Genomic DNA, 56898 nt, shown 5'->3' on the forward strand with positions numbered 1-56898 from the left:
TGCCCCCGGCCCCCGCGGTGCCCGCCCCGTCGGCGCCCTGCCCGGCGTTCCCGCCGTTCCCGCCGTTGCCGCCGTCACCGCCGTTGCCGCCGGCACCGCCGTCACCGCCGTCACCACCGTTGCCCCACATCTCGCCGCCGTTGCCGCCGTCGCCACCGTCAGCACCCAGACCACCGGCGCCGCCGTCACCACCGTTCCCGATACCCCCGGCGTGTCCACCGTTACCGCCGACCACCTCGGCCTCGGTCGAGGACCAGCCGTCGCCGCCGTCGCCGAGCCACAGGCCGCCGTTACCACCGTCGGGGTCGGCCTCGGTGCCGTCGACACCGTTGCAGATGATCCCGCAGAAGCCCTCGGTGAACGGCGCGAAGAGCTGGTTGATCACACCGTCGACCTGCGAACCGAAGTCGGAGTTGATCCAGGCCTGCTCGCTGTCGTGCAAGGGCATGTAGAAGTAGGTCTCCCACATTTGGGCCATCGCGGCACCGCCCGCATCGGCAGCACCCGCGGAATCCCAGCCAGTCGAGCTGAACAGGCTGTCGAAATCACCCGAGAGGTTGCCCCAGGCGCTCGGGTCGAACAGGTCGGAGACGAGGTCGTCGAAGTCGGCGCCGGCCGTGGGGGCCGCCGCCAGCGGCGCCATGCCGAACGCCAAGAACGCCCCGACGGATGCGGCGGCACCCACCGTGCGGTCCCGCCCGCGTTTCCCCGATCCGCCATTCCGCTCAGCACGCCACCGACTGACCATTTCGAGTCCCCTCTCCCGCAATTACGACTCAGTTTCCTCTCAGCAATGGAGCTGAACGAACTTATTCGCGGCATTAGTGAATTCGTCGGATCAGGACAGAAATTAATAGATAGTTCGCTGATCGAGGATGTTCCTTGCGGGCCTAAAGTTCACCGAAATCACCGAAATCTCCTATGAAAATGCATACGCTAAAGTTTTTCGGCCCGGACGATAGTTCTTTGTCGCGGCGAACGGGAACGAATAAACAACCTCCCGACCGCCGGTTGGCAAAAATTGACGTGGAATATGATTTACAAGTAAATTCTCAGATTCCACGCAGGCAGATCTTTGTCCGCAGGGGAGCGCAGCAGCAGATCGGCCCAGATCGCAGGGCTATCGCGCCCACTTGCTGTGCGCCACCCAGGGTGAGGCCTGCGCGGCCACCGACCAGGCCCACTCCTCAGGCACGTCGAGCACCCGGTAGGCCTTGACGCCGGCGGCGGTCGCCGCGATCAGCGTGGCGACCCCGGCACGGCGCTGAAACCAGCTCTGGTGCACCGTCCAACCGATGATGCCGGCGGTGGCGATGCAGTAGCGACGCTGCTCCCAGCTGCCGGTGCGGGCCGAGAGCCAGTGCTGGTCGACGCGATGCCCCAGGGCGCGCACCCGGTCGGCCGCCAGCAGCGCCGCGCCCAGCGTCAGCCCAGCCCACAGCGACCAGTACCACACCGGAACACCGTCGACCGCCGCGGTGACCACCAACCCCGCCCCCAGCGCCCCCGGCAGCATCATCGCCCGGGTCCAGCGCCGGCGGGCCGCCACCGGGCCGTGCCGGCGCAGCGGCCCGGTGACCGCGACGGGGTCGGCGACCAGCCCGGTCAGCACCTGCTCGGCGGTGGCCCGCGGGCAGGGCGGCAGCAGGACCGAGGATTCGCCCGCACCGGTGACACCGGTCATCGCCGCGTCCAGTCGCGCGCCGCCCAACAGCCGCACCAACAGCGGCCGTCGTAGTGTTCCGCCGCGTAGCCGACGCATGTCGTAGCTGTGGTGCCGCACCCGCAGCAGCCCGTGGCTCAACTCCAGCACGTCGCCGGTCACTCCGAAACTGCGGGACAACACCAGGTTTCCGTAGGTCAGCGCCGAGCGCAGCACCGCCAGCACGATCGCCGCCGCCAGCACCACCCCGGCGCCCACCGCGGCGGTCTGCGGCGCCCCGAACCGCTCGGCGGCGTCCCGCCAGGTCCGGCTGAGCGGCGAATCCTGCAGCGCCGCCCAGGCTCCGCTCTGATACAGCGCACCCATCGCGGCGCCGATCGTCACCAGACCGGACAGATTCAGCGCGCTGTAGCGCAACCACGACGGCTGCCACCGGGCCAGCACCGCGCTGCGGCCCGGCTCCGGTCCGCTCGCGGCGGCCTGCCCGGTGTGCGCCAGCAGGATCTTGCGCAGCCGCGGCACCTGGCTGCTCTCGACCGCGTCCAGCTCGAACACGGTGTCTCCGGCGGCCTGCTGGCCGGTGCTGACTCGCAGCACCGTCAACCCCAGCAGCCGGTGCAGCAGCCGGGTGTCGGTCTCTACAGAGCGAATCCTGTTGCGTGGCATCGAAAGAACCTTTCGGCGCAGCAGGCCCGAACGCAGCTGCACCCGGCCGGCCTCGGGGTCGGGTTCGATGCGATAGGTGGTGGTGAACCAGCGTGTCACCCCGACCACGGCGATCACCCACACCACCGCGACCACCCACACCGAATTGTCGGTGGCCGAACCGAACACGACGACCGCGATCAGCAGCGGTAGCTCGCGCAGTGCCTCGTGCAGCGGATGCACCAGCAGCATCCGCGGGCTCAACCGCTGCCAGGCCGGTTCGGCGGGGGTACTGGTCATGTGGCGTCCTCGGTGCCCAGCGAGGCGATGTCGGTCAGGTGCGCGACCACCCGGTCGGCGACCGGGGCGTCCAGCGCCACGATGTGCACCGCCCCCGCCGACGACGCGGTGGTCACCCGGACGTTGGCCAGTCCGAGCAGCCGATCCAGCGGCCCGCGGTAGGTGTCGACGGTCTGGACCCGGGAGATCGGCGCGATCCGGCGCTCCTGCACCAGCCAACCGGTGCGGGTGTAGACCGCTTTGTCGCTGACGTCCCAGCGGTGCACGCGATAACGCCACAGCGGCGCGATCACCACCGAGACCAGCAGCCCCAGCGCGGTGACCGCTACGGCCCCGACGTGCAGCCACTCCAGGCGCTGATCGGCGACCGCCCACCCCAGCTGCAGTACCGCGAACACCAGCCAGGGCACCGCTCCGGTCAGGGCCCACACCAGCGGCGCGCGGGAGCTGGGTGGGTTGGTGGGGTCGACCATCGTGACCTCACCGGGACGATTTGCGTTGGGCGCCATGCAACAGAGAATGACCTAGCGTCGCGGCGCTGTCATCTTTGCGTGCCGAACCCGCCGACGTCGGTATCGTTTCGGGAATGGGCAGCCAGAACAAGTGGACCGCCGCCGATGTACCCGATCAAAGCGGCCGCGTCGCGGTAATCACCGGCTCCAACACCGGAATCGGCTACCACACCGCCTTGGTGCTCGCCGAACACGGCGCCACGGTGGTGCTGGCGGTGCGCGACCCCGAGAAGGGCCGCGCGGCAGCCGAACGGATCGCCAAGGCGTCGCCGCAGGCCGCCGTCGAGGTGCAGCGGCTCGATCTGAGCTCGCTGGCCTCGGTCCGCGAGGCCGCCGAAGCACTGAGCGCCGCGCACCCCCGCATCGACCTGCTGATCAACAACGCCGGTGTCATGTACACCCCCAAACAGACCACCGTCGACGGTTTCGAACTGCAGTTCGGCACCAACCATTTGGGTCATTTCGCGTTGACCGGCCTGCTATTGCCGCGAATGCTGCCGGTGCAGGGTTCTCGCGTGGTGACCGTCAGCAGCATGGCCCACCGGATCATGGCGGCGATCCACTTCGACGACCTGCAGTGGGAGCACGGCTACAACCGGATAGCGGCCTACGGGCAGTCCAAGTTGGCCAACCTGATGTTCACCTACGAGCTGCAGCGGAGGCTGGCCGCCAAACGCAAGCCGACGATCGCGGTGGCCGCGCACCCCGGCACCGCCAACACCGAACTGACCCGCAACCTGCCACCGTTTTTGCGCCCGGCCGAACGGTTGTTGTGGCCGATGGTGGTCCAGGGCGCGGCGATGGGCGCCCTGCCGACGCTGCGCGCCGCCACCGACACCGAGGTGGCCGGCGGCCAGTACTACGGACCCAACGGCCTCGGTGAACAGCGCGGCCACCCGAAGCTGGTCGAGGCCAGTAAGCAGGCGCACGATGTCGAGCTCCAGCAGCGCTTGTGGGCGGTCTCGCAGGAGCTGACAGGAATCACCTTCCCCGTCTAGGTCAAGATGTCGGAATGCGATCTGTCGAGGAGCATCAGCGCGCTGTCGCCGAGCTGATCCATGTCCGTCCGCCGGTCACCGTCTCGCTGTCCGAGGCCGAGGGGCTGGCGCTGGCCGCGGACGTGATCGCACCGATTTCGTTGCCGGTCTTCGACAACTCGGGAATGGACGGCTATGCCGTGCTCGCCGACGACGTGGCAGCGGCATCACCCGAGAACCCGGTGACATTGCCGGTGGCCGAGGATATTCCGGCCGGCCGTACCGACATCCCCTCGCTGGAACCCGGTACCGCGCACCGCATCATGACCGGCGCGCCCATCCCGTTCGGAGCCGACGGGGTCGTTCCGGTGGAGGCCACCGACGGCGGTGTCGATGTGGTGGCGATCAGCGCCGCCACCGCCCGGGGACGCCACATCCGCCGCGCCGGCGGCGACGTCGCCGAGGGCGCCACCGTGCTGTGGGCCGGCCAGCTCGTCAGCGCCCCGGCGGTGGGTCTGGCCGCGGCGCTGGGCCTGGCCGAGCTGACCGTGCGGCCCCGGCAACGGGTGCTGGTGATCTCCACCGGCACCGAACTGGTCAAGCCGGGCACCCCGTTGGCGCCCGGACAGATCTACGAGTCCAACGGGGTGATGCTGGCCGCCGCGGCGCGCGAAGCCGGCGCCGAGGTGGTGGCCGCGGCGACCGTCGCCGACGACACCGCCGAGTTCACCGCGGTGCTGGACCGCTATCGCGTGCGCGACGGCGGGGTGGATCTGATCATCACCAGCGGCGGGGTCAGCGCGGGTGCCTACGAGGTGGTCAAAGACGTCTTCGGCCGCGACGGCGATCAGGGCGTGGATTTCGTCAAGGTGGCGATGCAGCCCGGTATGCCGCAGGGCATCGGCCGGGTGGGCGAAGCGGCCATCATCACGCTGCCCGGCAACCCGGTCAGCGCCCAGGTGTCCTTCGAGGTGTTCGTTCGGCCCGCGCTGCGGCGCGCGATGGGCCTGCCGGCGCCGGACCGGCCACGCCGCACCGCCGTTCTGAGCGAAAAGCTCACCTCACCGGCCGGAAAACGACAGTTCCGGCGCGGGCTGCTCGACCATGAGACCGGAACCGTCACCAACTACGGCCCGCCGGCCTCGCACCATCTGCGGTTCCTGGCGTCGGCGAACTGCCTGCTCGACATCGCCGGCGAGGTCACCGAACTGCCGGTCGGCACCGAGGTGGAGGTCTGGGACCTGACCGGGTGAACCCGCCGCCAGAACCGGCGTTCACCCCGCAGCTTCTAAGATGGCCGGATGGCCAGACGCCCCCGCGCAGCAGATGATCCCGGTGGTCTGCGGCACCTGATCGAGCTGGTGCGCTCGACGGTGCCGCCGATGCACCACGCCGGCTTGCCGTTCGTGGCCGGCGGGCTGGGGCTGGCCGCGCTGGGCCGCAAGCAGCGCTGGCTGCGTGGCGCCGGGCTGCTGGCCGCCGGGGCCAGCGCCGGGTTCTTCCGTCATCCCCGCCGGGTGCCGCCGACCCGCCCGGGTGTGGTGGTGGCCCCCGCCGACGGCATGGTCTGCCTGGTCGACACCGCGGCCCCGCCCCCGGAACTGGACCTGCCCGACACCCCGCTGCCGCGGGTGAGCATCTTCATGTCGGTGTTCGACGCGCATGTGCAGCGGGCCCCGGTCGGCGGCGAGGTGCTCGACGTGGTGCACCGGGCCGGCCGGTTCGGTTCCGCCGACCGCATCGAAGCCAGTGACGACAACGAGCGCAACAGTGTGCGGATCCGCACCGCCGACGGCGCCGAGGTGATCGCCGTGCAGATCGCCGGACTGGTGGCGCGCCGCATCCTCTGCGACGCCAGACCCGGCGATCATCTGGCGATCGGCGACACCTACGGGCTGATCCGGTTCGGGTCGCGGCTGGACACCTACCTGCCGGTCGGGACGCAGCCGCTGGTCGGTGTCGGCCAGCGCATGGTCGCCGGTGAGACCGTGCTGGCGCACCTGTCATGACCACCGCCCAGCAGGCGCGCGGCCGGGGCCCGGTGGGCCTGCACATCCTGCCCAGCTCGATGACGGTGCTGGCGATCTGCGCCGGCCTGACGTCGATCAAGTACGCATTGGACGGTCAGCCGCACGTGGCGATGGCGCTGATCGCGGCGGCCGCCATCCTCGACGGTCTCGACGGCCGGGTGGCCCGCATTCTGGATGCGGAATCGCGGATGGGCGCCGAGATCGATTCGCTGGCCGACGCGGTCGACTTCGGGGTGGCGCCGGCGGTGGTGATCTATGTGTCGCTGCTGTCGACGCAGCCGGCGGGCTGGATCGTGGTGCTGCTCTACGCGGTGTGTGTGGTGCTGCGACTGGCCCGGTTCAACACCCTGCTCGACGACGCCACCCTGCCGGCCTACACCCGCGAGTTCTTCGTCGGGATGCCCGCCCCGGCCGGAGCGATCACGCTGATGGGGCTGCTGGCCGCCAAGCTGCAGTTCGGCGACGGATGGTGGACCTCGCAGTGGTTCACCTGCGCCTGGGTGGTGGGCACATCGATGCTGCTGGTCAGCCGGATCCCGATGCGCAAGATGCACGCCGTGTCGGTGCCGCCGCATCTGGCCGCGGTGCTGCTGGCGGTGCTGGCGCTGGTGGCCGCCGCGGCGTTCCTGTTCCCGTACGTGCTGGTGCTGGTGCTGATCGTGGCGTACCTGTGCACCATTCCGTTCTCGGTCCGCAGCCAGCGCTGGGTGGCCGCGCACCCCGAGGCCTGGGAGGACGCGCCCCGGGAACGCCGAGCCGCGCGGCGGGCGATCCGCCGGTCGCAGCCGAGCCGCCGCCCCGGTGTGCGGCGAGGCATCCGTCGCCCGAGCGGGCAGTCGATGGCGCGGCTGCGGCTGCGCAAGCCGGGCCGCTGAGCTACCCCGCGCAGTAGTCCCGCGTCGCCGACGACAGCGCCTGCCGGTAGAACGGATCGAGTTGCCTTGCGGCGCTGACGTCGCGGGTCGCCTCCTCGAGCTGGGCGCCGCAGTCGGGTGCCCGCAGTTGCTGCCACCGCAAGCCGATCTGGGTGAGCATGACGCGGTTGAAGCCGTCGATGCGGGCTCGTGAGGCGGCGAGGTCGGGGGCACCGGCCGGTGCGGCGGCCGGGTCCAGCTTCCACTGGGCGAACCGGTAGTGCTCCGCCGCCTCGGTGGCAGCGATCTGGTCGGTGAACACCCGCCGCACATAGTCTGCGTCGAGATGCTCGGCGTCGGCGGCCGACGCCAGGGCGGTCAGCTGTTGCTGCACCCGGGCGGGGTCTTCGATGGCGGCACCGGAGTGCCACTTGTCGGCGGCCACGTCGTCGGCGACCTGCAGCCGTTGCGCGGCCGCATCGACCAACTCCGCCAGCGGGTTTGCCGTGTCGGCGCGCGCCGGACAGTGACCCCCCAGCAGCGTGACAGCGCAGATCGCCGACATCAGGGGGCCGCTGTATGCCGATAATGACCGCATGGGTTCTATTGAAGAGCATCGGGACGGCGATGCCTCCCGGACCTCCCCCCGCCATCTGACCCTGATCGCCCGGCTGAACACCTCGGCTGTGGATTCGCGCCGCGGCGTGGTCCGGCTGCACGCCGAAGCGATTGCGGCCCTGGGTATTCGGGAATGGGATGCGGTGTCGTTGACCGGGTCTCGGACGACGTCGGCGGTGGCCGGACTGGCCGGGCCGGACGTCCCGGCCGGGGTGGTGCTGCTCGACGACATCACGCTGTCCAACGCCGGACTGCGCGACGGGACCGCGGTGGTGGTGGCCGCGGTCACCGTCTACGGTGCCCGTGCGGTGACGTTGAGCGGGTCCCCGGCTTCCCAAGCACTGTCGCCGGCCAAGCTGCGTCAGGCGTTATTGGGCAAGGTACTGACCGTCGGCGACGCGGTCTCGCTGCTGCCGCGCGATCTGGGCCCGGGCACCTCGACGTCCGCCGCGACCACCGCGCTGGCCTCCGCGGTGGGGATCAGCTGGACCTCGGAGCTGTTGACCGTCACCGGCGTCGACCCGGCCGGGCCGGTCAGCGTACAACCCAACTCGTCGGTGACCTGGGGCAACGGCACGGCACCGACCGCGCCGGCGGATCGGATCGTCGCGGCCACGCCGGCACCGCTGAGCGTCGACGACCTCAAGGGCTGCACCGCACAGGCGGACAAGCTCACCGAATGGCTCAAGCTGGCTCTCGACGAACCGCACCTGCTCAAGACGCTCAACGCCGGCACCAACCTCGGCGTGCTGGTGTCCGGCCCGCCCGGGGTCGGCAAATCCACGCTGGTGCGGGCGGTGTGCGCGCGCCGGCGGGTGGTGGAGCTCGACGGGCCCGAGATCGGGGCCAGGGTCGCCGACGAGCGGCTGGCGGCGGTGCGCTCGGCCGTGACGGCCGTGTGCGACGGCGGCGGGGTGCTGTTGATCACCGATATCGATGCGCTGCTGCCGGATCCGCCCGAGCCGGTGAGCACCTTGATCCTGGCCGAGGTGCGCACCGCGGTGGCCGCCGACGGGGTGGCGTTCATCGCCACCTCCGCGCTGCCGGATCGGGTCGACACCAGGCTGCGGGTCCCGGAGCTGTGCGACCGGGAGCTGCGCCTGAGCCTTCCCGACGGAGCGACCCGCGCCGCGTTGCTGGGCGGACTGCTCAAGTCGGTGCCCAGCGCCACCCTCGATCTGAATGAGATCGCCGAACGCACACCGGGTTTCGTCGCCACAGACCTTTCGGCACTGGTACGCGAGGCGGCGCTGCGGGCGGCGTCGCGGGCCAGCGACAGCGGCGAAGAGCCGGTGCTGACCCAGGATGACCTGGCCGGCGCGCTCAGCGTGATCCGTCCACTGTCCCGCTCGGCGGCCGCCGAGGTCTCCGTGGGCTCGGTCACCCTCGATGACGTCGGCGATATGGCGGCCACCAAACAGGCGCTGACCGAGGCGATCCTGTGGCCGCTGCAGCACCCGGACACCTTCACCCGCCTCGGCATCGACCCGCCGCACGGGGTGCTGCTCTACGGCCCGCCCGGTTGCGGCAAGACGTTCGTGGTGCGCGCCCTGGCCGGCTCCGGACGGGTCAGTGTGCACGCCGTCAAGGGCGCCGAGCTGATGGACAAGTGGGTGGGCAGCAGTGAGCGGGCGGTGCGGGATCTGTTTCAGCGTGCCCGGGATTCCGCACCCTCGCTGGTGTTCCTCGATGAGATCGACTCCTTGGCGCCACGGCGCGGACAGAGCTTCGACTCCGGAGTGACCGACCGGGTGGTGGCCGCACTGCTCACCGAACTCGACGGCGTCAACCCGCTGCGCGACGTGGTGGTGGTCGGCGCCACCAACCGCCCCGAGCTGATCGACCCGGCCCTGACCCGGCCGGGTCGGCTGGAGAAGCTGGTGTTCGTCGAGCCGCCCGACGCCGACGCCCGCCGGCAGATCCTGCGGGTGGCCGGAAAGTCGGTGCCGCTGCACGACGATGTGGATCTCGACGCGTTGGCCGCCGACCTGGACGGCTACAGCGCCGCGGACTGCGTGGCCCTGCTGCGCGAAGCGGCCCTGACCGCGATGCGCCGATCCATCGACGCCGCCGACGTGACGATGGCCGATATCAACGCCGCACGCGAAACCGTCCGGCCCTCATTGGATCCCGCCCAGATCGACGCGCTGCGATCCTTCGCGGCGGCGCGTTAGCTCCCGGCGTCAGCAGCCCTCGGCGAGCGCACCAAGTCGAGCCAGCGACTCCGCCAGCCGGTCCGCGGTGGTCCAGCGCGCCCGCGAGAGGCGCTTCGGATCGGTCAGCTGCGACCAGTCATAGGTGTGGGTGACCCGGGTGTGTGCCTCATCCAACGGCTCCAGTTCCCACCGCCAGAGATGCCCCGGGGGTAGCCGGCCGGGTTCGGCCGGGAACCAGGCGATACGACGCCCCTCCTCGAACTCCACCACGTGGTTTTCTCGCACCGCCCCCAGTGTCAGCACCATGGTGAACATCGCGCCGACCGCGCGCACCCGCTGTCCGGGCTCCGCCTCGGCCAGGTTGTCGTTGCCGTCCCAGCGCGGGTGTTGAGCCGGGTCGGCGATCAACTCGAAGATCCGCTCGGCCGGCGCAGCGATGTCCCGGCCGGCGCTGACGACCTTGGCCGCCAGCGGCGAACCGACCCGGTGCAAGGTGCCCTCGGGATCGACGTAGGCGAACTCGCGGAGCTGATAATCGGTGTCGGCCGGTTCGACGAACCGTCCCCGAACCCCCGATGCCGTCCACTGCGCGTAGAGCGCGTCGGCGTCATCGACATAGAGGTAGACGCCGGCCGCGGTGCGCAGCGGATCGTGCTCGGCCCACTCGGTCAGGTGCAGCGACACCGCGCCGCGCTCGGCGAAGCCGTACCGGGCCGGGCCGGTGTAGGCATGGGTGGTGAAGCCGAGCCGGCGGTAGCGGTCCAGGGCGGCATCGAGGTCGCGCACCGGAATGATCGCTGCGGCGGCGGTGAAAACAACGTCCGGCATGAAGCCAGTCTCACACGGCCCCACCGCCGCAATGGCAGAATCCGGGCATGATCGACAACACCTTTCCCGAGGTGCGGTGGGGCCGCGACCCCGGCCGACTCGCGCGGCGCGCGATCGGGGCGGTCGCCGGGTCGAAACCGGGCGCCTGGCTCATCCGCCAGTGCACTCCGCTGGACCGCTGGCTGCTCGAGCGCAGCGGCGGCCGGCTCACCATCTTCGGACCGATGGCCGTCCCGTTGCTGCTGCTCACCACGACCGGCCGCAAATCCGGCCAGCGCCGGCAGATCCCGCTGGCCTACATGCGGGAGGGCGATCGGCTGTACCTGGTGGGCAGCAACTTCGGTCAAGCGCACCATCCGGCGTGGGTGTTGAATCTGATCGCCGACCCGAACGCCTGGGTCACGATGGGCGGCAAGGAGATTCCGGTACGCGCCACCGAGGTCGTCGGCGAGGAGCGCGACCGGGCCTACCAGAAGTTCGTCGACTACATCAACAACTACGACACCTACCGGCACCGGGCCGCGCGCGAGATCAAGGTGTTCGCGCTGACCAGACGCTGACAGCGCCTGCGATCGACGAAATGCGGTAAGGAGTCCTGCATTTCGCGGTCGACGGGGCCGGCCGAAAACAGTGGCAGGCTAGTCCACCGGGTCGAACTCGATGTGCAGCGCGGATAGGCCGCGCAGCAGGAACGTCGGCTCATAGTCATAGTGCCGCTCACCGGCGGGGCCGTGGTGGGCCTCGCTGATCCTGATGTCGCGCATCCGATCCAGCAGGCGATTGGCGGTGATCCGGCCCTCGACCCGCACCAGCGGCGCGCCGGGGCAGGTGTGGATGCCGCGGCCGAAGGCGATGTGCTCGCGGACGTTCTTGCGGTCCAGGTCGAATTCGTCGGGGTTGTCGAACTTGCGCGGGTCCCGGTTGGCCGCGCCCAGGCAGAGCATGAGCACCGTGCCCGCCTTGATCGGCACGCCGGCCAACGTGGTGGACTTGCGGGCCAGCCGGAAGTCCACCTTGGTCGGACTCTGGATCCGCAGTGATTCCTCGATGAAGCGCGGGATCAGATCGCGGTTGTCGCGGAGCCGTTGCTGCAGCTCGGGTTGCTCACCGAGGACCTGCACCATGGTCCCCAGCAGTTTGGTGACGGTCTCCTGACCGGCACCGAACAAGAAGGTCGCCGGCCGCACCACTTCCATCACGTCGGGAATCGAGCCGTCGGGGTAGGTCGCCTCGGCCAGCATGGTCAGCACGTCGGCCCGGGGGTTGCTGCGCCGATCGGAGATGTAGCCGTTGAACTTGTCGTCGAGGTAGTCCAGGGGGTTGAGCCCGACCGGCTCGCCGTCCAGGGCGCCGACGCGCGCACCCGGTCGAGTGCCGGCACCCAGCGCCCGGCGGAACTCGGCGCGGTCGTCGTCGGGCACCCCGAGCAGGTCGGCGATCGCCAGCGTCGCAAACGGTTTGGCGTAGTCCATCAGGAATTCGCAGCGTCCCCCGGCGATGAATTCGTCGAGCTGCAGGTCGGCGAGCCGCCAGATGAACTCCTCGTTCTCCTTCAGCCGGACCGGAGTCAGGATGCGCCCCAGCAGCGCCCGGGTGCGCTCGTGTGCCGGCGGATCCTGGACGACGACATGTTCGAAGATGGGGAATTCATGCCGGTGCGCTTCGATCTGCTCGGTGATGTCGTCGCCGTCGGGTTCGAAGGGCAGCGGCGGGAAAGGGCCGCCGATGGCGTTGACCGCCGAGAACGAGTCGTGGTCTTTGAACGCGGCGTGCACCTCGTCGTAGCCGGTGACGGCGACGACACCGTGGTGGGGTTCGGTGAAGACGGGCCCGCATCCGCGCAGGTATTCGTAATAGGGGTAGGGGTTCTGGGTTATCGCCGGGTCGGAGAAGTAGTCGACCGACGCGAGATCCGTCACCACGCGATGCGCCCTTCCGCTCGTATCACGACCTCGTCGTGCTGATCGATCGATAAAATTGCTAGAATGCGTCATGCCTACCATGTGCGGCGCGGGATGGTCAAGCAATCGCAGCGTCGGGATGTTCTGAATGACGGCACCGCGCAAGGCCAAATCGACCGACAGCGCCACCCGGCGCCGGCTGATCGAAGCGACCGCCCGGCTGATGCGAGACGAAGGCTACGCGGCGGCCACCTCGCGGCGAGTGGCCGCCGAGGCCGGGGTGAAGCAGGCCCTGGTCTACTACTACTTCCCCACCATGGATGACCTGTTCGTCGAGGTGCTGCGCGCCGGGGCCGACGTCGCGCTGGATCGGATGCGCGCCGCCCTCACCGACAACGACCCGCTCCGGGCCCTGTGGACGATCAACAGCGACGCCCGGATGTCCAGCCTGAACACCGAATTCATGGCACTGGCCAACCACCGCAAGGTGATCCGGACCGAGCTCAAGGCCTACGCCGAACGGGTCCGCGACATCGAGACGGCGGCCGTCACGGTGGCCTTGCGCGCCAGCGGCGCCGACCTGCAGGAGTATCCCCCCGCCGCCGTCGCCATGCTGATCGCCCAGATCGCCCGCAGCCTGTGCAACGAAGACGCCGTCGGTGTCACCCGTGGCCACGAGGAGTTGCGCGCTCTCGTCGAGCGTCAGCTGGGCCGGCTGGCGGTCCCGCCCACCGTCTAGCAAGCGATGGTTGACAACCCGGGCTCGTTGATGCCAGCCTTGCTGATCGATCGACCAATACAAGGCGGGGTGCCAACATGGGTGGACGAGTCGAGGGCAAGGTCGCTTTCATCACCGGGGCGGCGCGCGGTCAGGGCCGCAGTCACGCGGTGCGGCTGGCACAGGAAGGCGCCGACATCATCGCCCTCGATGTGTGCGCTCCGATCAGCAGCAATACCGTGATCCCTCCGGCGACGCCGGATGATCTCGCCGAAACCGCCGATCTGATCAAGGGATTGGACCGACGTATCGTCACCGCACAGGTCGATGTGCGCGATTTCGACGCGCTTAAAGCGGCGGTCACCAGCGGTGTGGAGCACCTCGGGCGCCTCGATGTCATCGTGGCCAACGCCGGAATCGGCAACGGCGGCGCGACCCTGGACAAGACCTCCGAAGCCGACTGGCAGGACATGATCGACGTCAACCTGTCAGGTGTTTGGAAGACCGTGAAAGCCGGTGTGCCACACCTCATCTCCGGGGGAAGCGGCGGCTCGATCATTCTGACCAGCTCGGTGGGCGGCCTCAAGGCCTATCCACACACCGGCCACTACATCGCGGCCAAACACGGCGTGGTCGGGCTGATGCGCAGCTTCGCCCTCGAGTTGGGACAGCACTTCATCCGGGTCAACTCGGTGCACCCCACCAACGTGAACACGCCACTGTTCATGAACTCTGGGACGATGAAGCTGTTCCGCCCGGATCTGGAGAATCCCGGCCCCGACGACATGGCCGTCGCAGCGCAGCTGATGCACGTGCTGCCGATCGGCTGGGTGGAGCCGGAGGACATCAGCAACGCAGTGCTGTTTTTGGCCTCAGACGAATCCCGTTACGTCACCGGGCTTCCGCTCACCGTCGACGCGGGCAGCATGCTCAAATAAGCGTTGACTCTGCGGTGCGGGCGGAGGTTACTCGCACTTCGTCGCCTTCACCGCAGAGTCAGCGAGGGATATCGAATTCGACGCGGGCCGACACCGTCTCGATCGCCTCGCGCAGCGCCGTCATCCGGTCGGACAATGTGGGTGCCGCCAGCACCGCGTAGCGGTCGGCCTCCCCCATCGGGACCCGGCAGGCCAGCGAGTACAACCGTTGCACCGGATCCAGCGAGCGCAGCCGGCGCCCGCCCAGCAGGGAGCTGCGCCCGGGCATGACCCACCGGCGACGGGCCACCGCCATCCGCTTGTGCAGTACGACGATACGGTCTTCCAGCTCGCGGAACTGCTCGTCGCTCACGGGTTCTGCCGGCTCGTCGGGCCACGGTTCGATGAGGGCCCGTGGATACGGATCGTCGGGCAGCCACTCGTGCACCCGGATCCGCTCGCCGGTCAGGCACCGCAATGCGTAACGGCCGCCGCCGAGCTCGGTGCACGCGGTGATGCTGGCCATCGCGCCGACATCGTTGCGCTGCTCGCCCCCACCCACCTCGCGGCCACGAGCAATCAGCACCACCCCGAAGCGCGGATCGCCGCTGCGCACCAGATCGCCCACCATCACCGTGTAGCGCAGCTCGAAGATCCGCAGCGACAGTTCCTCGCCGGGCAGCAGCACCCACTCCAGCGGGAACATCGGCAGTTCCATCACGAGATATCGAGCTCGTCCACCAGCGCATCGACCACGGCGCGCAGATCGCCGTCGTGTTCCTCGGCGACCCGGCGCTGGCGCTGATACGACGCGCCCGTTCGGTAGATGTCGGCGACGGCCGCCAGCTCGTCGGTGCAGTGCAGTCGCGCGGCGATCGGCTCCAACCGGTTGAGCAGGTCGTCGATGTCCTCGGTGACCAATCGTTCGTTGCTGTCCGCGTCCAGAATGATCTCCGCGTCCAGGCCGTACCGGGCCGCGCGCCACTTGTTCTCCTGCACATGCCACGGCGGCATGGTGGGCAGGTTCTGATCGGCGTCCAGCCGCCGGTCCAGGTCCACGATGAGGCAGTGGGTCAGCGCCACCAGCGCACCCAGCTCGCGCAGATTGGACACCCCGTCGCAGACCCGCACCTCGATGGTGCCCAGGTGCGGGGAAGGCCTGATGTCCCAACGGATCTCGTTGGTGTGGTCGATGATCCCGGTCTTCTTCTGGTCATAGACGAAGCCCTCGAACTCCGCCCAGGTCTGGAACTGGAACGGCAGCCCCGCGGTCGGCAGCTGCTGGAACATCATCGCCCGGTTGCTGGCGTAGCCGGTGTCCTCACCGCCCCACCACGGCGACGACGCCGACAGTGCCAGCAGGTGCGGGTAGTACAGCAGCAGCGAGGAGATGATCGGCATCACCTTGTGCGCCGAGGAGATTCCGACGTGAACGTGGACGCCCCAGATCAGCATCTGCCGGCCCCACCACTGGGTGCGTTTGATCAGCTCGGCGTAGCGCGGCGCGTCGGTCAGTTTCTGCGCCGACCACTGCGCGAACGGGTGGGTGCCGGCACCGAACAACTCCATACCGCGCGCGTGCACGATGGGCCGGGTGGTCAGCAGGGTCTGCCGCAGATCCTCGATCGCCTCACCGGTGGTCTCGCGGATACCGGTGACGAGCTCGACGGTGTTGCGCAGCAGTTCCTTGTGGACGCGGGGGTTCTCACCGAGTTCGGACAGGACCGCGCTGGCCTCGTTGCTCAGGTCGCGGGTCGCCGCGTCGACGAGCGCGAGCTCCCATTCCACGCCCAGGGTGGGCCGAGCGCAGTGGGCGAACTCGATCCGGGCTTCTGACCTGGGGGAAGCCCCGCGGCCGGGCGCGTTATCCGGCGCCGATGACACCACACGCAACCCGCTTGCCGGCGTCTCCGGTGGTCAGCGTGGTCTGGTCCGGGCCGGGCGTGCCGTTGACCTGGGTGTAGCGGTCCGCCGGGATGTTGGCGAAGTTGTCGTCGTCGGCGTGGATGATGATGGCCGTCTTCTCGCCGGCCAGCAGCTCGTCGCGGGTGAACGCGTCGGTGGTGGTCACCAGCAGCGCGCTGCCGTCGGAACGCACCTGCAGTGACGTCAGGTCGCCGCTCTGCGGGTGCTCGTTGTGACCGGGAGCCTGGAAGTGCGGCCCGGCCGACAGGAAGGCACCGGGTGCCCCGCCGCCGGGCGGCACCGAGTCGGCTTCGCACTTGCCGACCGCGTGGATGTGCATGCCGTGGAAACCGGGCGTCAGCACACCGGCGTTGGTGGTCTGCACGGTGATCGTGGCGAATTCCTGGCCGCCGGTCTTGGTGAACTCGAAGGTCGCGGTGGCGACCTGGGTGCCCTCGGGGGTAGTCAGGTGCGCGACGAGGTTGTTCGAGCCGCCCTGCTCTCCCGGCTCACTCGCGTGGCCGGACGGCGCGGGCGATCCGGTCCAGATGGCCGGCGTGGTGCCCGGCGCGTCCGACGGCTGCTCGTTGGGGGGGCTGCACGCCGCCAACAGCACAACCGGGGTGGCGAAGACAGCGGCGGCGAGAACTCTGCGGTGACCTGTGACCATGCGAGGAGCTTAACCCGCGACCACCACGATGACGCCCGGTGGCTGCTCGGCTACGTCGGGGATGCGCGGTTCCACCGCGGCGTGCAGCACCTCGGCCACGCGGGTGGCCGAGTCGTGTTCTCCCTGGGCGTCACTGAAGTAGACGGTGGTCTCGGTGACCTCGGGCAGTTCGAGGTTCCCGACGTCGGTCACGTTCCAGCCCGCTTCACGCAGCTGATCCGCGGTCTGCCCGGCCAGTCCGGCCTGCTCGGAGATGTTGTAGACGCGCACATCGGACTTGTGGGCGAGATGCTCGGGTTTGGCGGTCGCCGAGCTTGTGGTCATGGGTTTCGACGTCGGCGAATGGCTCGTCTCGTCGTCGGTTCCCGATGATCCGAGTGCCTGGAACCCGACCAGCAGAAAGATGGTGCCCAGAAACAGCAGCACCATCACCATGGCCCGCAGCGGGAGTCTGGACGAGTCGGGAACGTGTTCGTTCATTGCGCCCACTGTATCCAGGAGCAGGCCCTGATCGATAAACGCCCAGCTATCAAGGTTTCCAGCTGATCAGTGGTTTCGGTGATTCAGGTGATATCGAAACCGAGCCGCCGGGCCGCTCGCGCCTTCTGGCGGCTCGACCGCAGCCTGCGCAACCGTTTGACCAGCATCGGGTCGGCTGCCAGGGCCTCTGGCCGGTCGACCAGCGCGTTGAGCACCTGGTAGTAGCGGGTCGCCGACAGCGCGAACCGCTCCTTGATGGCCTCTTCCTTGGCGCCCGCGTACTTCCACCAGTCCCGCTCGAAGGCCAAGATGTCGTGTTCGCGGCGACTCAGGCCGTCGGTGGGCTCCGAATCGTCCCCTGAGCGATTCGCTTGCGCCATGGCGCCGTCCATATCGTTTCCTGGACCCTTCCGGAAAGTTCTGTGGTTCGAACGTTGTTGCGTTTTTCGGCGGCGTGTCCTGAGCGAATATTCAATCACGGCTGGTGGTGTTGAACCGGGAGCCGGTCCCGCGAGTCGCCGTGGCCGCTGCAGTGGACCGATGGCAGCCACAAACCCGGCGGTTCCAGCTTCGCCTCTCCTCCGTCGAGCCTCGCTAAACCGCCCACCTAAGCTTTTCAGTCATGGCCGTCGTACCCATCCGCATCGTGGGCGATCCCGTCCTGCACACCCCGACCAGTCCGGTCCCCGTCGCCGAAGACGGCTCACTGCCCGCCGATCTCGGTGAGCTCATCGACACCATGTACGAGACCATGGACGCCGCCAACGGCGTCGGACTGGCCGCCAATCAGATCGGCGTGGGGCTGCGGCTCTTCGTCTACGACTGCGCCGACGACCGCCGCTCGACCACCCGGCGCCGCGGCGTGGTGGTCAATCCGGTGCTAGAGACCTCCGAGCGCCCCGAGACCATGCCCGACCCCGACAACGACGACGAGGGCTGCCTGTCGGTGCCCGGCGAATCGTTTCCGACCGGCCGGGCGGAGTGGGCGCGGGTCACCGGCCTGGACGCCGACGGCAACCCGGTCACGCTGGAGGGCACCGGGTTGTTCGCCCGGATGCTGCAGCATGAGACCGGGCACCTGGACGGGCTGCTGTATCTGGACATGCTGGTGGGCAGGCATGCCCGCGCGGCGAAGCGGACGGTGAAAGCCAACGGCTGGGGGGTGCCGGGCCTGTCCTGGATGCCGGGTGACGTGCCCGATCCGTTCGGCCACTAATGAGCCGGCGATGACCCGGCCCCCGGAACTGCCCCCGGAGCTGCCCGAGGTCGGCGCCCGGGTGAGCCTGCGTTATCTGCGCCCGCCCGGCTCCGAACCGCCGATGGGCGATGTGGTGGGCCATCTGGTGCAGGCCGGGCCGATGGTGCGGGTCCGCTCGGCGGACGGGGCGATCCATGATTGCCGACGCGCCGACGTCCTCTATGTCCGGCGGCTGACCGATCGGCCGGTGAAGAACTCGGCGATCCGGTCCGTCGAGCACGCCGCCGCCCTGGCCTGGCCGGGCAGCGAACACCAGTGGCTCGACGGTTGGTTGTTGCGGGCCGGCCCCGGTGCCGGGGTGGAAGCCAATTCCGCTGTGCCCCTGGACATGTTCGCGCATGCCAGTACCGTCTCGGCGATCATCGACTGGTATGCGCAGCGGGATCTGCCACCGTGCCTGGCGGTGCCCGAACGCCTGCTGCGGCTGCCCGAGAACATCCCGACGCGGTATGAGACCCGCACCCTGGTACGCGAGTTGTCGGCCGCGGAGTCCGTCGGCGACGTGGTGCTGGCCGCCGAACCCGACGCCGGATGGCTGGCGTTGGGCGGCGGGCAGCCGGTCGAGGTGCTGACCGCGGTCGTCGACGGCGAAGTGGTGTTCGCCTCGATCCCCGGGGTCGCGGTCGGGCGCGGCGCGCTCACCGAGGCCCCGGACGGCACCCGCTGGTTGGGCCTGTCGGCGGTGCGGGTGGCCGACGGACTGCACCGAGCCGGTCACGGGCGGGCAATCTGCGCGGCGTTGCAAACCTGGGGGTCCGACCGCGGCGCCACCCGCGGCTACGCGCAGGTGCCAAGCGGTTCGGCCGCGTTCGATTTCTGCGAGGCGATCGGATTCGCCGGCCAGCACCGCACCCGCTACCTCGACGCCAGGGATCTAGGGTGACCACGTGACTGCGTTGCGACTGGCCACCTGGAACGTCAACTCGATCCGCACCCGGGTGGACCGGGTGACCGATTGGCTGGCCCGCGCCGAGGTCGACGTGCTGGCCATGCAGGAGACCAAGTGCACTGACGCGCAGTTTCCCACGCTGCCGTTTCACGAGCTGGGCTACGAGGTGGCCCATGTGGGCCACAACCAGTGGAACGGGGTGGCGGTCGCCTCCCGGGTCGGACTCGATGACATCGAGGTCGGATTCCCCGGCCAGCCGGTCTGGGCCAAGCCGGATGCCGACCCAGCGGTGGAGGCGCGGGCGCTGGGTGCCACCTGTGGCGGGGTGCGGGTGTGGAGCCTGTATGTGCCCAACGGCCGCGCGCTGAACGACCCGCACTACACCTACAAGTTGGAATGGCTTGCCGCGCTGCGCGATACCGCCGCAGGATGGTTGGCCGACGACCCGTCGGCGCCGATCGCGCTGGTCGGCGACTGGAACATCGCCCCGCAGGACGACGACGTGTGGAGCATGGAGTTCTTCGAAGGCGCGACACACGTCTCTGAACCGGAGCGCACGGCGTTCCGCGCGCTGACCGAGGCGCAGTTCCTGGACGTGGTTCGCCCGTTCACGCCAGGCCCCGGGGTCTACACCTACTGGGATTACACGCAGCTGCGGTTCCCCAAGAAGCAGGGCATGCGCATCGATTTCATCCTGGGCAGCCCCGCCCTGGCGACCCGGGTCTCGCACGCCGAGATCGTCCGCGAAGAACGCAAGGGCAAGTCGCCCAGCGACCACGCACCGGTGCTGGTGGACATTCAACGGATCTGAGGCCCGCGCTCGAGCGGTTATGAATTCCGTGTGGATTCGGCGGCATTCGCCGAATAGCGCATAGGATGGGTTGGGTTAACCGATGTGCTCATTTGAAGGGCAGGGAATACCCATGAACGCCGTCGCAGGGACGGTACGGAAGGTAGCCGGAGCGGCGACCCGCGCGGCGACCATGACCACCGAGGCGGCCGGCGCGATCGGCGGGGCCGCGCTCAACGGAGTGATCGGCGGATTGAAGGGTGCAGCCAGCGGTGCGCAACGCGGGCTGCGCACCGGCAGCCACTCGACCCCCGCCGCCGCCTTGACCCTGGGCGCTCTCGGCGTCACCGGGTTGGTCGAATGGCCGGTGCTGGTGGCGGTAGGCGGCACCGCACTGGTGCTCAAGCAATTCAATGGGCGGTCCGAGAACGGCAAGGCATCGACAGCGGCCCCCGCGAAGGCTCCGGCCGCCACGGCGCGGCCGCTGAAGTCGGTGAAGTCGGGCAAGCCGGCGGGTTCCACGGCCCCGCGGCGCGGCCCGCAGCCCAAGAAGACCCCAGCACGGCAGTCGCGCAGCGGCGGCAGCGGCACCCGCGCGCCCCGCTGATCGGGGCCGAGTGGATCTAGGCCGTGCCATCAGGCACTCTTTTCCGCTGCGGGCAGCCAACTTCGGTGTCCAACTCACCTCCGCGCTGGTCGACGCATCGATCCAGACTGCGACCGGGATAGCCGATCTCGCCACCCAGCCCGCCCGCCGCACCAGCGAGGCGGGGTGGTCGCTGACCCGGCGGTGCTTCCGCGGCGAGCAGCGGGCCTGGGTCGAGGTGCGCGGGCTCGAGGGCGCCACCGGAGCCGAACTCGCCACCGCCGTGCTCAGTGCGGCGCGGGCGTTGCCCGGGGTCACCTCGGTTCGGTTGAACCATCCGTTGTCCCGCCTGGTCGTCGGGCTGGACTCGTCGGCCCCCGACGTCGTGTCGTTGCGGGAGTTGTGCCGGGTCGTCGCCGACACCGAGAACCACTACCGCCGGGCGGCCCACCGCGAGCGCCCGCCGGCCAGCCTGCCCGGTGACGGCATGACGCAGATGCTGCGGACGTTGACCCTCGGCGCCAACGCCGCCGGTCTGGGCCTGGCGACGCTTGGCCGGCTGCTGCGGTTGCCGGGACTACCGCTGGGCCTGGAAGCCGGGGTCGTCGTCGTCGACTATCAGCCGCGTCTGCGCAGGCTGCTCGAAGAGAGCGTCGGCAAGCAGGCAACCGACGCCCTGTTATCGCTGGCCAGCGCGGGCATACACACCCTCAACCAGGCGCCCACCGCGTTGGCGGTGGACCTGTCGATGGAGGCGATGCGCGCCGGGGAGGAACGCGCCGCGGCGCGGGCCTGGCGTCGCCGCGAAGCCGAACTCGCCGACTACGCCGACCACCCTCCGGTGGCCATCCCGCCGCGGCCGGCACCCCGGCCGCCCGGTCCGGTCGAACGGCACCTGACCCGCAGCGCCTGGGCACAGGTCGTCGGGGGCGGCGTGATCGGCGCCGCGACCCGCAGTCCCGACCTGGCGGGCACCGCAGCAGCGGTGGCCGCGCCGAAGGGCACCCGCACCGCGCGCGAGTCGTTCGCCGCGACCCTGGGCCGCGGCCTGGCCGACCGCCATGGCGCGGTGGTGCTGCGGCCGGGCAGCCTGCGTGAGCTCGACCGGATCGACACCGTGGTCATCGACCCGCGGGTGCTGTGCGGCGACGACCTGCGGGTGACGCAGGTGCGCGGCGCCGACGACGACGAACTGCGCGCCGTGTGGGCGCAGGCCCAAGCCCGGCTCAGCGAGCCCGGACTGACACCGGGCTGGCACCGGATCGGCCCGCGCCACAGCGTGCAGGCGTCGTTCCAGCCCGCGTTGCTGCCGCTGGCCGCCGCGGTGGTCACCGAAGCCCGGCACGCCGACATCGAAGTGGTCTCGGTCGAGGTCGAGGCGCTCGGCGAGTTGCGGCCGATCTTCGATGACATCCGCCCGCTGGACGGAGCCTCGCTGGATGAGGCGCTGGCCGCCGCGGTGACCGCATATCAAGCCGACGGGCACGACGTCGCCGTGCTGTCGAGTGCCGCCGTCGAAGCACTCGCCGCCGCCGACGTGGCACTGGGCATGGTGCCGGCGCAGGGCTGCCCGCCGTGGTGCTCCGATGTGTTACTGACCGATCTGGACGCGGCGTGGCGAGTGCTGCACGCGCTGCCGGCGGCCCGCTCCGCCAGCCGCCGCGGCGTCGAGATCGCCACCGGCGCTTCGACATTGGGTGCGCTGCTGATGCTTCCCGGGGTACGTGGCAGCGGGCCCGGCCCGGTGACCACCGGCGCGGCGGCCGGCGCCCTGTCGGGCTATTGGCTGGCCCGCCGTGCCGTGGACGCGGCGGCGCCCCGGCCGGCGGCGGTACACGAGTGGCACGCCATGTCGGTCGACCAGGTGCGGGCGGTGCTTGCGCCATCGGATCGCGAGATCCCCGCCGAGGCCCACCATGCCCCCGCGGCGGCGGCCGCGCTGGCGGCGGTCGATCTGGCCCGCCGCGGCGCGCAGCGCACCGCCCCACCCCGACTGTTCTGGCAGTTCGCCCAGGCCGTGCGCAGTGAGCTGTCCGACCCGATCACACCGGTACTGGCCCTGGGGGCGGCGGCCAGCGCGGTACTGGGTTCACCGGTCGACGCGATGCTGGTCGGTTCGGTGGTGAGCGGCAACGCCATGCTGGCCGCCGCGCAACGCCTGGTGGCCGAGCGCCGGCTCAATGTGCTGCTGAACGAACAGGTCCCGCCGGCGCGCAAGGTCCTTCCCGACGGCGGGCATTGCGAAGTCGCCGCCGAGGAGCTGCGGCCCGGCGATGTGATCGAAGTCCGGCCCCACGAGGTGGTGCCCGCCGACGGACGGCTGATCGAGGCCATCGACCTCGAAGTCGACGAGTCGTCGTTGACCGGGGAATCGCTGACGGTGGTCAAACAGGTCGAGGCGACCCCGGGCGCGGAGCTGGCGGACCGGGAATGCATGGTCTATGCCGGCACCACCGTGGTGACCGGAACCGCGGTGGCTCTGGTGACCGCGACCGGCGGCGACACCCACGGACGCCGGGCCGCCGACCTGGTGGCCGGCGATCAGTCGGAAATCGGGCTGCAGCACCAGCTGAGCCTGCTGACCCGAAAAGCGTGGCGGATCAGTCTGGCCGGCGGTGCGCTGGTCACCGGGCTCGGTATGGCGCGCCGTATCGGATTGCGTCAGGCGGTGGCCAGCGGCATCGCGGTCAGCGTGGCCGCCATCCCCGAAGGGCTGCCGTTGGTGGCCACCCTGTCGCAGCAGGCCTCGGCACGCCGGCTGACCAAAGCCGGTGTGCTGGTGCGCGTTCCGCGTTCGGTCGAGGCTCTGGGCCGGGTCGACGTGGTCTGCTTCGACAAGACCGGGACGCTGAGCAAGAACCGGCTGCGGGTGACTCAGGTGCATCCGGCAGACGGTTTCACCGACGACGACGTGCTGCGTTACGCCGCGACAGCGGCCCCGGCGGCCAACGGCAACCGCCAAACGCACGCCACCGACACCGCCATCATCGAGGGCGCCGCCGAGGCGGGAGTCGCCGGTGCAGCCACCGGCCTCGGCGCGCACTTGCCGTTCCGTTCCGGGCGGCAGTTCTCGGCCTCGGTGCTCGGAACCGAACTGACGCTCAAGGGCGCCCCGGAGGTGGTGCTGGCGTGCACCGGCTCCGGTCCGGCCGTCAAGCAGGAGGTGGCCGCGCTCGCCGCCGCCGGCCTGCGGGTGATCGCGGTCGCCCGCCGCGACCTGACACCCGAGCAGGTGGCATCGCTCGGCGCGGATCCCGAACCCGACGAGATTGCCGAGTTCTGCAGCGAGGGACTGACGTTCGTCGGCCTGCTGGGGCTGTCGGACACCCCGCGCGACGAGGCCGCCGACCTGCTCGCCGACTTGGAACGGCGCCGCATCCCGGTGCGGCTCATCACCGGCGACCACCCGCTGACGGCCACCGCGATCGCCCGGGAGCTGGGCCTGCAGGTCACCAGCGATCAGGTGATCAGCGGCGCGGAATGGGATGCGTTGTCGCGCAAGGGCCAGGAGCGTGCGGTGGCCGAGCGGGTGCTGTTCGCCCGAATGTCACCGGAGAACAAGGTGCAGATCGTGCAGACCTTGGAACGCACCGGCAAGGTGTCGGCGATGGTCGGTGACGGCGCCAACGACGCCGCGGCCATCCGGGCCGCCACGGTGGGAATCGCGGTGGTCGCGCACGGCAGCGAGGCGGCCAGCACCGCCGCCGATGTGGTGCTGCTCGACGGGCGGATCCACACCCTGCTCGACGCGCTGGACGAAGGCCGCGAGCTGTGGCAGCGGGTGCAGGCGGCGGTGGCGGTGTTGTTGGGCGGCAACGCCGGCGAGGTGGCGTTCGCGATCATCGGCAGCGCGCTCACCGGGCGCTCACCGCTGAACGCCCGTCAGCTGCTGCTGGTGAACATGCTGACCGACGCGCTGCCGGCCACCGCGCTGGCGGTCAGTTCGCTCAGTGAGGCGGCCGCCAACGGCGGGCACGGCCCCGACGAGCGCGCACTGTGGCGCACGGTGGCGGTCCGCGGGGTGACGACCGCGTCGGCGGCGGTGGGCGCGTGGGCGATGGCATCGGTGACCGGCCGTCAACAGCGTGCCTCCACGGTGGCGCTGGTGTCCCTGGTCGCCACCCAGCTGGGGCAGACCCTGCTGGACTCGCATGACCCGCTGGTGGTGGCGACCGCCGTCGGCTCGCTCGGCGCGATGGGAACGCTGATCTCCATTCCCGGCGTCAGCCAGCTGCTGGGCTGCACCCCACTGGGCCCGCTGGGCTGGGCCCAGGCGCTGGGTACGGCGACGGCGGCCACCGTCGGCGCCGCCGTGGTGCCCCGGCTGCTGTCCGCTTTGCAGGACGCCGCGGACAAGCCCACCGAGTTCATGGTCCCGGGGCCGCGCCGGCCGGACGGCACCCCGGCGTCCGACGGCCACCCCGCGCCACGGCTGCGGCTTGTGCACAATGGGGACACCGGCTCTCGTCGCGGAACGGCCGCGGCCCGATCATCCGGCGACCTGTCGCCACCAGGAGGCTCATGATGGCGGACAAGCCGCGTCGCAGCACATCTCAGCGGGAAGCGGTGGCCCGCATCCGGGACGCGGAGGGTTTCGCAGTCGAGCTTCCCCTGGTCGGCAAGGTGACGGTGCCGCGTCCCGAGCAGCTGGCCTACTACGGGGGACTGGCGCTGCTGGCGGCGTTCGAGATCATCGACTGGCCGGTGGCCGTTGCGGTGGCTGCCGGCCACATTCTGGCCAACAACCACCGCAGCGAGGTGCTCGAGCAACTCGGCGAGGCCCTAGAAGACGCCTAGCAGACGCCCGGTCAGGCCTCGGGTCGTTCACCCGCTGGACCTCAGTCGTTGACGGTCAGCACCCCGACGCGCCATAGGAGTGCATACATCTGGTGCAGCGGACCGCTGAGCAGCCGGGTGGTCATGTCGACGACCGGGTCTGAGGCGGGCGCGGCCCGTCGGGTGTCCAGCTTCTTGGACGTGTTTGCGGCGCGCGGGGCCGGAGCCGAGATGTCGTTGTAAGCGATTGCAACCATGATGGCCTCCTAGTCGCGTAACGGCGCTACGCGCCCAGCGAGGAGTCCAGGGTTATGGCTCAGCTGGAGGCGGTATGCGACCGTTCGGATGGGGACGGAACAGACGTCAGATATCGGCTCGGACTATCACCGGAACTCATTCGTCCCTCACCTCCTCTCGGTCGCGGGCACACCTGGATGTGCCGGTTTCACCGCATGCTCGGGAGGCAGCTCCGACGAGTGTCGGAAGACCGCACCCCTCTCGTCAGAGCTTCGGCACTGCACGGCGTGTCCGGGCCCGCGACAACACCGCGGGACGGAAGCCACTTGGGCTCAACCCTTAAGCCGGGAGGAGCTGTCCTGACCCGGGGCGTCTTTCGACGTTCGGGGTCAGTGGCCTGTGTCCGTGCAGACGCCTCACCTAACGAGGTGCTTGCGTGGTCCATAGTGCATGACGGGCAGGCCGCGGTCAACTCCGCGACTCCCGGGCGTGTCGGAGGCTTCTGACGTGCCCGAATGCGCCCCGAAACGGGACGCGAGGCGTAATCTCACACGTCACTTTGGCAACAGTGGCATCGCGCCCGGTGGGCACGGCGCAGCGATCAGCCCCTGCCGCTGTCGGAGAAGTTCACCGGTTCGGCGGCGTAGCGCCCCGGCGCCACCCACGAGGTCAGCGCCCCGAGCACCATCATCACCGCAGCGGCGGCGAACACCACCGCCAAGCCGGTGTGGAACGGCCCGGAGATCAGCTGCGGGAAGAAGCTGTGCCCGGTCAGCGAGTGGACGTCGACACCGGGTTGGTTCAGGGCCCCGGAGGGGGCGAGCAACTCGGCGATCGGGTTGTAACCCAGAAACGCCGCGAACAGGCTGCCCACCGGCGGAGTCCCGGCCACCTGATCGGCCACCGCCGCGGACACGCCCTGCTGTTGCAGCCCGGCGCCCATCGCGGCGGGCAGCGTGTTGGCCAGACCGATCACCATCAGCGAGAAGAAGACACCGATCGACAAGGAGGTGCCGGCGTTGAAGAAGGTGGCGCGCACGCCCGAAGCCGCTCCGCGCTGATCGGCCGGAACGCTCGACATGACCACGGCACTGTTGGGCGCGGTGAAGATTCCACCGCCCAGCCCGTTGAGGAACACCAGCGCCGCGAACACCCGGTAGTCGAAGTCGACCGGGAGCAGCAGCAGCGCCACAAACGTCACCGCCATCAGCACCATGCCGCCGACCGCGAACGGCCGGGCGCCGTGCCGGTCCGACAGCGACCCGGCCACCGGCCCGGCCAACAGAAAGCCGGCCGTCATCGGCAGCAGGTAGATCCCCGACCACAGCGGGGTGGATTCGAAACTATAGCCGTGCAACGGCAACCAGATGCCCTGCAGCCAGATGATCAGCATGAACTGCAGGCCGCCCCGCCCGATCGCCGACATCAGACCCGCCAGGTTGGCCATGCCGAACGCCGGTATCAGGAACAGCCGCACATCGAGCAGCGGCGCGGCGACCCGCAGTTCGATGACACAGAACAGCACGAGCAGCGCCACCCCGAGCGCCAGCGAGCCGAGCACGGCGGGGCTGGTCCAGCTGGTCGGCGAATTCCCGTGCGGCTGAATGCTGTAGGTGATCGCGGTCAGCACCACGGTCAAGCCGAGCCCCAGCGTCACGGTGCCGGCCCAGTCCAGCTTGGCCGGTGCCCGCTCGCCCAGTTCGTGCAGTGACCGTACCGACCAGACGGTGCCCAGCACCCCGATCGGCACCCCCACCCAGAACACCGCGCGCCAGTCCCATTCCGAGAGCAGCCCACCGATCAGCAGGCCCACAAAGGAGCCCGCGACCGCCGCCACCTGGTTGACGCCCAGTGCCATGCCGCGCTGATTGGCCGGGAAGGCATCGGTGAGGATCGCCGACGACGACGCGAACAGCATCGCCCCGCCGACCCCTTGCACCACGCGCCAGGCGATCAGCCATTGGGCGCCGGCGGCGAGGTCGAACGGGTCGATCGACAGCGCGATCGCCGCGAGGGTGAACACCACGAAACCGGCGTTGTAGATCCGCACCCGCCCGAACATGTCCCCGAGCCGGCCGAAGAACACCACCAGCACCGCCCCGACCAGCAGGTAACCCATCAGCATCCACAGCAAGTAGCTGACATTCGCCGGATCCAGCGGATTCAGGCCGATGCCGCGGAAGATCGCCGGCAGCGAGATCAGCACGATGGAGCCGTTGATGGTGGCCAGCAGCACGCCCAGCGTGGTGTTGGACAGGGCGATCCACTTGTAACGCGGGTGGTCGCGGTCATAGCGCCGCCGGCGGCCGGTGGTGGCAACGGCGCCGGGATCGACATGTGCCCTGTCGATCTGCGCCGTCATCGATTCACCCGTGTCTCTCATAAGCTGAGGCACATATGTTAGCTATGCAAAGGATCGGATGCCTAATCTGCGCGGTGCGCAGCCTGGTCAGCGGCTTACATCGGCTGCCGTGCTGCGATAGCGTGGCAGGGCAGTGATGCCAGTGCAGCAATCCAAACCGCGGGAGCGCAACCAGTGCGCTGAGAGGACGGCCGGGGCCGTCGACCGTACGAACCTGACCGGGTAATGCCGGCAAGGGAGAGGAACAAACATGACCGATGTCTCGGATGTCCGCGTCGACCCGCAGGTGACCACCGGGCCCATCCCCTACAGCGAGAAGCACTACCGCGAGATCGAAGCCCCCGGCGGGGTGGTCATGAAGGTGCCGTTCCGGCGGATCAACCTGACCAACGGCGAGCACTTCGACGTCTACGACACCTCCGGCCCCTACACCGACCCCGATGCCGAGATCGACCTGCACCGCGGGCTGCCGCCGCGACCGGGCGTGGTGAAGGACCGGGGCACCCAGTTGCAGCGCGCCCAGGCCGGTGAGATCACCGCCGAGATGGCGTTCATCGCCGCCCGCGAGGGTTTCCCCGCCGAGCTGGTGCGCGACGAGGTGGCCCGCGGCCGCGCGGTGATCCCGGCCAATCACAACCACCCCGAGCTGGAGCCGATGATCATCGGCAAGGCCTTCAAGGTGAAGATCAACGCCAATATCGGCAACTCCGCGGTGACCAGCTCGATCGCCGAAGAGGTCGACAAGCTGGTGTGGGCGACCCGCTGGGGCGCCGACAACGTCATGGACCTGTCCACCGGCAAGGACATCCACGAGACCCGGGAGTGGATTCTGCGCAACTCCCCGGTGCCGATCGGGACGGTGCCGATCTATCAGGCGCTGGAGAAGGTCAACGGCGACCCGACCAAGCTGACCTGGGAGCTGTACCGCGACACGGTGATCGAGCAGTGCGAGCAGGGTGTGGACTACATGACCGTGCACGCCGGGGTGCTGTTGCGGTATGTGCCGCTCACCGCCAAGCGGGTCACCGGGATCGTGTCGCGCGGCGGCTCGATCATGGCGGCGTGGTGCCTGTCGCGGCATCAGGAATCCTTCCTGTACACGAACTTTGAGGAACTTGCCGACATCCTGGCCAGCTATGACGTCACGTTCTCCCTCGGCGACGGGCTGCGTCCCGGCTCGATCGCCGATGCCAACGACGAGGCCCAGTTCGCCGAGTTGCGCACCCTGGGTGAGCTGACCAAGATCGCCAAATCCCGTGGCGCCCAAGTAATGATCGAGGGTCCGGGCCACGTTCCGATGCACAAGATCGTCGAGAACGTCCGATTGGAGGAGGAGCTGTGCGACGAAGCGCCGTTCTACACCCTCGGGCCGCTGGCCACTGACATCGCGCCGGCCTACGACCACATCACCTCGGCGATCGGGGCGGCGATCATCGCCCAGGCCGGCACCGCCATGCTGTGCTACGTGACTCCCAAGGAGCACCTGGGCCTGCCGGACCGCAAGGACGTCAAGGACGGCGTGATCGCCTACAAGATCGCCGCACACGCCGCCGACCTGGCCAAGGGGCATCCGCACGCTCAGGATCGCGACAACGCACTGTCCAAGGCGCGCTTCGAGTTCCGCTGGTATGACCAGTTCGCACTGTCGTTGGACCCCGACACCGCGCGGGAGTACCACGACGAGACACTGCCCGCCGAGCCCGCCAAGTCCGCGCACTTCTGCTCGATGTGCGGGCCGAAGTTCTGCTCGATGCGGATCAGCCAGGACGTGCGCGACTACGCCGCCGAGAACGGGTTGCAGACCCAGGAGGACATCGACGCCGCGATCCAGAAGGGCATGGACGAGAAGTCCGCCGAGTTCGCCGAACACGGCAACCGGGTGTACCTGCCCATCTCCTCCTAGTGGAGTTCCTGCCGCTGGCCGCTCCCGGCTCGACCCCGGCGCGGGTGCTCACCATCGCCGGGTCGGATTCCGGCGGGGGCGCGGGCATCCAGGCGGACATGCGCACCTGTGCGCTGCTCGGAGTGCACGCATGTGTCGCGGTCACGGCGGTGACGGTGCAGAACACCGTGGGAGTCAAGAGCTTTCACGAGGTTCCGACCGACACCGTCGCCGCCCAGATCAGCGCGGTGGTACCCGACATCGGGATCCAGGCCGCCAAGACCGGGATGCTGGCGTCGGCGCGGATCATCACCACGGTTGCCGCGACATGGCGAGAACTCGCACTGCCGGTTCCGCTGGTGGTCGATCCGGTGTCGGCGTCCATGCACGGTGATGCCCTGCTGGCGTCCTCGGCCCTGGATGCGCTGCGCGACAACTTGTTTCCGCTGGCTACCCTGGTGACACCCAACCTGCACGAGGTTCGGTTGCTGGTCGACATCGACGTGGTGGACGCCGAATCGCAACGGGCGGCCGCCCGGGCACTGCACGGTCTGGGGCCGCGGTGGGTGCTGGTCAAGGGCGGGCATCTGCCGTCGGCGCAGCACAGTCCCGATCTGCTGTTCGACGGCACGGACTTTCAGGAGTTCCCTGGGCCACGGGTGGCCACCGCCGACGACCACGGCGCCGGTGACACGCTGGCCGCGGCGACCGCGTGCGCGCTGGCGCACGGGGCATCCGTGCCCGAAGCGGTGGACTTCGCCAAACGCTGGGTGACCGAGTGCCTGCGTGCCGCCTACCCGCTGGGCCACGGGCACGGCCCCGTCTCGCCGCTGTTCCGGTTAGGACGGGGCGCCCGGTGAGCCTGGAGGAGATAGCCGGTATCGCTCACCGCCCAGACGGCACCCCCGCCGGAGTGGTGGTGCTGACGCACGGCGCCGGTGGCAACCGGGATTCGTCTATGCTGCAACGGCTTTGCGGCGAGTGGGCGCGGCGCGGATTTGTGGCGATCCGCTACGACCTGCCGTTTCGTCGGCGCCGCCCGAAGGGCCCACCGTCGGGATCGGGTGCCGGAGACCGGGAGGGCATCACCGAGGCCATCGCGTACGCGCGCGGGTTGTCCGGCGGTCCGCTGATCGCCGGCGGACACTCCTACGGCGGCCGGCAGACCTCGATGGTGGTGGCCGCCAGAGGCACGCCGGTGGATCTACTGGCACTGTTCTCCTACCCGCTGCACCCGCCGGGCAAGCCGGAGCGGGCCCGCACCGAACACCTGCCCGGCATCGGGGTGCCCACGGTGTTCACCCACGGCAGCTCGGATCCCTTCGGCACGTGCGCCGAGGTCCACGACGCCGCCGCGTTGATTCCGGCCCCGCACCAGGTCGTTGAGATCACCGGCGCCCGCCACGACCTGGCCTCCAAGACGCTGGACGTGCCGGCGCTGGCGGTCGACGCCGCGCTGCGACTGCTGGGCCGAGGCCCGTGAGCCTCGCTGGTTACCGGTGAGTCAGGTACCGTAATTTTCATGAGTACGGAGCTGTTCGACGTCGTCATCGTGGGTGCCGGCTTCGGCGGGATGGGTGCGGCGATCGAGCTCAAGAAGCTCGGCTACGACAACATCGTCCTGCTGGAGCGTGAGGACGATCTGGGCGGGACCTGGCACGTCAACCGCTACCCGGGACTGGCCGTCGACATCCCGTCGACCACCTACTCGTACTGGTTCGAGCCCAATCCGCACTGGACGCGGCTGTTCGCCACCGGCTCGGAACTCAAGCGCTACGCCGAGCACGTCGCCGACAAGTACGACGTGCGCCGCCACATGCGGTTCAACACCACCGTCGAGGGCGCCCGCTGGGACGACGAGGCCCAGCGCTGGCAGGTGAGCCTGGCCGACGGCGCGACCCTGAGCGCCCGCTACCTGATCACCGCGACCGGGTTCTTGTCCCAGCCGCACACCCCCGACATCCCCGGCATCGCCGGTTTCCAGGGCAAGGTGGTGCACACCACCGCCTGGGACGACAGCTACGACTTCGCGGGCCGGCGGGTGGGCCTGATCGGCACCGGCGCCACCGCGGTGCAGCTGATCCCGGAGCTGGCCAAAACGGTCGCCGACCTCACGGTGTATCAGCGCACCCCGATCTGGGTCGCCCCCAAACTCGACTTCAACATCTCGCCGTTCATTCAGCGGATCTTCGCCCGGGTGCCGTTGACCCAGCGCGCGGTGCGCTGGGTCACCGACAACATGTTGGGGTTCATGACTTTCGTCGGGGTGCTTAACTTCCCCTATTTCCGCCGGCTTTCGGTCGCCGCGATGGACCTGTGCAAGATTCACCGGTTCGTGCAGATCCGGGACAAGGAACTGCGGGCCAAACTCACCCCCAGCTACGACATCGGCTGCAAACGGCCGAGCTGGTCCAACGACTACTACCGCAGCTTCACCAAGCCCAACGTGCACCTGGAGACCGCCGGCATCGAGCGGATCGAACCGGACGGCATCGTCGGCTGCGACGGGCGCAAGACCGAGATCGACACCCTGGTGCTGGCGACCGGATTCGACCTGTGGGAGGCCAACTTCCCGGCCATCGAGATCGTCGGACGTGACGGCCGAAATCTGGGTAAGTGGTGGCGGGAGAACCGATTCCAGGCATACCAGGGCGTATCGATTCCAGCCTTCCCGAATTTCCTGAGCCTGGCCAGCCCGTACGCTTTCTGCGGCCTGTCCTTCTTCAACACGATGGAATACCAGATGCGCCACATGGGCCGGTTGTTCGGCGAAGTGCAGCGCCGCGGCGCGACGACGTTCGAGGTGACCGAGGCCGCCAACGCCCGCTTCCTCGACGAGATGACCAAACGGCTGGATTCCTCGGTGTTCTACAGCGGTGACTGCGCGACGTCGCGGTCCTACTATTTCAACCCCGCCGGTGAGGCCTCGCTGCTGCGGCCGACCACCGTCCGCAACGCGGTGCGCGACGGCTCGCGGTTTCCCCTGGAGGACTACCAGATCGCCTGAGCGGTGGGATGAATCAGGCGTCAGGCCTGAGCCGGGCCGAACACGATGGACTCCATCAGTTTGCGCAGGCATGCCTGCGCGTAGCCCGGCCCGCCGGGGTCGGAATCCTCGCCGTACTTCGCCTTGCGTTCACGCGCCACCCGGCCCAGGTCGTCGACCAGCACCGCCACCATGTGCACCAGGAACCTGGCGTGGTCGCTGTCCAGTCCCGGCCGCACCATGATCAGCGGCTTGGCCCAGGTGTCCATGAATGCGCGCTCGGAATCCCGGAGCAGCTCCCGCTCCGCCGATGCGAGATTCACTCGCTCGGTGTCGTAGACGGCCGCCAGTTCCGGATTGGCGAACACCGTGGCCACGTATGCCTCGACCAAGCGGGCCAGCGCCTCCCGCGGGTCGGCGAAGACGCTGGCGATGGCCGACATCTCACCGGCGATCCGGTCCATGGCGCGCTGCAGGCCCGTCGTCAAGATGTCGGCCTTGCTGGAGAAGTACCGGTAAACCCCGGATGCGGGGACACCGACGGCCTCGGCGATCTCGGTGACGCTGGTCTCGGCATACCCCTTCTTGCCGAACAGCAGGATCGCCGCGTGCAGCAGGGCCTCGTAGGGTCCGGCGTCGGGTGTGAAGATGCGCCACACGGTCAGCCGATTGACCCCGACGTCTCCGGGCTGGGGCAGCTGGGTGGCCACCAGCGCGCGTGCGGCCTCGATGAGCATCGGCCGGATTTCTTCGTCGGGCAGCTGCAGCCGGTGGCCCAGGATGCTGCCGGCGACACTGAGCAGGCTCGCCGCCAGGGTCCAACGTTCCACGGCGTTCAGCTCCGGGCGCAGCACGCCGATCGGACGCTGAATGCGCCGATTCACCGTGGCCATCTGCGCCAGCAGCTTGGCCTGGTCGTCGGGCTGCAGGTAGCGGCCCTGCCACCGGTATAACCCGCCGGCCTGACGGTTGAGAAGCGCCGTTTCCAGGAGCGCCTCGACTATGCGGTCCAGCACCGCCGCGGGGTCCTGCTCCAATTCGGCGTCGGAGACGTCGAGGAGGAAGGCGGTGCAGTCGACCAGCTGTTGGCCGAGCGCCCCGACGACGACGGCGAACATGTGGTACTTGCTGGGATAGTGCCGGTACAGCGCCGGCGCGGATATCCCAACCCTGCTGGCGATCGCCTCCATGCTGGTCGCGTGGTAACCCTGCGCACTGAACGCTTCCGCCGCCGCACGGGTGATCTGTGCTTTGCGGTCCTTGGGGCGCCTCCTGATCTGGCCACCCGCACGTTCGGCCGGGTCGTTCGTGGCACCAAGCGTGATAACCACCCCTAATCAATCCCGACCGGCTCTGCTTGCAGAGCATTATTAACACACCCGGGTCGACCACGCAGGGCGAGGCATCCGGGTTCGACGCCGCCCTGGCTGCGACAGCTATGGGGCCAACGGTACCCGGTGACGCGCGTCTCGGACGGGAACGCCGTTGGGGCCGCCGATGGACTGCGCATAGGTCGCCACCGCGAACGCCACCGCGGAACCGGTGAGCGCCAGCGCATGCCGGTTGATCTTGGCGATGGTGTCGCCGGGGCCGTGATAATTCGGGTCGAACGCGGCGCCGGGTTTGCCGCCCCACAGCCGGGCCTGCGCGGTGGTCTTGAGTTGGGACGCCCCGGTGGTGATGCCGCCGACGGGCACACCGGCCACCACGAACGGACTGTAATCGGTGTCGCTGCTCAACGGCATGTCGGCGGGCCGCACCCCGACCAGGTTGAGGTAGCCGGCCAGGGTGCGTTCCACACCCGCCGATCCGGTGGGGACGTCGCCCGGGGCGATGTCGCGGCCCGGCAGGGCGGACTGGTCACCGTCGTAGGTGAAGAAGCCCGGATTCGGGGAGGCGAGCATGTCGAAGTTGAGGTAGACCGCGATGTCGTTGAGCTGGTCGCGGTCGAGTCCGAAGACGTAGTCGGTGGAGCCGCCGAGCTGTTGCTCGGCTGCCCCCCAGAAAGCGAACCGCACCGCATTGGTCACCGCCGGCGACGGTCCCAGCTGCAGCGCGGTCTCCAGCACCGCGGCCACGCCGGAACCGTTGTCGTTGATTCCCGGGCCACCCGGTGCGCCGTCCAGGTGCGCACCCACCATCACGACGTCATGTTCTGATCCGGTTTTGGTCTGCGCCAGTATGTTTCGGGAGGTGACCTTGACTGTGGTGGCGTCCAGCACGAGCCGCACCTTGCCGGTGGTGCGGCGTAGCGCATGGTCCCCGTCGCGGCCGGCCACCGCCACCGGCATGGTGAGCTGATCGTAGTAGTCCGGCGGGAACAGGCCGGCGGGCGCGCCGTTGCGGCTGGGCAGGCTGACCACGATCAGGGCGGCGGCACCGCGTTCGGCGGCCACGTTCTGTTTGACCACCACCGAACAGCCGGCGTCGCTGACCACCGCGATGCCGCCGCGGGGCACCGTGGCCGGATAGTCGGCCGCCGCACACCCGGCCGACCGGGTCGGGCGGATCACCGGGCCGGTCACTCCCCCGGCCGGGGTGCGCACCAGCAGCGACGCCTGGTCGACGGGATAGCCGATACCCCCGACGGTCAGGGTCGGCTTGCCCGGCGCCCGGTTATCCAGCCGGGTGAGCTCCGGGGTCTGCACGTCGAAGCCTTTGTCCCGCAGGGCATTGACCACGTAGTCGGCGCTGGCGTCGAAGCCCGGTGTGCCATCAGCCCGGTTTTGTTGATGCGCATCGGCGATTTCCTGCAAGCGCTGCAGGTGCCCCATGATGGCGTCGACCTTGACCTGACCGGCGAGCCGGTTCGACAGCGGCGGCTGCACGGCCTCCGGCGAGCAGCCCGCCACCAGGGCGGTTGCGACCAGTAGGGCGCCCGCCGGACGGATCACGGGGTGGTGACGACGTGGCGGGTGCGGTCGTCCCGAACCGGAACGCCGTTGCGGCCGCTGAGATCCTGCGCGTAGATCCCGGCGGCGTAGGGCACGCCTCGGCCGTTGACGGCCAACTCGTCGCGGTCGATGTTGTCGATGGTGTCGCCCTTCTGGTGGTAGTTCGGGTCGAACGGCTCATCGGCGGCACCGCCCCACAGCTTGGCCTCCTCGGCCGACTTCTTCACCTCGGCACCGGAGAACAGCCCGCCGGACGGGATACCGGCCTGGGTGAACCCGTCGTAGTCGGAGCGACCGTCGAACGAGGTGTCGCGCGCTTCCTTGCCGGCGGACTTCAGGTAGGCCACCAGGGTGCGCTCGATGCCGGCCGAGCCTTCCGGCACCACCGGCTGTCCGCGTTTGTCGGGGTCCAGGGACTGGTCGCCGTCATAGGTGAAGTAGCCCGGGTTGGGCGAGCCGAGCATGTCGAAGTTCAGATACAGCGCGATGTTCTTGAGCTGCTCGACGTCGAGCGACTCGATGTACTTCCTCGATCCGATCAGGCCGAGTTCTTCGGCGCCCCAGAACCCGAACCGCACCGCATTCTGCACATCAGGCGAATCACCTAATTGCAGAGCGGTTTCCAGCACCGCGGCTACCCCGGAGCCGTTGTCGTTGATGCCGGGCCCCTCGGGGACGCTGTCCAGGTGGGCGCCGAGCATCACCACGTTCTCGGTCGAACCGGTCTTGGTCTGGGCGATCACGTTGCGCGCCGGGATCTCATCGGTGTGCGCATCGAGTTTGACGGTCATGGTGCCGTGCCCGCCGCGCAGCATCGCGCCGTCGGCCTTGGTCACACTCACCACCGGGATCTTGACTTGGGTGGCCTCGCCCAGCGTGCCGCCCATCTTCTCCTCGTCGATGCTGTCGGCGATCACCAGTGCCACCGCACCCTTGTCGACGGCGATGGCCATCTTCTCCTTGAACGGGCAGGTTCCGCGGTCGACCAGCACCACGGCGCCGGAGACCGTCAGCCCGTCGTAGTCCTCTGCGCTGCAGCCGGGGCTGTCGTCGGCCGGCGCGACGACCAGCGGCCCGGTAACGCCGTCGGGCGGAGTTCCGAGACTGTACTGCAGCGCGCGAGCCTCCACGGTCTTGTCACCGAGTTGCACCGAGCCCTTTTCAGCCTTGAACACCCGGGCGATGAATTCGGGGGTCTGGACATCGAAACCGTGCTCGCGCAACGTGTTGGCCACGTAGTCGACGCTGGCGTCATACCCCGGGGTGCCGACGGCGCGGGTGTCGTTGTTGGCGTTGGCGATGTCCTGCAGCTTCTGCAGGTGCGCCATCATCGCGTCGATGGTGACCTTGTCGCTCAAGGTGTTCGCGAACTCCGCCGCCGCCGCGGCGTCCGGTGCCTTCTCAACGGTGCTGCGCGGCGCGCTGCTGCAACCACCGGTGAACAGCGCACCGAGCACCACGGCACCAAGGACGGGCATCAGCTTCTTCTGGTAATCCACCGCGTCCACGTTAGTGGGTGGGCGGCGCGACGCGCGCCAGGCACGGCTGGGTGCCGCCGCTGATTGCACCGAATGCAGCAGCCCCGCACGGCCATGCCGTGCGGGGCTGCCTGCTGCGATTCCTTAAGGAGCGGGCTGGGCGCCGGCACCACCGGCACCGCCGTCGCCGATCCCGCCGGCGTGCCCGCCGTTGCCACCGGCCACGCCTTCGATGGTCGACGTCCAGCCGTCACCACCGTCGCCGAACCACAGGCCGCCGTTGCCGCCGTCGGGGTCGGCCTCGGTGCCGTCGACACCGTTGCAGATCATGCCGCAGAAGCCCTCGGTGAATGGGGCGGTCAACTGGTTGATCACATTGTTGACCTGCGAACCGAAGTCAGAGTCGATCCAGCTCTGCAGCGCCGCGTGCAGCGGCGTGTAGAAGGCGGTCTCCCACATCTGTGCCATGCCGGTGGCATCGGCCGACCCCGCCAGGTCCCAACCGGACGAGGTGAAAAGGCTGTCGAAGTCTCCGGACAGGTTGCCCCACGCGGCCGGATCGAACAGATCGGTCAACAGGTCCTCGAAGTCGGCACTGGCGACCGGCGCGGTCGCCATCGGCGCCAACCCGAACGCCAAGAACGCCGCCACGGACGCGGCAGCACCCACCGCACGATCCCGCCGAGCCGGGCGCCCCGTCACACCATTGGACTAACCATCCCCGCGTCCTCCCCGATCGCCCCCAGCACCACAACACGTCGTTTACTGTGCCCTTAGGAAAGGCACGGTATCTGACACTGGGTAACTGTCTACCGACAGTGCAATAAGAACGCAGAATTCAGACGAATAGTCTGTTTTGGCGGATCCGGGGCGGCGGAGACACTGGCTGACCTGGGCTATCGTTGTCCAGTAGTCGAGGAAGGTCCACCCAATGACACAAGTTCGTGGCACTGCGCGACAGCGCCGCTTCCGGGCACGTCACGCACTGCTGAAAACTGGCCAACCCCTGCTGGCCATCCTCACAGCCACCGCGTTGGGAATGTTGGCCCCCACCCCGGCTGCCGACGCTGACTTCGAGGACCTGTTGACCGATCTGTTCGATCCGGCCGCGTGGGGCAACCTGTCCGGCGACTTCGACAGCCTGTTCGGCTCACCGGGTTGGGACCTCTCCGGGGACGCGCTGATCGGGTCGGCCGCCGGCAGCGGTGTCGCGTTCGACTTCTACACGCCGCTGCACGCGGCCCTGCAGAACTGGATCACCTCCGACTTCGGTGAACAGGTCCTCACCCCGCTCAACCAGATGTTCGCCCCGCTCTACCCCGATGCGTGCGGGCTGATCTGCAACGGAGCCGACGGCACCGAGGCCGACCCCGACGGCGGCAACGGCGGCGTCTTGTTCGGCGACGGCGGCGACGGCTGGACCTCCACCGTGGCAGGCGTGGCCGGTGGCGACGGCGGCAGCGCCGGCATGTTCGGCGACGGCGGTGACGGTGGCGACGGCGCGGCGGGAATCGACGGCGGCGCGGGCGGCCACGGGGGCGCCGGCGGCGCCGGCGGGTCGTTGTACGGCAACGGTGGCGCGGGCGGCGACGGGGGCAACGGCTCGGCCGCAGCGGAGGGTTCGTTGATCGGCGGGGCCGGCGGCGCAGGCGGAGCCGGCGGCGACGGTGGCCAACTGTTCGGCGGCGGCGGCCACGGGGGCCACGGCGGCGACGGCGGTGCGGCCACCGGAACCGGTAGCACCGGCGGTGCCGGTGGCGACGGCGGCAACGGCGGTCGAGTCGGCGGCAGCGGCGACCCGGCCGGTGGCGGTCACGGCGGGACCGGCGGCGACGGCGGGGCGGCCACCGGAACCGCCAGCACCGGCGGTGCCGGTGGCGATGGCGGCAAGGGCGGCGGCGGCACCAGCATCGTTCTCGGGGTTCTCGGCGGCAACGGCGGTACCGGCGGCGACGGCGGGGCCGGTGGCGCCGCTGCCGGCATCGGTGGCATCGGCGGGACCGGCGGCCACGGCGGGGGCGGTGGCCCCGGCGTGGGCTTCGGGGGCGACGGCGGCGCGGGCGGTAACGGCGGCGACGGTGGGGCCGGCAGCGACGGGGCAACCGGCGGCCTCGGCGGCCCGGCCGGCAACGCCGGACCCGGCACCGTCCACGGCAGCCCGGGCACTCCCGGCCAACCGGGCGCACCCGGCGTCACGTCTTAATCGGCGGGCGGGATCCCCGGCCCGGCCAGTCGTGCCGTCACCATGTCGGCCACCGCGGCCATTCCGGCGGCATTGGGGTGAAACGGCCATGGCCGCCACGGCAGCGGCAGGCCCGCACCCACCGTCCACGGCTGCGCCGACCACGGGTGGTGCTCGCGGCTGGCCTGCCCGGCGCGCACGATCTCGGCGCCGGTGGCGGCCGCGGCGGTGGCGGTGTGCCGCTCCAATTCGTCGGCGACGTGGCGGGCCAGCTCGACAACGTGCTCGGGCAGCCCGCCCGCCCGGATCCCGGCCGGTGGCAACAGGGTCAGGTAGTCGACGAAGATCACCCGAGCGCGGGGGGCCCGTTGTCTGACCGCGGTGCCGACCGCGCGCAGCGCGCCTTGCACCTCGTCGAGCGCCTGCTGGCGCTTGTCGCGATCCAGCAGCGCACCGATCGTCGGCAACAATCGCGTCACCCTCGGCAGCGTGGCAGCCATGAGCAGCGGCACGTAGCCGACGTCGTTGCCGCCGATCGTGATGGTCACCAGGGTCTCCGAGCCGTCGAGCGCCTCGATCTGCGGCGTCGCGCCGTGCTGGCGTTCGGTCAGCAGGTGGGCTGTCGTCGCGCCGGAGAACGTGACGTCGACGAGCTCGAAGTTCAGCGCGTTCGCGACCAGGTGGGGGTAGTTGCGGGTCGACCGTCGCGCCGCCCGCGGTGCAGCGGCGACGCCGGGCCGGATTCCGGGGCCCGCCGCCATGGAACTACCCAGGGCGACATAGCGATTCATTGCCGGTTTCGAGCGTGCGCAGTTGTACGAATGTTCGCGGCGTGTCGGGGACAAACACGCACGCTCGCGCGGGTGACGCGGGAGGGGGATGCGGGCGTCACAGCGCCGGAGACGATGCCTGCGCCCAGAAGCGCTTCGGGATACGCCCGGCCCGGCGCGCCAGGTATCCGGCGGTGACGGCGGCTGCCATCGCCGCCGCCATCGCCGGCGGGTCGGCCGCCCGGGTGACCGCGCTGGCCAGCAGCACCGCGTCGCAGCCCAGCTCCATGGCCAGCGCGGCGTCGCTGGCGGTCCCGATTCCGGCGTCCAGCACCACCGGGACCCCGGCGGCGGCCACGATCATCTCGATGCTGTGCGGATTGGCGATGCCCAGTCCGGTGCCGATCGGCGAACCCAGCGGCATCACGGCAGCGCAGCCGGCGTCCTCGAGCCGGCGAGCCAGCACCGGGTCATCATTGGTGTAGGGCAGCACCACGAACCCGTCGTCCACCAATTGCTCTGCAGCGCAGACTAATTCGACGGCATCGGGCAGCAGGGTGCGCTCATCGCCGATCACCTCCAGCTTGACCCATTCGGTGCCCAGCGCCTCGCGCGCCAACTGTGCGGTCAGCACCGCTTCGGCGGCGCTGCGGCAGCCGGCGGTGTTGGGCAGCGGCGTGATGCCCAGCCGGCTCAGCAGATCCAGCATCCCGGTCCCGCCCTCGGCGTCGACCCGGCGCATCGCAACCGTGGTCAGCTCCGTGCCCGAGGCCACCAGCGCCTCCTCGAGCACGGCCAGGCTGTGCGCCCCGCCGGTTCCCATGATGAGCCGGGAACCGAACTCACGACCGGCGATGGTCAGCTTCGCGTCATCAACCACCTTGCACCGCCGTCACCACCTCGAGCCGGGCGCCGTCGGAAAGCGCGGTGGCCCACCGTGATCTCGGCAGCACCGCCTGGTCCACCGCCACCGCGATGCCGCGTTCCGGGTAGCCCATCGACGCCAGCAGCGCCGCAACCGTCGTCGCGTCGGCGACCTCGACCTGTTTCTCGTTGACGTTGATGATCATCACCGCACTCCAACCGGAAGTAGTTCGGACACAACCTGTTCAGCGGTCCATGGTGCCAGCAGGAAGCCGTTGCGGCCGTGGCCGGCGGCGACGTAGGTCCGTTCGTCGAGCCGATGCACCAGCGGCAGGTTGTCCGGTGTCATCGGCCGCAGCCCGGCCCCGCATTCGGCCAGCTCGTACTCGCCCAGCGCCGGCACCAGGGTGCAGGCGTCATCGAGCAGGTCGCGCACCCCGGAGACCACCGGGGCGGTGTCGCGGCCGTGCTCGTACTGGGTGGCCCCCACCACCACGCCGTCGGGGCGCGGCACCAGATAGACCTGCCGGCCGTGCACCCGGGCCCGGATCACCCGCTGTGGCGCGGGCAGGCAGCCTTTGCGCCAGCGCAACCGCAGCACTTCGCCCTTGACCGGCCGGATCGCCAAGCCGGGCCACAGCGCCGGGGCGTCGATGCCGTTGGCGATCACCACCGCATCGGCGCTCACCTCGGCGAGATCATGCACGGGCCCGGCCCACGCCACCCCGAGTTCCTCGCAGGCGGCCACCAGGGCGGTGACCACCGCGCGGTTGTCGACCGCCAGCTCGGTGGGGGCCCGAAAACCGTGGCGGATCCCGGCGGCCAGCAGCGGTTCGACGTCGCGGGCCGCCGACTCCCAGACGACCGGGTGGCCCTGCGCCGAGAGCCAGTCGGCAACGGTCCGCAGGTCGGCGACGTCGGCCCGGTCGGCGGCCACCACCAGGGATTCGCGCGCCGTGACGACCTCGGCCGGCAGTCCTTCGAGGAAATCGCGCCACAGCTCCAGTGACCGCAGGCCCAGCCGAAGCTGCTGGTCTTCGCCCGGCCAGCCCTCGCTGTGCGGGGCCAACATGCCGCCGGCCACCCAGGAAGCGCCGAACTCAGCGGTGCGGTGGACGCACACCGCCCACCCGGCCCGGGCGGCCTGCCGCGCCACCGAAAGCCCGATGACGCCGCCGCCGATCACGGCCAGTGACCCGAGCGAGGGTCCGGGCATGTGCTGCTCCCTTCCACCCGCGTGTCAACTCACCAAGCTAGCCGCTAGCGTCGCGGTGTGCACAAACGCTCCGACCGACTCGCCCGTCTCGATCAAGCCCGGCTCTACCTGTGCACCGACGCCCGCCGCGAGCGTGGCGACCTGGCCGCGTTCGCCGACGCCGCACTGGCAGGCGGGGTGGACATCATCCAGCTGCGCGACAAGGGTTCCCCCGGCGAGCAGCGGTTCGGCCCGCTGGAGGCCCGCGACGAGCTGGCGGCGTTGCAGGTCCTGGCCGACGCCGCTGACCGCCACGGCGCACTGCTGGCGGTCAACGACCGCGCCGACATCGCCCGCGCCGCCGGCGCCGATGTGCTGCATCTGGGCCAAGACGACCTGCCACTGCCGGTGGCACGCGAGGTCGTCGGCCCCGAGGTGCTGATCGGCCGGTCCACCCACGACCGCGACCAGGTCGGCGCCGCACTGGCCGAACCGGTCGACTACTTCTGCGTCGGGCCGTGCTGGCCCACCCCGACCAAGCCGGGCCGGGAAGCCCCGGGAGTGGAGCTGCTGCGGTTCGCCGCCGAAACAGGCGACACCAAGCCGTGGTTCGCCATCGGCGGGATCGACGCCGACCGGCTGCCGCAGGTGCTGGGAGCCGGGGCCGACCGGGTGGTGGTGGTGCGGGCGATCACCGCCGCCGAGGATCCGCGGGCAGCAGCAGAAGCACTGCGTGCGGGGCTCGCGCCGGGGTGATCGGGCTGTCGCGTCGACTGTGCGTTTTCGTCGGCAAATCGCCGACTTTTCGTCGCAGACCGCACACTCGACGTGTGTCGCCTCAGCCCGGTAGCCGCAGCCCGCGCAGCGACTCCCAGCTGGCGGCGAAACCGGGATGCAACGGCAGCGCGGCCACGTCATGCTCGGGGACCCAGCGCAGCTCGGTGCTCTCCCGGTTGGGCACCACCGGCAGCAGCTCGTCCGCGTCGGCAACCACCGTGGTGTACGTCCAGCTGGTGCCGCTGGCCGACGCGGTGACCACGGCCGCGCGCACCACGATGCGGTCGGCGGGCAGGCCGGCCTCTTCCTGCGCCTCGCGGATCGCGGCCTGCTCGGCGGTCTCGTGACTGTCGCGGGCCCCGCCGGGCAACGCCCAGGTGCCGCCCTGATGACTCCACCAGGCGCGGTGTTGCAGCAGCACGGTGCGGATGCCGTCGGGCCGGGGGGCCCGCAGCAGCAGGCCCGCCGCGCCGTGCCGGCCCCAGAAGCGGACACCGGTGTCGGAAAACGCCCACCCATCGCCGTCACCACGCACGCCTGGAAGCGTATAGGCAGACAATGTCTCGGTTGTGGTTAGATCGCGCGACTATTTCGGCAACATCCCCCGCACAGGTCGGCGCGGACGACACCTGCGCTCTTAGAATCCCTTTATGATCGTTAGTGACGCGACCAGGGATGGAGTCTGAACAGACGTGACCGTTGAGTTGGCGCATCCGTCAACCGAGCCGGCGGGGTTACGGTCGCCGACCGAATCGGCCCGACCCCGCTGGTGGTTCTTCACCACCACCCCCGGAAAAATCCTGGCCATCGGCCTGATCCTGGCCGCACTCGGCGGCATCAGCGCGTTCGCCACCGCCACCACGATCAACAATCGGCAGAACACCCTGACCACCGTGCTCGACCACACCGAGCCGCTGGCGTACGCCGCCGGCCAGCTCTACACCACCCTGTCGGTCGCCGACGCCGCGGCGGCCACCGCCTTCATCGCCCAGGGCGAGCCGCGGGCGGTGCGGGAACGCTACGAGCAGGCCATCACCGCGGCCGCGGTGGCGGTGACCCGGGCCGCCGGCGGGCTCAGCGATGAGCCACTGCTGGCGCTGCTGGGACGAATCAACGCCGAACTGGCCGTCTACACCGGCCTGATCGAGACCGCCCGGACCAATAACCGATCGGGTGATCCGGTGGGCTCGTCGTACCTGTCGGAAGCCTCCGAACTGATGCAGCACACCATCCTGCCCGATGCCCAGCGGCTCTATCAGGCCACGTCGGCGACGGTCGACGTCCAGACCACGGCCTCGACCCGGGTGCCGGCCCCGGTGATCCTGGTGGTGGCCACCACCGTGCTCTTCGGTGCGTTCGCGCATCGCTGGCTGGCCCGGCACACCCGGCGCCGGATCAACCCCGGGCTGGTCACCGGCGGTCTGGCCATCCTGCTGATGGTGATCTGGGTCGGCACCGTGCTGGTGATCTCCACCGCGGGCAGCCGCACCGCCAAGGACACCGCCGCCGAATCCCTGAAGGCGATCACCAACCTGGCGATCACCGCACAGCAGGCGCGCGCCGACGAGACCCTGTCGCTGATCCGGCGCGGCGACGAGGAGACCCGCAAGCAGACCTTCTATCAGCGCATCGACACCATGCAGGAGCAGTTGCACGGCTACCTTCAGCGCGGTGATGCCGTCGACAAGGCCGGCCTGGCCAACGCCGGGGAGCTGCTGGCCCGCTGGCGGCAGGCCAATGACCGGATGAACTCCTATATCGCCGTGGGCAATTACCGGGCTGCCACGCAGGTGGCGCTGGGCGGCAGCGGGGATGACTCCACGCCGGCGTTCGACCAGCTCGACGCGGCCTTGGACAAGGCGCTGCAGCACAGCCGCAACCAGCTGCGCAGCGATATCCTCAACGCCCGGCGGGTACTGTCGGTCGCTCCGGTCGGCGGCGCAGTGCTCAGCATGGGGGCCGCGATCGCGGTGGCGCTCGGCTTGTGGCCTCGACTGAACGAGTACAAATGATGACCCGCTACCGGTCCCGTCTGCTCGCCGGCGCACTCGGCGCGGTGCTGGTGTTGTCCGGGCTGACCGGGTGCGGCCACTCCGAGTTCGTGACGCCCACTGCAGTGCCGACGCTGCCACCGCCGACACCGGCCGGGATGCAGGAGTTGACGCCCGAGGCGCCACGGCCGCCGGAACCGGGCACCGAGAACTGTGATGCCACCGCCAGCCTGCGCCCGTTCCGCAGCAAGGCCGAGGCCGATGAGGCGGTGGCCAAGATCCGCCACCGCGGCCGGCTGATCGTCGGCCTGGACATCGGCAGCAACCTGTTCAGCTTCCGCGATCCGATCACCGGGGAGATCACCGGTTTCGACGTCGACATCGCCGGTGAGGTGGCCCGCGACATCTTCGGCACCCCGTCGCAGGTCGAGTACCGGATTCTGGCGTCGGCCGAACGCATTGCGGCGCTGGAGAAGTCCGAAGTCGATATCGTGGTCAAGACCATGAGCATCACCTGCAGCCGACGGAAGCTGGTGAACTTCTCGACGGTGTACCTCGTCGCCAATCAGCGGCTGCTGGTGCCGCGTGACTCCTCGATCCGCCAGGCCGGCGATCTGTCCGGCAAGCGGGTCTGCGTCGCGCAGGGCACCACCTCACTGCGCCGCATCCGGCACATCTCCCCGGCGCCGATCATCGTCTCGGTGGTGAACTGGGCCGACTGCCTGGTGGCGATGCAGCAACGTCAGGTCGACGCCGTCAGCACCGACGACTCGATCCTGGCCGGCTTGATGGCCCAGGACCCGTATCTGCATATCGTGGGGCCCAGCATGGACGAGGAGCCCTACGGCATCGGGATCAATCTGCACAACACCGGGCTGGTTCGCTTCGTCAACGGCACGTTGGAACGCATCCGCCGCGACGGCACCTGGAACACCTTGTACCGCAAGTGGTTGACGGTGCTGGGCCCGGCGCCGGTGCCACCTACGCCGAGGTATTCGGACTGATGGCAAGCGACGATTCCGGCATCAGCGGCGCCGACGAGCGGCCCGGGTCCCCCGGCGAGGCCGACGATTTCGACGACAACGGTCCGGCCACCCAGCGCGCGGATGTGCTGGCCGAATCGTCGTCGGTGCGGCGTCCGATGTCGACCCAGGCGATCTTCCGCCCCCGTGAGGGTTTGAGCTCGGCGGTATCCGACGACGACGATTCGCACGAGGCGACGGTGGTGCGCACCGTCGCCCCGCGGCGGCGTCTGGGCGGCGGGCTGGTGGAGATACCGCGGGTCCCCGAGATCAATCCGCTCCAGGCGCTGATGGCCGATCCGGTCGTCGCCGAGTCCAAGCGTTTCTGCTGGAACTGTGGCCGGCCGGTGGGCCGTTCGACCGGGGACGCCAAGGGCGCTTCGGAAGGCTGGTGCCCGCACTGCGGTAGCCCGTATTCCTTCCTGCCGCAACTCAAGCCCGGCGATATGGTGGCCGGGCAGTACGAGATCAAGGGGTGCCTGGCGCACGGTGGCCTGGGCTGGGTCTACCTGGCGGTCGACCACAACGTCAACGAGCGCCCGGTGGTTCTCAAGGGCCTGGTGCATTCCGGCGACGCCGAGGCGCAGGCCATCGCGATGGCCGAGCGCCAGTTTTTGGCCGAGGTGACCCACCCGTCGATCGTGAAGATCTTCAACTTCGTTCAGCACCCGGATTCCCGCGGGGATCCGGTCGGCTACATCGTGATGGAGTATGTCGGCGGGCAGTCACTCAAGCAGCGACGCGGCAGCCGGCTGCCGGTGGCACAGGCCATCGCCTACATGTTGGAGATCCTGCCCGCGCTGGGATACCTGCACTCCCTGGGCCTGGTCTACAACGACCTGAAGCCGGAGAACATCGTGCTCACCGAGGAGCAGCTGAAGCTGATCGACCTCGGCGCGGTGTCGCGTATCAATTCGTTCGGCTACCTCTACGGCACACCGGGGTATCAGGCACCGGACATCGTCCGAACCGGACCGACCGTGGCCACCGACATCTATACGGTGGGGCGGACCCTGGCCGCGCTGACGCTGAAACTGCGGACCCGCGAGGGCCGCTATGTCGAGGGCCTGCCCGACGACGACCCGGTTCTGAAGAAGTACGACTCCTACCGCCGGTTGCTGCGCCGCGCCATCGACCCGGATCCGCGCCGCCGGTTCACCTCCGCGGAGGAGATGTCCGCGCAGTTGATGGGGGTGCTGCGCGAGGTGGTCGCCGAGGACACCGGGATACCGCGGCCCGGGCTGTCGACGGTGTTCACCCGGTCGCGGTCCACGTTCGGCGAGCACCTGCTGGTCGCGCACACCGACGTCTATCTGGACGGGCATGTGCACTCGCAGAATCTGACCGCCCGCGAGATCGTCACCGCCCTGCAGGTGCCGCTGATCGACCCGGGTGACGTCGCCGCCCCCCTGTTGACGTCGATGGAGCTGAGCGAACCGGTGCAGACGCTGGATTCGCTACGCGCCGTGCGCAACAGCGCGCTGGAAGCCGAGGGCATCGACTTGTCGGAGTCCATCGGGCTGCCGTTGATGGAGGTGCGCGCGCTGCTGGATCTGGGCAACGTCACCAAGGCCATGAGCAAGCTCGACGAACTCGCCGAGCAGGTCGGTTGGCGGTGGCGGCTGGTGTGGTTCCGGGGGGTGGCCGAACTACTCACCGGCGACTACGAGGCGGCGCGCAAGGATTTCACCGAGGTGCTCGACATGTTCCCGGGTGAGCTGGCGCCGAAGATGGCGCTGGCCGCCACCGCCGAGCTGGCCGGCACCGAAGACGAGCGCGCCTTCTACGAGACGGTGTGGCGCACCGATGACAGCGTGATCTCGGCAGCCTTCGGCCTGGCGCGCGCTCTTTCGGTCGAGGGTGACCGCATTGCAGCCGTTCGCACGCTCGACGAAGTGCCCGCCACCTCAAGGCATTTCACCACCGCGCGGCTGACCAGCGCGGTGACACTGCTGTCCGGGCGGTCCACGAACGAGATCACCGAGGCTCAGATCCGCGATGCCGCGCGCCGGGTGGAGGCACTGCCGGAGACCGAGCCGCGGGTGTTGCAGATCCGGGCGCTGGTGCTGGGCGCGGCGATGGACTGGCTGACCGAGCACGAGGCCAGCACCAACCACATCCTGGGGTTCCCGTTCACCGAGCACGGGCTGCGGCTGGGGGTGGAGACGGCGCTGCGCGCCCTGGCCCGGCTGGCGCCCACCCAGGCGCACCGCTACGCGCTGGTCGACATGGCCAACGCGGTGCGGCCGATGAGCACGTTCTGACCGGCCGCCCCTGTCATCTGGCTACCCGGCCGTCGAATGTGCGCTTTGGTACGCCGGTCTCGGCGTGTCGCGTACCAAACCGCACACTCGGCGGTCGAGGGCCCTCGGCGATCAGCCCCCCATATCGTGAACTGACATCGTTGAAAATCCCACTACGCTCTTCTCATGACCTCCCCCGCACCCCTGCAGGTCACCCCGGCCAGCTTGCGCGAGTTGGCACAGCGCTGCCAGGCGCTGGCGGCTCGGGTCGCGCCGATGCTGCCCGCTGTAACTGCATCGGGCTGGCAGGCCAGCGCGGCGGCGGCGAACACCGCCAACGCCGGCGGGAGTAGTGCCGCGACGGCAATGCGCGGCCGGATGACGGCGGCCTCGAACAAGCTCACGACGGCCGCTCACGATTACGAGGCGATGGACAACGACGGTGTCGCTGCCCTGGCCGCAGTCCCTCGCGGCGCAGCCGGCTTCACCCCGTTGGCCCCGCGCGGCTCGGGCGCCGACGGCGGTGCGGCTGCTGGGTTCGGCTTACCGAGGTAGCCCGCGATGACCTTTCCGACGCTGACCGAGATCAAGGACGCGAACTGGCACTACCTCAAGACCAGCGCCGCCGCCTGGAGAAGCCTCGCCCACTGCTGGGAAGCCGCCTTCACCGAAGTCCGTGACGCCTCGGCGCGTCCCGGCGGCACCGCGTGGACCGGCGCCGGCGCCGAAGCTTTCCAGCACCGCGCCGCCGCCGATGTGGTGACGGTGCGCAGCGCTTCCGACATGCTGGTCAACGCCGCCGGAATCGCCGAGTGCGGCTACGACACTCAGGCAGCCGGCAGAAGTTTGGTGTTGTCAGCCGTGGATGCCGCTGAGCGCGAGGACTTCCGGGTGGGCGACGACTACTCCGTCACCGACACCTGGACCTACTACACCTCGGCGGCAGAGCAGGAGACCCGCGAACAGGCCGCCCAAGCCCACGCCAGCTTCATCAAATCCCGTGCCGCCAACCTGGTCGCCAAGGAGACCGAGATCGCCGGCAGCCTCACCACCGCCACCGCGGGACTACACGAATTCGCCTTCCCCGGCGAAGGGGCAGACGGAGGGGCGGGCGCTGCCGATGGGCAGCCACACGCGGTGCCGCTAGATGACCGTTGGAAGACGGACGCCGACCGGGCCGGCAACCAACGAGAAGCGTTCAACAGGGTTTACGGCCGCGACCCCGTGAGCGACAACGACTGGCGCATGGCGGCAGCGCTAGACCCGCACAGCTACGACCCCAAGTACCAGGGGGTGCCGCCGGAGATCGTCGCGGGCAGGATCACACCGCAGCCGGGCAAGGGGGTTGTCCGGTCCAATATGTTCATTCCTGCTGATCACGTGTACAACACGTTTAGAGACCTCACCGATGTACGGATGGGACGTATCTTCCCCTCGAACGGCGGCGACTACCGTGGTCCGAGCGCAAATGCGGACATCGACGCCTCGCGGGTATCAGTGTTCGTTGATTACGATCACGGCGTGGTGGCGGTCCGTCAGAACCCGACATCGGCGATTGACGGGCAACGCGGAGGAGCGGCGGCAGCAGTACCGAATGTCCATGTTGCACAAGCACCCGACGGCCGCTTGACCATCGACTACAACGCGCACGATGCGTACGAGTTCCCCTTGGGGACGTTGGGAAATCTGACGGTCAACGGGCGGATAACATTCGATCCACGCGTGGACGGCACGGTAGGTCTCGGTGGGAACACCACGATCTACCCCAGCATGGAGACCTACCAGTATCGCGACGGTGTCGCTCCCGCCCAGTTGCAATGGACCCCCGCAAACTCGGGTAGCCCGTGGGGACCGAGTACCAGCCTTGAACGCCACCACTGGATCGGTGACACCTCGATCCGCGCTGTGCGCCCTGACATGCCGAGCTGGAAGTGGGAGCTGGAAAACGCGGTGCCTTACAACGCTCTGCCCTTTTTTGACGACCCCTTCGTTAGCAATACGACACAACTTACGGACCCGTTTAAGAACGTTGTTCCGACAGTAAAGATGGGAAGATGACACACTTTCAGCTCGTCAAACCGTCATTTCGGCGGGTCCTGTGGTCCACCGCAGCGGTTGCGCTCGCAGTTTGGTTGATCGCGGGCAGCGCGTTATTTGTCGATGCCCTCGTCGTATCCAGCGATGATCCCATCCCCACCACGGCAGGCGATTACATTCGGCTGTATCTCGTGGCACTCCTGCTGTGGGGACCTTCCCTGCTGCTCATGGTCTGGTTCGTCAGTGTTCCCGCGACAGTCGCCGTCGCTGTACTCGTCGCCAGCGCGCGCCGCCTCATGACAAATCAGAGCACAGAGCCTGCTCCTACCGGACGATGAGCCGCCTTCGGTTTGTTAAGCCGTCTCCGTGGCGAGCCTTTTGGTGCCTCGTTTTGGCGACATTCGTTGTTTACGTGATGTGGGTAATCGTAGTTTGCATTTTAGCTTCAATTACGAATGAAAATCCGATATCATCGACAAAGGATCGTGACGTATTTCTGGCGTGGGATGCGCTTTTCGCTGCGCCAATCTACGCGTTAATGTTTTGGTTCATCAGTGCGCCCCTGGTGGTGGCTCTCGGGGGATTCTTCTCCTCCCTTCGCCGCCGCGAGAGCAGCGAGCCGCCGCCTCTGGAACGATGAGCTATCACCTCGCCCGGCCGTTGCTGGGGCGGCTGGCTCTTTCAGTCACTGCTGTCTACGTCGCGGCCAGCGTGGCGTCTGGCACCGCACTATCGGTCTCGGCGCTCACCGACGAATACCCGTATTCGGTCGGCGAATACATCCGGATTTACATCTGGTCCATCGTGCTATGGGGTCAGGCGTACTTGCTGATCCCTTGGTTCATCATCACCATCGGCTTGCTGATCGCAAGCGTCCGCCGTGGCGAGACCGGCGCCAGCACCGAACAGACTTCTACCGGGCAATGACGCGTCTTCACCTCGCCAAACCGTCGTTGCGGCGGGCGCTCTGGTCGATGGTCGCAGTTGCAGTCGCCTGCGATGTAGTCGTGAGCAGCGCCTACGTTGTCGGCGCCATCGTCACCGGCCGTAATGATTCAGACCCAACTACGACCGGCGAATATGTCCAGCTTGCGGTGATGTTCCTGACGTTCTGGAGCCCAATACTCCTGCTCACGTTTTGGTATCTCACCCTCCCCCTCGTCATCACCATCGGCATACTCATCGCAAGCGTCCGCCGCGATACCGACAAGAGCGCTAAGCAGACTCCTGCTGGATGACGAGCCGTCTTCGCCTCACCAAACTACCTCTGCGGCAGGCGATTTGGTCCACCGCCGCCCGCGCCGTCGAATGTGCGGTTTGATACGCCGGTCTCGGCGTGTCGCGTACCAAACCGCACACTCGGCATAAAGCCGCCGGGCGCCGGGGCTTACCCCAGCCGGCGCAGCCGCGGCTCCAGGTCGGTCTTGAACAGCTCCAGGAAACGCCGCTGGTCGTGGCCCGGGGCGTGGAACACCAGGTGGTTCAGGCCCCACTTGACGTACTGGCCGACCTGTTCCACCGCCTCGTCGGGATCCGAGGCGACGATCCAGCGCTTGGCGATCTGCTCGATCGGCAGCGCGTCGGCCGCCTTCTCCATCTCGATCGGGTCGTCGATGGAGTGCTTCTGCTCGGCGGTCAGCGACAGGGGCGCCCAGAATCGGGTGTTGTTCAGCGCCAGCTCCGGGTCCGGGTCGTAGGAGATTTTGATCTCGATCATCTTGTCGATGCCGTCGGCGTCGCGCTCGGCCGCGGCCGCGCCGTCGAGCACCGCCGGCATCAGCTTCTCGGTGTAGAGCTCTTCGCCCTTGCCGGACGTGCAGATGAAGCCGTCGCCGGCCCGCCCGGCGTACTTGGCCACCGCCGGCCCACCGGCCGCGATGTAGACCGGAACGCCGCCGTCGGGCACGTCGTAGATCGAGGCGCCCTTGAGCGTGTAGTAGTCGCCGTCGAAATCCACCCGATCGCCGCGCCACAACTCGCGCATCAGCCGCACCGACTCGCGCAGCCGGGCGAACCGCTCCTTGAACTCGGGCCACTGCCCGGTGAAACCGGTGGCGATCTCGTTCAGCGCCTCCCCGGTGCCCACCCCCAGGAAGACCCGCTGCGGATACAGGCAGCTCATGGTGGCGAACGCCTGCGCGACGACGGCCGGGTTGTATCGGAAGGTCGGGGTCAGCACGGAGGTGCCCAGCTGGATCTTCGTCGTGCGCTCCCCGACCGCGGTCATCCAGGCCAGCGAGAACGGGGCGTGCCCGCCTTCGTGGCGCCAGGGCTGGAAGTGGTCGCTGACGGTGGCGCTGTCCATGCCGTGCGCCTCCGCGTCAACACCGAGCTCCACCAGTTCCCGCGGCCCGAACTGCTCCGCCGACGCCTTGTATCCGAGTTTGAGTTCCGCCATTCCACCTTTTCTACTCTCCCGCGGTCTTCCTAGACTCACGGGCATGGGTGAGAGGCTGGTCGAGCTTGTTCCGCTGACCGAACGGGTCCACCTGGCCCGCGGCGAGGCGGTCAACTGGCTGCTGGTCGCCGATGACAGCGGCGTGCTGCTGATCGACGCCGGCTACCCCGGAGACCGCACCGACGTGCTGGCCTCGCTGGGCGCCCTGGGCTACCACGCCGCCGATGTGCGTGCGGTGCTGCTCACCCACGCCCACGTCGACCATTTCGGCGCCGCGATCTGGCTGGCCAAAACGTACGGGACACCGGTCTACTGCCACGCCGACGAGGTGGGCCACGCCAAGCGCGAGTATCTGGAGCAGGCCTCGCCGCTGGCGTTGGCCCCGCACCTGTGGCGGCCGAGTTGGGCCCGGTGGACCGTCCATGTCCTGCGCAGCGGCGGTCTGAACCGCGAGGGCATCCCGTCCGCCCAGTCGCTCAACGGCGACATCGCCGCCGGTCTGCCCGGCCAGCCGGTGGCCATCCCCACTCCGGGCCATACCCGCGGGCACTGCTCCTACCTGGTTGACGGGGTGTTGGCCAGCGGCGACGCCCTGATCACCGGCCACCCGGTGCTCGCGCGTACCGGACCGCAGCTGCTGCCGGCACTGTTCAGCCACAGCCAGGAAGACTGCATTCGTAGCCTGGCGGCGTTGGCGCTGCTGGAGACCGACGTGCTGGCACCCGGTCACGGAGACGTCTGGCGCGGGCCGATCCGGGAGGCCGCCGAGGCCGCGATCGAGCGAGCGGGCAAATCTTAAGGTCACGATCCGATAAGTGCTGAGCACGGAGTTTAAGAGCGGCCTTATCAACTGGATCCGCATCTGCGGCACGCCTGCCCCGATTCGACCGGCGAGTGATGACCTGTTGCCCCGCCGCACTTTCGGCTGTGCGTCCGGACACATGTCCGCCACGGTGGCCACGCGTACCTTGGGCTCCGGACGGGAATTGCAGTTACTGACCCGGAAGGAAATATCTATGTCGAAACCCCTCGACACCACCATGATTCGGCGACTCGGCCTCGGAACCGCACTGCTGGGTGCCGCTGCCGCGACCCTGATCGCCGCACCGGCGGCATCAGCGGCACCGGATTGCAGTCAAGCGTCGGTGACGAACACCGTCGACTCGGTCACCGGTTCGGCTCGGCAGTACCTGAGTGCCCACCCCGGCGCCAATGCCGTGGTCAGCCAGGCCATTACCTCGCCGCGGCCCCAGGCCGCAGCCGACGTGCGCAGCTATTTCACCGCTCACCCGCAGGAGTACCACGAGTTGCGCGGCATCCTGGCGCCTATCGGTGAGAAGCAACGGCAGTGCCAGACGGCGGTGCTTCCTCCCGAATTAGCCTCCGCCTACGCCGAATTCATGGCGGGATAACGCCGCGGCTACTCGCATGTGAGCCGAGACCCCTGAGACAGCTCCTACTGCCCGCAGTGCCGCGGGCAGTAGGAGCGGGGCCGACCGCTGTCGGCGCGATCACGACTTGGGACTCTGCAGTTGGGCGGGGCAATAAGCATTCGCGGCGATCGCAGCGAACTGCGCGGCGCCGTCCAAAGTCAGTGCGGCGTTATCGCTCTGCAGATCCCTGACGACCTGCAACGCGGGTTCCCCGTTGTTGATCAGCCCGCAGACCGCGCGGGCCGCCGCGATCGCCTGCCCTTCGCCGGCGAACGTGATGCCCGATTGCCGAAGGGAAGCAATGAAAGCCGTATCGTTGTCTGCGCCCTGGGGGTCCGCCTGAGCCGGGGCGGCAGCACCGGCAATCGCGATTGCCAGGCCCCCTGCCATCAAGGCTTTCTGCACGATCATCATCACCTGCGACGCTCAGACCCGCGCCAACATGTGGGCCAGTTCGATGTAGAGCGGTATGCCGACCGTCACGTTGTAGGAGAACGTCAGGCCCAGTGACGCGGCCAACGGCAGACTCGGACTGGCTTCGGGAATGGCCAACCGCTGGATCGCGGGAACCGCGATATAGGACGCCGCACCGCAGAGCACCGCGAAGAGCACGTAGGTTCCGGTTTCCAAGTGGAACCCGGTGAGTCGAGAATAGAAGTGAGCCACCGTGATACCGATCGCCGCGAAGAGGTTCGGCGCGAGCACCCCGAACAGGATGAGCCCTCGCCCCGCCGCCTTCAGGTCCTTCAGCTTGCGGGACGCGGTCACCCCCATCTCCAGCAGGAACAGGCACAGGGCACCCTGGAACGCGGTCAAGAACACCGGGTCGTCGACAGCGGTGACCGTCTGCCCCTGCAACCCGCTGATGAATCCGATCGCTATGCCGCCGATGAGCAGGCACAGTCCCGGATTGAGAAAGACTTCGCGAAGCATCGCACCGGAGATCGCGGACTGTTTGCCCGGATGTTCCGGAAGGTCTTCGAGTGCAACGGAATAGCTGGAATCCGGTGCACCCTGGTGCGCCACCCGTAGCAGACCGGTAGAGTCCATTCCTTTGCGCCGTAGCCAGGCCACCAAAAGTAGCGCGACCAGACAACCCGGAATCTCCATGATCGCCAGCATGACCGGCATATACGAGTCGAACGCGATGCCCGCGGTGGTTAACACACCGACACAGGTGGCGAACGTGCCGGCCGAGTCCGAGCCGTAATAGCCGGCGACCGTTGCCCGGTCGACATCGCGCATCTTCGTGGTGTACTTCAAGATGGCATACGCCAACGCGCCGATGACGAAGTTCAGTACGAATCCGGTCAGCATGAATCCGAGGATGCCGCCGATGCTGGACATGTCGACTTGGGCGAGTTCTTCGCCGCCGTGCCATCCGATGGCCAGCAGCAGATACATGGTGAGCCCGTGGTAGATCGCCGGCGGAAATTCGAAGGGCACCTTCAGGATCGGCATGAGAAAGCCGAGGTAGAAGAACAGCAGTAGCGGCTTGAACAGGTTATGGGTGAAGTTCTGCCAGAACTCCCAAAGCATGTGCATCGAGGTCTCCAGATTCAACGTGCTGTGGCGCGGGGACGGCGCATGTCAGGTCACAGGTTTTGTGGTCGCCTTGGTTCTGCTGCCCCGAAGGTGCACGGCGTGGATTCCCGGCTTGCGCGACAGCTCGTCGAGCAAGGTGTCCAGTCCGGCTTGGTCGGTGTTCCAGTGCTGCACCGAGTCGGGTTGATGCCGCAGTTTGGCCAGCACCTGGTCGAGCTTGGCCGGCGTCTTGGAACCCATGGTGACGCGGGTTCGCCCCGCTGCCGCGACGGCCACCCTGGGCGCCGCACCGCCGAGGGCGCCACCGGCCATGGCGCCCAGAGCCATCTGACTCATCAGGCTGCCGGGCACGGCTGCCGACGCACCGGATGCGCCGACACCGGGCATCGCGCTGACCGCCAACCTGATCGCCGGGCTCTGGCCCGCCCAAGCAGGTGGCACCGACAGCGAGCCCACCAGGTTGGCTTCACCCATGCCGGCCGACACCGCCGAGGCCAGACCCCCGGACGACGGCAGCGCGAGTCCGGCACCGAGCCGGGTCGCTGGAATATCGACGAGAGCACGTCCGAGCGGTGGCGCGAACTTCAGAAAGTTCTGGATGGGGAAGTTGGCGAGCATGGAGACGTCGTTGAACTGAGTGGTGAAGCCGAGGGGGACCTTGAGCGCCGAATACATCGCCGCAAACGTCGAGCCGGCGTCGGGTGCGCCGGTGAGGCTGTTCAGCATGTTGTTGAAGAACGCGGTGTACTTGTTCGCCAGGTCGGCACCGGCCTGCAGTATCGGGTTGGCGACCGGCGCGTTTCCGGTGGTGGTCTGTGGCGGTTCTGTGAAGGCGCTGATCTTGGTGGCCGCCGCCGCCGAGACCGCATAGCTCTGCATCACCGCCGCATCCTGGGCCCACATCTCCATGTATTGGGCTTCGGTAGCGGCGATCGCCGCGGTGTTCTGCCCGACCAGGTTCGTCGCGAGTAACGAAATGAGTCGAGCGCGGTTGTCCGCCACCACTTCCGGTGGTACGACGGCAGCGTAGGCGGTTTCGTAGGCAGCTGCCGCGGCCTGCGCCTGCGCGGCCGCCTCCGCGGCCGTCGCCGCGGTTCCCGACATCCACGCCGCGTAGGGTTCCGCCGCG

At 68.9% G+C, this 56898-nt stretch carries 56 protein-coding genes, 1 pseudogene and 1 riboswitch (1 of these 58 only partly in view); of the genes and pseudogenes, 30 read left to right on the forward strand and 27 right to left on the reverse strand.

The genetic code is table 11. The features are described 5' to 3' along the window. The 3 genes from BST28_RS25070 to BST28_RS09435 all read right to left on the reverse strand — a co-directional run. The coding region (locus BST28_RS25070) for a PGRS repeat-containing protein (RefSeq protein ID WP_337339085.1) at positions 1-685 on the reverse strand (685 nt) is incomplete at its 3' end. 435 nt (positions 686-1120) lie between these two features. After that, a complete protein-coding gene (locus BST28_RS09430; protein ID WP_065289175.1) occupies positions 1121-2608 on the reverse strand; it encodes a PH domain-containing protein in 1488 nt (495 codons plus the stop codon). Beyond that, positions 2605-3117: a PH domain-containing protein gene (locus BST28_RS09435; protein WP_043337264.1), complete on the reverse strand. Its 513-nt coding sequence runs from the start codon at positions 3115-3117 to the stop codon at positions 2605-2607. The genes BST28_RS09430 and BST28_RS09435 overlap by 4 nt, the downstream gene beginning before the upstream one ends. A 77-nt stretch (positions 3118-3194) precedes the next feature. On the opposite strand from BST28_RS09435, the gene BST28_RS09440 reads away from it, so the two are divergent. Genes BST28_RS09440 through pssA form a run of 4 tightly spaced genes read left to right on the forward strand, consistent with a single transcriptional unit; the run spans position 3195 to position 7002 of the window. Beyond that, entirely contained in the window at positions 3195-4118 is a 924-nt protein-coding gene (locus tag BST28_RS09440) for an SDR family NAD(P)-dependent oxidoreductase (RefSeq protein WP_065289174.1), read from the forward strand. A 14-nt stretch (positions 4119-4132) separates the two neighbouring features. Then, positions 4133-5350: a molybdopterin molybdotransferase MoeA gene (gene moeA, locus BST28_RS09445; RefSeq protein ID WP_065289173.1), complete on the forward strand. Its 1218-nt coding sequence runs from the start codon at positions 4133-4135 to the stop codon at positions 5348-5350. 48 nt (positions 5351-5398) lie between these two features. Next, complete coding sequence (locus tag BST28_RS09450) at positions 5399-6106, forward strand: phosphatidylserine decarboxylase (protein ID WP_065289172.1); 708 nt, start codon at positions 5399-5401, stop codon at positions 6104-6106. Then, the gene (pssA, locus tag BST28_RS09455; RefSeq protein WP_065289171.1) at positions 6103-7002 is read left to right on the forward strand and encodes a CDP-diacylglycerol--serine O-phosphatidyltransferase; all 900 of its coding nucleotides are present in this window, start codon (positions 6103-6105) and stop codon (positions 7000-7002) included. Before BST28_RS09450 ends, pssA begins: the two co-directional genes overlap by 4 nt. Before the next feature lies 1 nt (position 7003). Here the strand turns inward: pssA and BST28_RS09460 are convergent, their stop codons facing one another. Beyond that, positions 7004-7579, reverse strand: a complete 576-nt coding sequence (locus BST28_RS09460) for a chorismate mutase (RefSeq protein WP_065289170.1) — start codon at positions 7577-7579, stop codon at positions 7004-7006. On the opposite strand from BST28_RS09460, the gene BST28_RS09465 reads away from it, so the two are divergent. Then, complete coding sequence (locus tag BST28_RS09465) at positions 7578-9773, forward strand: AAA family ATPase (protein WP_065289169.1); 2196 nt, start codon at positions 7578-7580, stop codon at positions 9771-9773. The two genes, BST28_RS09460 and BST28_RS09465, sit on opposite strands and share 2 nt — an antisense overlap. Before the next feature lie 9 nt (positions 9774-9782). Here the strand turns inward: BST28_RS09465 and BST28_RS24370 are convergent, their stop codons facing one another. Together BST28_RS24370 and BST28_RS25190 are read right to left on the reverse strand one after the other, a co-directional pair. Further along, the gene (locus tag BST28_RS24370) at positions 9783-10226 is read right to left on the reverse strand and encodes an SRPBCC family protein (RefSeq protein WP_065289182.1); all 444 of its coding nucleotides are present in this window, start codon (positions 10224-10226) and stop codon (positions 9783-9785) included. Beyond that, positions 10227-10583: pseudogene (locus tag BST28_RS25190) on the reverse strand (bleomycin resistance protein); the annotation flags it as partial. Between the two features lie 47 nt (positions 10584-10630). Between BST28_RS25190 and BST28_RS09475 the strand changes: the two are divergent. Then, positions 10631-11143, forward strand: a complete 513-nt coding sequence (locus BST28_RS09475; protein ID WP_065289168.1) for a nitroreductase/quinone reductase family protein — start codon at positions 10631-10633, stop codon at positions 11141-11143. Positions 11144-11221: 78 nt separating this feature from the next. On the opposite strand, the gene BST28_RS09480 is transcribed toward BST28_RS09475, so the two are convergent. Beyond that, positions 11222-12502, reverse strand: a complete 1281-nt coding sequence (locus BST28_RS09480) for a cytochrome P450 (RefSeq protein WP_065289181.1) — start codon at positions 12500-12502, stop codon at positions 11222-11224. Positions 12503-12632: 130 nt separating this feature from the next. On the opposite strand from BST28_RS09480, the gene BST28_RS09485 reads away from it, so the two are divergent. Continuing rightward, positions 12633-13223 carry a TetR/AcrR family transcriptional regulator gene (locus BST28_RS09485; RefSeq protein ID WP_065289167.1) on the forward strand — a complete coding sequence of 197 codons (591 nt, stop codon included), beginning with the start codon at positions 12633-12635 and terminating at the stop codon, positions 13221-13223. Positions 13224-13300: 77 nt separating this feature from the next. Further along, positions 13301-14140 (forward strand): mycofactocin-coupled SDR family oxidoreductase, encoded by an 840-nt coding sequence (locus BST28_RS09490; RefSeq protein ID WP_065289166.1) that lies wholly within the window; start codon positions 13301-13303, stop codon positions 14138-14140. Between the two features lie 58 nt (positions 14141-14198). On the opposite strand, the gene BST28_RS09495 is transcribed toward BST28_RS09490, so the two are convergent. From BST28_RS09495 to napA, 5 genes are all read right to left on the reverse strand, one after another. Further along, positions 14199-14837, reverse strand: coding sequence for an LON peptidase substrate-binding domain-containing protein (locus BST28_RS09495; RefSeq protein ID WP_019735826.1), 639 nt, complete (start codon positions 14835-14837; stop codon positions 14199-14201). Continuing rightward, positions 14837-16003: a glutamate--cysteine ligase gene (locus tag BST28_RS09500; protein WP_029248945.1), complete on the reverse strand. Its 1167-nt coding sequence runs from the start codon at positions 16001-16003 to the stop codon at positions 14837-14839. Before BST28_RS09500 ends, BST28_RS09495 begins: the two co-directional genes overlap by 1 nt. Continuing rightward, positions 15984-16694, reverse strand: coding sequence for a superoxide dismutase[Cu-Zn] (sodC, locus tag BST28_RS09505; RefSeq protein ID WP_029248946.1), 711 nt, complete (start codon positions 16692-16694; stop codon positions 15984-15986). The genes BST28_RS09500 and sodC overlap by 20 nt, the downstream gene beginning before the upstream one ends. 9 nt (positions 16695-16703) lie before the next feature. Continuing rightward, complete coding sequence (locus BST28_RS09510; RefSeq protein WP_019735829.1) at positions 16704-17174, reverse strand: LytR C-terminal domain-containing protein; 471 nt, start codon at positions 17172-17174, stop codon at positions 16704-16706. 83 nt (positions 17175-17257) lie between these two features. Beyond that, positions 17258-17566 carry a nucleoid-associated protein NapA gene (gene napA, locus BST28_RS09515; RefSeq protein WP_019735830.1) on the reverse strand — a complete coding sequence of 103 codons (309 nt, stop codon included), beginning with the start codon at positions 17564-17566 and terminating at the stop codon, positions 17258-17260. Between the two features lie 230 nt (positions 17567-17796). Here napA and BST28_RS09520 point away from each other — a divergent pair, with 230 nt between their 5' ends. The 6 genes from BST28_RS09520 (at position 17797) to BST28_RS09545 (ending at position 25494) form a co-directional block, all read left to right on the forward strand. Next, positions 17797-18390: a peptide deformylase gene (locus BST28_RS09520; RefSeq protein WP_019736620.1), complete on the forward strand. Its 594-nt coding sequence runs from the start codon at positions 17797-17799 to the stop codon at positions 18388-18390. A 10-nt stretch (positions 18391-18400) separates the two neighbouring features. Continuing rightward, complete coding sequence (locus tag BST28_RS09525; RefSeq protein WP_083080782.1) at positions 18401-19315, forward strand: N-acetylglutamate synthase, CG3035 family; 915 nt, start codon at positions 18401-18403, stop codon at positions 19313-19315. A 13-nt stretch (positions 19316-19328) separates the two neighbouring features. Next, entirely contained in the window at positions 19329-20132 is an 804-nt protein-coding gene (locus tag BST28_RS09530) for an exodeoxyribonuclease III (RefSeq protein WP_170306376.1), read from the forward strand. 112 nt (positions 20133-20244) lie between these two features. Next, positions 20245-20718: a hypothetical protein gene (locus BST28_RS09535; RefSeq protein WP_019736623.1), complete on the forward strand. Its 474-nt coding sequence runs from the start codon at positions 20245-20247 to the stop codon at positions 20716-20718. Between the two features lie 10 nt (positions 20719-20728). Beyond that, positions 20729-25222, forward strand: coding sequence for a cation-translocating P-type ATPase (locus BST28_RS09540; RefSeq protein ID WP_083080787.1), 4494 nt, complete (start codon positions 20729-20731; stop codon positions 25220-25222). Then, on the forward strand, positions 25219-25494 hold the full coding sequence (locus tag BST28_RS09545; protein ID WP_019735890.1) for a hypothetical protein: 276 nt from the start codon (positions 25219-25221) through the stop codon (positions 25492-25494). The genes BST28_RS09540 and BST28_RS09545 overlap by 4 nt, the downstream gene beginning before the upstream one ends. Before the next feature lie 41 nt (positions 25495-25535). On the opposite strand, the gene BST28_RS09550 is transcribed toward BST28_RS09545, so the two are convergent. Then, a complete protein-coding gene (locus BST28_RS09550) occupies positions 25536-25730 on the reverse strand; it encodes an Rv1535 family protein (protein WP_019735889.1) in 195 nt (64 codons plus the stop codon). A gap of 229 nt (positions 25731-25959) precedes the next feature. After that, a riboswitch (M-box (ykoK) riboswitch) is annotated at positions 25960-26145 on the reverse strand. A 166-nt stretch (positions 26146-26311) separates the two neighbouring features. Then, positions 26312-28072 carry an MFS transporter gene (locus tag BST28_RS09555; RefSeq protein ID WP_029248958.1) on the reverse strand — a complete coding sequence of 587 codons (1761 nt, stop codon included), beginning with the start codon at positions 28070-28072 and terminating at the stop codon, positions 26312-26314. 250 nt (positions 28073-28322) lie between these two features. Between BST28_RS09555 and thiC the strand changes: the two genes are divergently transcribed. The 4 genes from thiC to BST28_RS09575 are packed head-to-tail and all read left to right on the forward strand — an operon-like array spanning position 28323 to position 32961. Further along, complete coding sequence (thiC, locus tag BST28_RS09560; RefSeq protein WP_019735887.1) at positions 28323-29975, forward strand: phosphomethylpyrimidine synthase ThiC; 1653 nt, start codon at positions 28323-28325, stop codon at positions 29973-29975. Further along, positions 29975-30814, forward strand: coding sequence for a bifunctional hydroxymethylpyrimidine kinase/phosphomethylpyrimidine kinase (gene thiD, locus BST28_RS09565; protein WP_019735886.1), 840 nt, complete (start codon positions 29975-29977; stop codon positions 30812-30814). Before thiC ends, thiD begins: the two co-directional genes overlap by 1 nt. Next, entirely contained in the window at positions 30811-31437 is a 627-nt protein-coding gene (locus BST28_RS09570) for an alpha/beta hydrolase family protein (protein WP_083080788.1), read from the forward strand. Before thiD ends, BST28_RS09570 begins: the two co-directional genes overlap by 4 nt. Before the next feature lie 39 nt (positions 31438-31476). Beyond that, positions 31477-32961, forward strand: a complete 1485-nt coding sequence (locus tag BST28_RS09575) for a flavin-containing monooxygenase (RefSeq protein ID WP_083080789.1) — start codon at positions 31477-31479, stop codon at positions 32959-32961. Between the two features lie 20 nt (positions 32962-32981). On the opposite strand, the gene BST28_RS09580 is transcribed toward BST28_RS09575, so the two are convergent. The 4 genes from BST28_RS09580 to BST28_RS25075 all read right to left on the reverse strand — a co-directional run bounded on the left by BST28_RS09580 (position 32982) and on the right by BST28_RS25075 (position 37981). Then, the gene (locus BST28_RS09580) at positions 32982-34271 is read right to left on the reverse strand and encodes a TetR/AcrR family transcriptional regulator (RefSeq protein ID WP_162113303.1); all 1290 of its coding nucleotides are present in this window, start codon (positions 34269-34271) and stop codon (positions 32982-32984) included. A 105-nt stretch (positions 34272-34376) separates the two neighbouring features. Beyond that, complete coding sequence (locus tag BST28_RS09585; protein WP_019735935.1) at positions 34377-35834, reverse strand: M28 family peptidase; 1458 nt, start codon at positions 35832-35834, stop codon at positions 34377-34379. Further along, on the reverse strand, positions 35831-37312 hold the full coding sequence (locus tag BST28_RS09590; protein ID WP_043335677.1) for a M28 family metallopeptidase: 1482 nt from the start codon (positions 37310-37312) through the stop codon (positions 35831-35833). The genes BST28_RS09585 and BST28_RS09590 overlap by 4 nt, the downstream gene beginning before the upstream one ends. A 144-nt stretch (positions 37313-37456) precedes the next feature. After that, positions 37457-37981, reverse strand: a complete 525-nt coding sequence (locus tag BST28_RS25075; protein WP_019735937.1) for a PGRS repeat-containing protein — start codon at positions 37979-37981, stop codon at positions 37457-37459. A 262-nt stretch (positions 37982-38243) separates the two neighbouring features. Here BST28_RS25075 and BST28_RS25080 point away from each other — a divergent pair, with 262 nt between their 5' ends. Next, on the forward strand, positions 38244-39515 hold the full coding sequence (locus BST28_RS25080) for a PGRS repeat-containing protein (RefSeq protein WP_165758066.1): 1272 nt from the start codon (positions 38244-38246) through the stop codon (positions 39513-39515). Here the strand turns inward: BST28_RS25080 and BST28_RS09605 are convergent. The 4 genes from BST28_RS09605 to thiO all read right to left on the reverse strand — a co-directional run bounded on the left by BST28_RS09605 (position 39512) and on the right by thiO (position 42344). Beyond that, the gene (locus tag BST28_RS09605; protein ID WP_083080790.1) at positions 39512-40285 is read right to left on the reverse strand and encodes an SGNH/GDSL hydrolase family protein; all 774 of its coding nucleotides are present in this window, start codon (positions 40283-40285) and stop codon (positions 39512-39514) included. The genes BST28_RS25080 and BST28_RS09605 overlap by 4 nt on opposite strands. A 97-nt stretch (positions 40286-40382) precedes the next feature. Continuing rightward, on the reverse strand, positions 40383-41144 hold the full coding sequence (locus BST28_RS09610) for a thiazole synthase (protein WP_083080791.1): 762 nt from the start codon (positions 41142-41144) through the stop codon (positions 40383-40385). Further along, positions 41137-41334 (reverse strand): sulfur carrier protein ThiS, encoded by a 198-nt coding sequence (gene thiS, locus BST28_RS09615; RefSeq protein ID WP_019738600.1) that lies wholly within the window; start codon positions 41332-41334, stop codon positions 41137-41139. The genes BST28_RS09610 and thiS overlap by 8 nt, the downstream gene beginning before the upstream one ends. Beyond that, the gene (thiO, locus tag BST28_RS09620) at positions 41334-42344 is read right to left on the reverse strand and encodes a glycine oxidase ThiO (RefSeq protein WP_019738601.1); all 1011 of its coding nucleotides are present in this window, start codon (positions 42342-42344) and stop codon (positions 41334-41336) included. Before thiO ends, thiS begins: the two co-directional genes overlap by 1 nt. 57 nt (positions 42345-42401) lie before the next feature. Between thiO and thiE the strand changes: the two genes are divergently transcribed. Continuing rightward, positions 42402-43079 carry a thiamine phosphate synthase gene (gene thiE, locus BST28_RS09625; RefSeq protein WP_083080792.1) on the forward strand — a complete coding sequence of 226 codons (678 nt, stop codon included), beginning with the start codon at positions 42402-42404 and terminating at the stop codon, positions 43077-43079. Positions 43080-43161: 82 nt separating this feature from the next. Here the strand turns inward: thiE and BST28_RS09630 are convergent, their stop codons facing one another. After that, positions 43162-43635 (reverse strand): NUDIX hydrolase, encoded by a 474-nt coding sequence (locus tag BST28_RS09630; protein ID WP_019739121.1) that lies wholly within the window; start codon positions 43633-43635, stop codon positions 43162-43164. A gap of 157 nt (positions 43636-43792) precedes the next feature. On the opposite strand from BST28_RS09630, the gene glnX reads away from it, so the two are divergent. From glnX to BST28_RS09670, 8 genes are all read left to right on the forward strand, one after another. Then, on the forward strand, positions 43793-45112 hold the full coding sequence (gene glnX, locus BST28_RS09635; RefSeq protein ID WP_083080793.1) for a protein kinase G-activating protein GlnX: 1320 nt from the start codon (positions 43793-43795) through the stop codon (positions 45110-45112). Further along, a complete protein-coding gene (locus tag BST28_RS09640; RefSeq protein WP_420093434.1) occupies positions 45112-46095 on the forward strand; it encodes a glutamate ABC transporter substrate-binding protein in 984 nt (327 codons plus the stop codon). The genes glnX and BST28_RS09640 overlap by 1 nt, the downstream gene beginning before the upstream one ends. Continuing rightward, positions 46095-48377 (forward strand): serine/threonine-protein kinase PknG, encoded by a 2283-nt coding sequence (locus BST28_RS09645; RefSeq protein ID WP_043335851.1) that lies wholly within the window; start codon positions 46095-46097, stop codon positions 48375-48377. The genes BST28_RS09640 and BST28_RS09645 overlap by 1 nt, the downstream gene beginning before the upstream one ends. 165 nt (positions 48378-48542) lie before the next feature. Then, positions 48543-48911: a type VII secretion target gene (locus BST28_RS09650; protein ID WP_083080794.1), complete on the forward strand. Its 369-nt coding sequence runs from the start codon at positions 48543-48545 to the stop codon at positions 48909-48911. A 6-nt stretch (positions 48912-48917) separates the two neighbouring features. Next, positions 48918-50414: a hypothetical protein gene (locus BST28_RS09655; protein WP_083080796.1), complete on the forward strand. Its 1497-nt coding sequence runs from the start codon at positions 48918-48920 to the stop codon at positions 50412-50414. Continuing rightward, on the forward strand, positions 50411-50731 hold the full coding sequence (locus tag BST28_RS09660) for a hypothetical protein (RefSeq protein ID WP_083080797.1): 321 nt from the start codon (positions 50411-50413) through the stop codon (positions 50729-50731). Before BST28_RS09655 ends, BST28_RS09660 begins: the two co-directional genes overlap by 4 nt. A gap of 298 nt (positions 50732-51029) precedes the next feature. Further along, positions 51030-51320: a hypothetical protein gene (locus tag BST28_RS09665; protein ID WP_083080798.1), complete on the forward strand. Its 291-nt coding sequence runs from the start codon at positions 51030-51032 to the stop codon at positions 51318-51320. Positions 51321-51400: 80 nt separating this feature from the next. Then, positions 51401-51631, forward strand: a complete 231-nt coding sequence (locus tag BST28_RS09670; protein WP_133054290.1) for a hypothetical protein — start codon at positions 51401-51403, stop codon at positions 51629-51631. A gap of 149 nt (positions 51632-51780) precedes the next feature. Here BST28_RS09670 and fgd read toward each other — a convergent pair whose 3' ends face one another. Beyond that, a complete protein-coding gene (fgd, locus tag BST28_RS09675; RefSeq protein WP_083080800.1) occupies positions 51781-52791 on the reverse strand; it encodes a glucose-6-phosphate dehydrogenase (coenzyme-F420) in 1011 nt (336 codons plus the stop codon). 55 nt (positions 52792-52846) lie between these two features. Between fgd and BST28_RS09680 the strand changes: the two genes are divergently transcribed. Both BST28_RS09680 and BST28_RS09685 read left to right on the forward strand, forming a co-directional pair. Next, a complete protein-coding gene (locus BST28_RS09680) occupies positions 52847-53590 on the forward strand; it encodes an MBL fold metallo-hydrolase (protein ID WP_029249420.1) in 744 nt (247 codons plus the stop codon). A 217-nt stretch (positions 53591-53807) separates the two neighbouring features. Then, on the forward strand, positions 53808-54203 hold the full coding sequence (locus tag BST28_RS09685) for a heme-binding protein (protein WP_083080801.1): 396 nt from the start codon (positions 53808-53810) through the stop codon (positions 54201-54203). A gap of 99 nt (positions 54204-54302) precedes the next feature. Here the strand turns inward: BST28_RS09685 and BST28_RS09690 are convergent, their stop codons facing one another. The 3 genes in view from BST28_RS09690 to BST28_RS09700 are tightly spaced (at most 51 nt apart) and all read right to left on the reverse strand, a layout consistent with a single transcriptional unit that may run on beyond the window. Continuing rightward, positions 54303-54629 carry a DUF732 domain-containing protein gene (locus BST28_RS09690; RefSeq protein WP_420093435.1) on the reverse strand — a complete coding sequence of 109 codons (327 nt, stop codon included), beginning with the start codon at positions 54627-54629 and terminating at the stop codon, positions 54303-54305. A gap of 21 nt (positions 54630-54650) precedes the next feature. Next, a complete protein-coding gene (locus BST28_RS09695; RefSeq protein WP_083080864.1) occupies positions 54651-55763 on the reverse strand; it encodes a sodium-dependent bicarbonate transport family permease in 1113 nt (370 codons plus the stop codon). Between the two features lie 51 nt (positions 55764-55814). Continuing rightward, positions 55815-56898, reverse strand: partial view of a PPE family protein gene (locus BST28_RS09700; RefSeq protein WP_083080802.1) — the 3' portion only. Its footprint extends 200 nt past the window's final position; only the last 1084 of its 1284 coding nucleotides appear in the window; the start codon falls outside the window, past its right edge — the gene reads right to left on this strand; it ends in the stop codon at positions 55815-55817.

It is taken from the genome of Mycolicibacter kumamotonensis (assembly GCF_002086285.1).
Taxonomy (GTDB): Bacteria; Actinomycetota; Actinomycetes; order Mycobacteriales; family Mycobacteriaceae; genus Mycobacterium; species Mycobacterium kumamotonense.

Coding starts and splice junctions, on each gene's coding strand:
- BST28_RS09655 (WP_083080796.1), top strand. CDS start 48,918: ATGACCTTTCCGACGCTGACCGAGATCAAGGACGCGAACTGGCACTAC.
- BST28_RS25080 (WP_165758066.1), top strand. CDS start 38,244: ATGACACAAGTTCGTGGCACTGCGCGACAGCGCCGCTTCCGGGCACGT.
- BST28_RS09575 (WP_083080789.1), top strand. CDS start 31,477: ATGAGTACGGAGCTGTTCGACGTCGTCATCGTGGGTGCCGGCTTCGGC.
- thiS (WP_019738600.1), bottom strand. CDS start 41,334: ATGATCATCAACGTCAACGAGAAACAGGTCGAGGTCGCCGACGCGACG.
- BST28_RS09485 (WP_065289167.1), top strand. CDS start 12,633: ATGACGGCACCGCGCAAGGCCAAATCGACCGACAGCGCCACCCGGCGC.
- BST28_RS09440 (WP_065289174.1), top strand. CDS start 3,195: ATGGGCAGCCAGAACAAGTGGACCGCCGCCGATGTACCCGATCAAAGC.
- BST28_RS09435 (WP_043337264.1), bottom strand. CDS start 3,117: ATGGCGCCCAACGCAAATCGTCCCGGTGAGGTCACGATGGTCGACCCC.
- BST28_RS09660 (WP_083080797.1), top strand. CDS start 50,411: ATGACACACTTTCAGCTCGTCAAACCGTCATTTCGGCGGGTCCTGTGG.
- BST28_RS09645 (WP_043335851.1), top strand. CDS start 46,095: ATGGCAAGCGACGATTCCGGCATCAGCGGCGCCGACGAGCGGCCCGGG.
- BST28_RS09495 (WP_019735826.1), bottom strand. CDS start 14,837: ATGGAACTGCCGATGTTCCCGCTGGAGTGGGTGCTGCTGCCCGGCGAG.
- BST28_RS09525 (WP_083080782.1), top strand. CDS start 18,401: ATGACCCGGCCCCCGGAACTGCCCCCGGAGCTGCCCGAGGTCGGCGCC.
- thiO (WP_019738601.1), bottom strand. CDS start 42,344: ATGCCCGGACCCTCGCTCGGGTCACTGGCCGTGATCGGCGGCGGCGTC.
- moeA (WP_065289173.1), top strand. CDS start 4,133: ATGCGATCTGTCGAGGAGCATCAGCGCGCTGTCGCCGAGCTGATCCAT.
- BST28_RS09430 (WP_065289175.1), bottom strand. CDS start 2,608: ATGACCAGTACCCCCGCCGAACCGGCCTGGCAGCGGTTGAGCCCGCGG.
- BST28_RS09650 (WP_083080794.1), top strand. CDS start 48,543: ATGACCTCCCCCGCACCCCTGCAGGTCACCCCGGCCAGCTTGCGCGAG.
- BST28_RS09535 (WP_019736623.1), top strand. CDS start 20,245: ATGAACGCCGTCGCAGGGACGGTACGGAAGGTAGCCGGAGCGGCGACC.
- BST28_RS09550 (WP_019735889.1), bottom strand. CDS start 25,730: ATGGTTGCAATCGCTTACAACGACATCTCGGCTCCGGCCCCGCGCGCC.
- BST28_RS09520 (WP_019736620.1), top strand. CDS start 17,797: ATGGCCGTCGTACCCATCCGCATCGTGGGCGATCCCGTCCTGCACACC.
- BST28_RS09475 (WP_065289168.1), top strand. CDS start 10,631: ATGATCGACAACACCTTTCCCGAGGTGCGGTGGGGCCGCGACCCCGGC.
- napA (WP_019735830.1), bottom strand. CDS start 17,566: ATGGACGGCGCCATGGCGCAAGCGAATCGCTCAGGGGACGATTCGGAG.
- BST28_RS09490 (WP_065289166.1), top strand. CDS start 13,301: ATGGGTGGACGAGTCGAGGGCAAGGTCGCTTTCATCACCGGGGCGGCG.
- thiC (WP_019735887.1), top strand. CDS start 28,323: ATGACCGATGTCTCGGATGTCCGCGTCGACCCGCAGGTGACCACCGGG.
- BST28_RS09640 (WP_420093434.1), top strand. CDS start 45,112: ATGACCCGCTACCGGTCCCGTCTGCTCGCCGGCGCACTCGGCGCGGTG.
- fgd (WP_083080800.1), bottom strand. CDS start 52,791: ATGGCGGAACTCAAACTCGGATACAAGGCGTCGGCGGAGCAGTTCGGG.
- BST28_RS09465 (WP_065289169.1), top strand. CDS start 7,578: ATGGGTTCTATTGAAGAGCATCGGGACGGCGATGCCTCCCGGACCTCC.
- BST28_RS09685 (WP_083080801.1), top strand. CDS start 53,808: ATGTCGAAACCCCTCGACACCACCATGATTCGGCGACTCGGCCTCGGA.
- pssA (WP_065289171.1), top strand. CDS start 6,103: ATGACCACCGCCCAGCAGGCGCGCGGCCGGGGCCCGGTGGGCCTGCAC.
- BST28_RS09450 (WP_065289172.1), top strand. CDS start 5,399: ATGGCCAGACGCCCCCGCGCAGCAGATGATCCCGGTGGTCTGCGGCAC.
- sodC (WP_029248946.1), bottom strand. CDS start 16,694: ATGGTCACAGGTCACCGCAGAGTTCTCGCCGCCGCTGTCTTCGCCACC.
- BST28_RS09590 (WP_043335677.1), bottom strand. CDS start 37,312: ATGCCCGTCCTTGGTGCCGTGGTGCTCGGTGCGCTGTTCACCGGTGGT.
- BST28_RS09555 (WP_029248958.1), bottom strand. CDS start 28,072: ATGACGGCGCAGATCGACAGGGCACATGTCGATCCCGGCGCCGTTGCC.
- BST28_RS09605 (WP_083080790.1), bottom strand. CDS start 40,285: ATGAATCGCTATGTCGCCCTGGGTAGTTCCATGGCGGCGGGCCCCGGA.
- BST28_RS09545 (WP_019735890.1), top strand. CDS start 25,219: ATGATGGCGGACAAGCCGCGTCGCAGCACATCTCAGCGGGAAGCGGTG.
- BST28_RS09695 (WP_083080864.1), bottom strand. CDS start 55,763: ATGCTTTGGGAGTTCTGGCAGAACTTCACCCATAACCTGTTCAAGCCG.
- BST28_RS09510 (WP_019735829.1), bottom strand. CDS start 17,174: ATGAACGAACACGTTCCCGACTCGTCCAGACTCCCGCTGCGGGCCATG.
- BST28_RS09460 (WP_065289170.1), bottom strand. CDS start 7,579: ATGCGGTCATTATCGGCATACAGCGGCCCCCTGATGTCGGCGATCTGC.
- BST28_RS09665 (WP_083080798.1), top strand. CDS start 51,030: ATGAGCTATCACCTCGCCCGGCCGTTGCTGGGGCGGCTGGCTCTTTCA.